At 48.4% G+C, this 57,671-nt stretch carries 55 protein-coding genes (2 of these 55 cut by a window edge); 16 read left to right on the forward strand and 39 right to left on the reverse strand.

Going from position 1 to position 57,671, the window contains the following annotated elements; translation table 11 throughout:
- The 4 genes in view from FT643_RS10085 to FT643_RS10100 are tightly spaced (at most 33 nt apart) and all read left to right on the forward strand, a layout consistent with a single transcriptional unit that may run on beyond the window.
- A protein-coding gene (locus FT643_RS10085) for an acyl-CoA dehydrogenase family protein (protein WP_156871269.1) crosses the window boundary here: on the forward strand, positions 1-719 show its final stretch. Its footprint begins 955 nt before the window's first position; 719 of the gene's 1,674 nt are visible here — the last part of the coding sequence; its start codon lies off the left edge, out of view; its stop codon occupies positions 717-719.
- Between the two features lie 28 nt (positions 720-747).
- Positions 748-1,932 carry a MaoC family dehydratase gene (locus FT643_RS10090; RefSeq protein ID WP_156871270.1) on the forward strand — a complete coding sequence of 395 codons (1,185 nt, stop codon included), beginning with the start codon at positions 748-750 and terminating at the stop codon, positions 1,930-1,932.
- Between the two features lie 33 nt (positions 1,933-1,965).
- On the forward strand, positions 1,966-3,990 hold the full coding sequence (locus FT643_RS10095) for a protein meaA (protein ID WP_156871271.1): 2,025 nt from the start codon (positions 1,966-1,968) through the stop codon (positions 3,988-3,990).
- A complete protein-coding gene (locus tag FT643_RS10100; RefSeq protein ID WP_156871272.1) occupies positions 3,980-5,035 on the forward strand; it encodes an ArgK/MeaB family GTPase in 1,056 nt (351 codons plus the stop codon). The genes FT643_RS10095 and FT643_RS10100 overlap by 11 nt, the downstream gene beginning before the upstream one ends.
- A gap of 4 nt (positions 5,036-5,039) precedes the next feature.
- Here FT643_RS10100 and FT643_RS10105 read toward each other — a convergent pair whose 3' ends face one another.
- From FT643_RS10105 to htpG, 8 genes are all read right to left on the reverse strand, one after another.
- A complete protein-coding gene (locus FT643_RS10105) occupies positions 5,040-5,894 on the reverse strand; it encodes an alpha/beta fold hydrolase (RefSeq protein WP_156871273.1) in 855 nt (284 codons plus the stop codon).
- A complete protein-coding gene (locus FT643_RS10110; protein WP_156871274.1) occupies positions 5,884-6,669 on the reverse strand; it encodes an alpha/beta hydrolase in 786 nt (261 codons plus the stop codon). Before FT643_RS10110 ends, FT643_RS10105 begins: the two co-directional genes overlap by 11 nt.
- Before the next feature lie 29 nt (positions 6,670-6,698).
- Complete coding sequence (locus tag FT643_RS10115; protein ID WP_411267808.1) at positions 6,699-8,366, reverse strand: AMP-binding protein; 1,668 nt, start codon at positions 8,364-8,366, stop codon at positions 6,699-6,701.
- Between the two features lie 147 nt (positions 8,367-8,513).
- Complete coding sequence (sixA, locus tag FT643_RS10120) at positions 8,514-8,987, reverse strand: phosphohistidine phosphatase SixA (protein ID WP_198043461.1); 474 nt, start codon at positions 8,985-8,987, stop codon at positions 8,514-8,516.
- Between the two features lies 1 nt (position 8,988).
- Positions 8,989-9,270 (reverse strand): DUF4389 domain-containing protein, encoded by a 282-nt coding sequence (locus FT643_RS10125; protein ID WP_156871277.1) that lies wholly within the window; start codon positions 9,268-9,270, stop codon positions 8,989-8,991.
- A 6-nt stretch (positions 9,271-9,276) separates the two neighbouring features.
- Positions 9,277-10,341 carry an NAD(P)H-dependent glycerol-3-phosphate dehydrogenase gene (locus FT643_RS10130; protein ID WP_156871278.1) on the reverse strand — a complete coding sequence of 355 codons (1,065 nt, stop codon included), beginning with the start codon at positions 10,339-10,341 and terminating at the stop codon, positions 9,277-9,279.
- Positions 10,342-10,376: 35 nt separating this feature from the next.
- Positions 10,377-10,700: a hypothetical protein gene (locus FT643_RS10135; protein ID WP_156871279.1), complete on the reverse strand. Its 324-nt coding sequence runs from the start codon at positions 10,698-10,700 to the stop codon at positions 10,377-10,379.
- A gap of 137 nt (positions 10,701-10,837) precedes the next feature.
- Entirely contained in the window at positions 10,838-12,757 is a 1,920-nt protein-coding gene (gene htpG / locus FT643_RS10140) for a molecular chaperone HtpG (RefSeq protein ID WP_156871280.1), read from the reverse strand.
- 228 nt (positions 12,758-12,985) lie between these two features.
- On the opposite strand from htpG, the gene FT643_RS10145 reads away from it, so the two are divergent.
- The 3 genes from FT643_RS10145 to FT643_RS10155 are packed head-to-tail and all read left to right on the forward strand — an operon-like array spanning position 12,986 to position 15,764.
- Positions 12,986-13,723, forward strand: coding sequence for a (Fe-S)-binding protein (locus FT643_RS10145; RefSeq protein ID WP_198043462.1), 738 nt, complete (start codon positions 12,986-12,988; stop codon positions 13,721-13,723).
- 2 nt (positions 13,724-13,725) lie between these two features.
- Positions 13,726-15,138, forward strand: a complete 1,413-nt coding sequence (locus FT643_RS10150) for a lactate utilization protein B (protein ID WP_156871282.1) — start codon at positions 13,726-13,728, stop codon at positions 15,136-15,138.
- Positions 15,135-15,764 (forward strand): LutC/YkgG family protein, encoded by a 630-nt coding sequence (locus FT643_RS10155; RefSeq protein ID WP_198043463.1) that lies wholly within the window; start codon positions 15,135-15,137, stop codon positions 15,762-15,764. The genes FT643_RS10150 and FT643_RS10155 overlap by 4 nt, the downstream gene beginning before the upstream one ends.
- Here the strand turns inward: FT643_RS10155 and FT643_RS10160 are convergent.
- The 3 genes from FT643_RS10160 to FT643_RS10170 all read right to left on the reverse strand — a co-directional run bounded on the left by FT643_RS10160 (position 15,754) and on the right by FT643_RS10170 (position 18,020).
- On the reverse strand, positions 15,754-17,040 hold the full coding sequence (locus tag FT643_RS10160) for a hypothetical protein (RefSeq protein WP_156871284.1): 1,287 nt from the start codon (positions 17,038-17,040) through the stop codon (positions 15,754-15,756). The genes FT643_RS10155 and FT643_RS10160 overlap by 11 nt on opposite strands.
- 78 nt (positions 17,041-17,118) lie before the next feature.
- Positions 17,119-17,550, reverse strand: a complete 432-nt coding sequence (locus FT643_RS10165; protein WP_156871285.1) for a PaaI family thioesterase — start codon at positions 17,548-17,550, stop codon at positions 17,119-17,121.
- Positions 17,547-18,020 carry a PaaI family thioesterase gene (locus tag FT643_RS10170; protein WP_411267809.1) on the reverse strand — a complete coding sequence of 158 codons (474 nt, stop codon included), beginning with the start codon at positions 18,018-18,020 and terminating at the stop codon, positions 17,547-17,549. The genes FT643_RS10165 and FT643_RS10170 overlap by 4 nt, the downstream gene beginning before the upstream one ends.
- A gap of 119 nt (positions 18,021-18,139) precedes the next feature.
- Between FT643_RS10170 and FT643_RS23890 the strand changes: the two genes are divergently transcribed.
- The 3 genes from FT643_RS23890 (at position 18,140) to FT643_RS10185 (ending at position 20,297) form a co-directional block, all read left to right on the forward strand.
- Complete coding sequence (locus tag FT643_RS23890; protein ID WP_317621996.1) at positions 18,140-19,021, forward strand: DMT family transporter; 882 nt, start codon at positions 18,140-18,142, stop codon at positions 19,019-19,021.
- 110 nt (positions 19,022-19,131) lie between these two features.
- Entirely contained in the window at positions 19,132-19,554 is a 423-nt protein-coding gene (locus tag FT643_RS10180; RefSeq protein WP_156871286.1) for an MbcA/ParS/Xre antitoxin family protein, read from the forward strand.
- A complete protein-coding gene (locus FT643_RS10185; RefSeq protein WP_156871287.1) occupies positions 19,554-20,297 on the forward strand; it encodes an RES family NAD+ phosphorylase in 744 nt (247 codons plus the stop codon). Before FT643_RS10180 ends, FT643_RS10185 begins: the two co-directional genes overlap by 1 nt.
- Before the next feature lie 47 nt (positions 20,298-20,344).
- On the opposite strand, the gene FT643_RS10190 is transcribed toward FT643_RS10185, so the two are convergent.
- Positions 20,345-21,694: a cytochrome P450 gene (locus FT643_RS10190; RefSeq protein WP_156871288.1), complete on the reverse strand. Its 1,350-nt coding sequence runs from the start codon at positions 21,692-21,694 to the stop codon at positions 20,345-20,347.
- A 114-nt stretch (positions 21,695-21,808) separates the two neighbouring features.
- Between FT643_RS10190 and FT643_RS10195 the strand changes: the two genes are divergently transcribed.
- From FT643_RS10195 to FT643_RS10205, 3 genes are all read left to right on the forward strand, one after another.
- Positions 21,809-22,369, forward strand: a complete 561-nt coding sequence (locus FT643_RS10195) for a TetR/AcrR family transcriptional regulator (protein ID WP_198043465.1) — start codon at positions 21,809-21,811, stop codon at positions 22,367-22,369.
- Positions 22,370-22,674: 305 nt separating this feature from the next.
- A complete protein-coding gene (locus FT643_RS10200; RefSeq protein ID WP_198043466.1) occupies positions 22,675-23,145 on the forward strand; it encodes a YfiR family protein in 471 nt (156 codons plus the stop codon).
- Positions 23,142-25,547, forward strand: a complete 2,406-nt coding sequence (locus FT643_RS10205) for a bifunctional diguanylate cyclase/phosphodiesterase (RefSeq protein ID WP_156871291.1) — start codon at positions 23,142-23,144, stop codon at positions 25,545-25,547. Before FT643_RS10200 ends, FT643_RS10205 begins: the two co-directional genes overlap by 4 nt.
- 15 nt (positions 25,548-25,562) lie before the next feature.
- On the opposite strand, the gene FT643_RS10210 is transcribed toward FT643_RS10205, so the two are convergent.
- The 10 genes from FT643_RS10210 to sdhC form a co-directional block, all read right to left on the reverse strand.
- Complete coding sequence (locus FT643_RS10210; RefSeq protein ID WP_156871292.1) at positions 25,563-26,408, reverse strand: lysophospholipid acyltransferase family protein; 846 nt, start codon at positions 26,406-26,408, stop codon at positions 25,563-25,565.
- A 152-nt stretch (positions 26,409-26,560) separates the two neighbouring features.
- Complete coding sequence (gene sucD, locus FT643_RS10215) at positions 26,561-27,433, reverse strand: succinate--CoA ligase subunit alpha (RefSeq protein ID WP_156871293.1); 873 nt, start codon at positions 27,431-27,433, stop codon at positions 26,561-26,563.
- A 2-nt stretch (positions 27,434-27,435) separates the two neighbouring features.
- Positions 27,436-28,599: an ADP-forming succinate--CoA ligase subunit beta gene (sucC, locus tag FT643_RS10220; RefSeq protein ID WP_156871294.1), complete on the reverse strand. Its 1,164-nt coding sequence runs from the start codon at positions 28,597-28,599 to the stop codon at positions 27,436-27,438.
- A 191-nt stretch (positions 28,600-28,790) separates the two neighbouring features.
- Positions 28,791-30,230, reverse strand: a complete 1,440-nt coding sequence (gene lpdA / locus FT643_RS10225; protein ID WP_156871295.1) for a dihydrolipoyl dehydrogenase — start codon at positions 30,228-30,230, stop codon at positions 28,791-28,793.
- Between the two features lie 67 nt (positions 30,231-30,297).
- A complete protein-coding gene (odhB, locus tag FT643_RS10230) occupies positions 30,298-31,539 on the reverse strand; it encodes a 2-oxoglutarate dehydrogenase complex dihydrolipoyllysine-residue succinyltransferase (RefSeq protein WP_156871296.1) in 1,242 nt (413 codons plus the stop codon).
- A 69-nt stretch (positions 31,540-31,608) separates the two neighbouring features.
- A complete protein-coding gene (locus tag FT643_RS10235; protein WP_156871297.1) occupies positions 31,609-34,443 on the reverse strand; it encodes a 2-oxoglutarate dehydrogenase E1 component in 2,835 nt (944 codons plus the stop codon).
- Between the two features lie 334 nt (positions 34,444-34,777).
- Positions 34,778-35,488 (reverse strand): succinate dehydrogenase iron-sulfur subunit, encoded by a 711-nt coding sequence (locus FT643_RS10240; RefSeq protein ID WP_156871298.1) that lies wholly within the window; start codon positions 35,486-35,488, stop codon positions 34,778-34,780.
- Between the two features lie 11 nt (positions 35,489-35,499).
- Positions 35,500-37,272 (reverse strand): succinate dehydrogenase flavoprotein subunit, encoded by a 1,773-nt coding sequence (gene sdhA, locus FT643_RS10245; RefSeq protein ID WP_156871299.1) that lies wholly within the window; start codon positions 37,270-37,272, stop codon positions 35,500-35,502.
- 3 nt (positions 37,273-37,275) lie between these two features.
- Entirely contained in the window at positions 37,276-37,644 is a 369-nt protein-coding gene (sdhD, locus tag FT643_RS10250; RefSeq protein WP_156871300.1) for a succinate dehydrogenase, hydrophobic membrane anchor protein, read from the reverse strand.
- Entirely contained in the window at positions 37,638-38,012 is a 375-nt protein-coding gene (gene sdhC / locus FT643_RS10255; RefSeq protein ID WP_317621997.1) for a succinate dehydrogenase, cytochrome b556 subunit, read from the reverse strand. The genes sdhD and sdhC overlap by 7 nt, the downstream gene beginning before the upstream one ends.
- 559 nt (positions 38,013-38,571) lie before the next feature.
- Here sdhC and gltA point away from each other — a divergent pair.
- Both gltA and FT643_RS10265 read left to right on the forward strand, forming a co-directional pair.
- Positions 38,572-39,852, forward strand: a complete 1,281-nt coding sequence (gene gltA / locus FT643_RS10260) for a citrate synthase (RefSeq protein WP_156871301.1) — start codon at positions 38,572-38,574, stop codon at positions 39,850-39,852.
- 63 nt (positions 39,853-39,915) lie between these two features.
- Positions 39,916-40,779: an NAD(P)-dependent oxidoreductase gene (locus FT643_RS10265; RefSeq protein WP_317622004.1), complete on the forward strand. Its 864-nt coding sequence runs from the start codon at positions 39,916-39,918 to the stop codon at positions 40,777-40,779.
- A 6-nt stretch (positions 40,780-40,785) separates the two neighbouring features.
- On the opposite strand, the gene FT643_RS10270 is transcribed toward FT643_RS10265, so the two are convergent.
- From FT643_RS10270 to FT643_RS10340, 15 genes are all read right to left on the reverse strand, one after another.
- Complete coding sequence (locus FT643_RS10270; RefSeq protein ID WP_156871303.1) at positions 40,786-41,448, reverse strand: TadE/TadG family type IV pilus assembly protein; 663 nt, start codon at positions 41,446-41,448, stop codon at positions 40,786-40,788.
- A 27-nt stretch (positions 41,449-41,475) separates the two neighbouring features.
- Positions 41,476-42,156: a protein phosphatase 2C domain-containing protein gene (locus FT643_RS10275; RefSeq protein ID WP_156871304.1), complete on the reverse strand. Its 681-nt coding sequence runs from the start codon at positions 42,154-42,156 to the stop codon at positions 41,476-41,478.
- 3 nt (positions 42,157-42,159) lie between these two features.
- Entirely contained in the window at positions 42,160-42,711 is a 552-nt protein-coding gene (locus FT643_RS10280; RefSeq protein WP_156871305.1) for a tetratricopeptide repeat protein, read from the reverse strand.
- Complete coding sequence (locus FT643_RS10285; protein WP_156871306.1) at positions 42,699-44,282, reverse strand: FHA domain-containing protein; 1,584 nt, start codon at positions 44,280-44,282, stop codon at positions 42,699-42,701. The genes FT643_RS10280 and FT643_RS10285 overlap by 13 nt, the downstream gene beginning before the upstream one ends.
- A gap of 79 nt (positions 44,283-44,361) precedes the next feature.
- Positions 44,362-44,736 (reverse strand): DUF192 domain-containing protein, encoded by a 375-nt coding sequence (locus FT643_RS10290; RefSeq protein WP_198043467.1) that lies wholly within the window; start codon positions 44,734-44,736, stop codon positions 44,362-44,364.
- Between the two features lie 7 nt (positions 44,737-44,743).
- On the reverse strand, positions 44,744-45,670 hold the full coding sequence (locus FT643_RS10295) for a type II secretion system F family protein (protein WP_156871307.1): 927 nt from the start codon (positions 45,668-45,670) through the stop codon (positions 44,744-44,746).
- Complete coding sequence (locus FT643_RS10300; RefSeq protein ID WP_198043468.1) at positions 45,670-46,524, reverse strand: type II secretion system F family protein; 855 nt, start codon at positions 46,522-46,524, stop codon at positions 45,670-45,672. Before FT643_RS10300 ends, FT643_RS10295 begins: the two co-directional genes overlap by 1 nt.
- 53 nt (positions 46,525-46,577) lie before the next feature.
- Positions 46,578-48,242 (reverse strand): ATPase, T2SS/T4P/T4SS family, encoded by a 1,665-nt coding sequence (locus FT643_RS10305; protein WP_156871309.1) that lies wholly within the window; start codon positions 48,240-48,242, stop codon positions 46,578-46,580.
- A gap of 20 nt (positions 48,243-48,262) precedes the next feature.
- Positions 48,263-49,564 (reverse strand): type II and III secretion system protein family protein, encoded by a 1,302-nt coding sequence (locus FT643_RS10310; RefSeq protein ID WP_156871310.1) that lies wholly within the window; start codon positions 49,562-49,564, stop codon positions 48,263-48,265.
- Positions 49,565-49,592: 28 nt separating this feature from the next.
- A complete protein-coding gene (gene cpaB, locus FT643_RS10315; RefSeq protein ID WP_156871311.1) occupies positions 49,593-50,408 on the reverse strand; it encodes a Flp pilus assembly protein CpaB in 816 nt (271 codons plus the stop codon).
- A 13-nt stretch (positions 50,409-50,421) separates the two neighbouring features.
- Entirely contained in the window at positions 50,422-50,664 is a 243-nt protein-coding gene (locus FT643_RS10320; RefSeq protein ID WP_198043469.1) for a hypothetical protein, read from the reverse strand.
- A 22-nt stretch (positions 50,665-50,686) separates the two neighbouring features.
- A complete protein-coding gene (locus FT643_RS10325) occupies positions 50,687-51,382 on the reverse strand; it encodes a hypothetical protein (RefSeq protein ID WP_156871313.1) in 696 nt (231 codons plus the stop codon).
- A gap of 48 nt (positions 51,383-51,430) precedes the next feature.
- Positions 51,431-52,258, reverse strand: a complete 828-nt coding sequence (locus FT643_RS10330; protein ID WP_156871314.1) for a TadE family protein — start codon at positions 52,256-52,258, stop codon at positions 51,431-51,433.
- 1 nt (position 52,259) lies between these two features.
- The gene (locus tag FT643_RS10335; RefSeq protein ID WP_156871315.1) at positions 52,260-53,840 is read right to left on the reverse strand and encodes a Tad domain-containing protein; all 1,581 of its coding nucleotides are present in this window, start codon (positions 53,838-53,840) and stop codon (positions 52,260-52,262) included.
- Between the two features lie 125 nt (positions 53,841-53,965).
- A complete protein-coding gene (locus tag FT643_RS10340; RefSeq protein WP_156871316.1) occupies positions 53,966-54,256 on the reverse strand; it encodes a hypothetical protein in 291 nt (96 codons plus the stop codon).
- 493 nt (positions 54,257-54,749) lie between these two features.
- Here FT643_RS10340 and FT643_RS10345 point away from each other — a divergent pair, with 493 nt between their 5' ends.
- Positions 54,750-55,763, forward strand: coding sequence for a serine/threonine protein kinase (locus tag FT643_RS10345; protein ID WP_156871317.1), 1,014 nt, complete (start codon positions 54,750-54,752; stop codon positions 55,761-55,763).
- Positions 55,764-55,778: 15 nt separating this feature from the next.
- Here the strand turns inward: FT643_RS10345 and FT643_RS10350 are convergent, their stop codons facing one another.
- Together FT643_RS10350 and FT643_RS10355 are read right to left on the reverse strand one after the other, a co-directional pair.
- The gene (locus tag FT643_RS10350) at positions 55,779-56,870 is read right to left on the reverse strand and encodes an MORN repeat-containing protein (RefSeq protein WP_156871318.1); all 1,092 of its coding nucleotides are present in this window, start codon (positions 56,868-56,870) and stop codon (positions 55,779-55,781) included.
- Between the two features lie 66 nt (positions 56,871-56,936).
- Positions 56,937-57,671 carry the final stretch of an efflux RND transporter permease subunit gene (locus FT643_RS10355; protein WP_156871319.1) on the reverse strand. Its footprint extends 2,613 nt past the window's final position, so the window shows 735 of its 3,348 coding nt (coding positions 2,614-3,348); the start codon falls outside the window, past its right edge; it ends in the stop codon at positions 56,937-56,939.

The following is a 57,671-nucleotide window of genomic DNA, read 5'->3' on the forward strand; positions in this document are numbered from 1 at the left end:
GTAAAGCCGGTGTGTTGCTGACTCTGGCACGCACCAACCCTGATATGAAGTCGGGTCATAAAGGATTGACGATGTTCTTGGTGGAAAAACCCACTTTTCCTGGTCATGCCTTTGCTCATGAGCAGGAGAACGGCGGCACCATCACTGGAAAAGCCATACCCACCATGGGCTATCGTGGCATGCACTCGTTCACCGTGTTTTTCGATAACTACTTTGTGCCGGATTCTCATGTTTTGGGCGGTAACGAAGGCATTGGCAAGGGCTTCTATTTCACCATGGCGGGCTTTGCCGGTGGCCGTATCCAAACCGCGGCCCGCGCAACCGGCGTTATGCAAGCCGCCTTTGAACGCGCACTTTCCTATTCAAAAGAACGGGTTGTGTTCGGCAAAGCGATTGGCGAATATCAGCTCACTCTTGTGAAAATTGCTCGAATGGCAATGCTACTGGCGGTGTCTCGGCAATTCACCTATCACGTGGCACGACTGATGGACGAAGGACAGGGCCAGATGGAAGCCAGCCTGGTGAAACTTGCCTCTTGCAAATCCTCAGAATGGTTATGCCGCGAAGCAATGCAAATCCATGGCGGTATGGGCTATGCAGAGGAGAGCCCGGTAAGCCGTTACTTTATTGATTCACGCGTGCTCTCGATATTTGAAGGCGCTGAAGAAACGCTGGCGCTCAAAGTGATTGCAAAAGCATTGATAGAGCGCGCGGCCTGATCCGCGCGTGAACCACAAGGATTCTGATATGGCATTTACCTTTACCCCGCAACAGGAATTAGCTCCGGAGTGCGAAGTGAACCTTCAACAGATTCGCCAACCCCAATATGGGCGTTATCTGGAAGAATATGTTCCCGGTCAATTGTTTGTTCATCCCCGAGGATTCACCTTCAGCCGGGCGTCCATCGATGCCTTCTCAAGAACCTATATGCAATGCAATCCCCTTTACCTGGATCTTGAGTATGCGAAAGCCCACGGCTTCAACGACCTGACTGCCTCTCCGCAGATGGTTTTTAACGTCGTGTTGTCTCTGGGTGTTCAAAATGATTCAGAGAAGGTAATCGCGAATCTGGGATATTACAACGCGCAATTCCTGAACCCGGTGTATCCTGGCGACACAGTGCGCGCCATGACCATGGTAGTTGATCGTAAAGAGCGCGGCGCTGACAAACCCGGCATTGTGACTATCCGTACGCTGGGCCTGAATCAGCAAGACCAGGTAGTATTGCAATATGAGCGCAAATTGATGGTAGCCTATCGCGGTGAACGTCTTGCCACAATTCCGGTATCCGATGCACCCACTCCGGCGTTCCCGTGGCAAGAAACCGCGTCAGTCAACCTTCCGCAAACCACAGCAAAACACCTTTCATCAGTACCGCAATCTGTTACCGGATGGAACACCTATGCAGCCAACTTCAAACCAGGTGACATCATCGTTCACAATAATGGCCGGACGATTACCGAAGAACATTTTGCACTGACCTATCAAGTGGGCAACACGCATCCGCTGCATTACGATAAGGTGTTCAGTCAAAGTCTGAGCGGACCAATGAGCGGAAACCCGATCGTCTATGGCGGATTGGTTTTCGCCTGGCTGGAAGGCTTGGCAAGTCGCGATCTATCCGAGAACGCAATCTGGGAACTCGGATTCACCGAAGGCTACCACACGCAACCAGCAGTAGCCGGAGACACCGTATTCGCCCTCTCCCGAATTCTTTCGGTAGATAAGGCACCAGCTGATCTGAGCGATTTAGCCGAGGTGATCACGGTGCAATTTATCGGCGTAAAAAACATGACCTCTGCCGCAGCCTTTGAGGAATTCGGTGCCGATTTATTTATCAAGGAAAACAATAAAAAAGCCATGGGCAAAGACAAAATACCCGCGAAGATATTTGAAATTGAACGCAGATTACTGATTAAAAACGCGCGCTAGTATCAGGTGAACCAAACAACTCAGGATATCAAGATGAGCGATAAAGCAGCCCACATTATTCACGATCAGGACGGAAAGCCCAGCAAAGATCGCCCGTGGATTTTTCGCACCTATGCCGGACACACCAATGTTCGGGCTTCAAACGAATTGTATCGAAGCAACCTGGCAAAAGGCCAAACCGGCCTAAGTATTGCTTTTGATTTAGCAACTCAGTGCGGCTACAGCTCTGATGAAGATATTGCCCGTCCTGAAATTGGTAAAGTCGGCGTACCTATTAACACCCTCGATGACTTTGCTATCTTGTTTGATCAGATGGCCATGGATGAGATCAACACCTCTATGACTATCAACGGCACATCGATGTGGTTGCTGTCCTTGTATATTGCACTGGCGGAAGAACGCGGTATTGATCTGGCGAAATTACAGGGCACCACCCAAAATGATTTGATCAAAGAATTTCTGGCTCGCGGTACTTATGTATTTCCACCGGATGAATCAATAAAGCTCATCGTCGATATGTACGAATACTGTCTGCACAACATCCCCAAGTGGAACCCATCCAATGTCTGCTCCTATCATTTACAGGAAGCCGGAGCGACACCGGTGCAGGAACTGGCGTATTCATTGATTACTGCCATCACTGTATTGGATGCCATTAAGGAGCGAAACTGTTTTTCAGAAGCCGATTTTGAACGCTGTGTAGGACGGGTTTCTTTTTTCGTTAACGCCGGTATGCGCTTCATTGAAGAAATGTGCAAAATGAGAGCGTTTACGGAGCTGTGGGACGAAATCTGTCAACAACGCTATCAGGTTAAAAATCCGAAATTTCGTCGTTTCCGATACGGGGTTCAAGTGAACTCGTTAGGTCTGACTGAAGAGCAACCGGAAAATAATGCCTGGCGTATTCTGATTGAAGCCTTGGGTGTGACGCTGTCACGTGATGCCCGCTGCCGTGCCTTGCAACTACCTGCCTGGAACGAAGCATTATCGCTACCGCGCCCGTGGGATCAGCAATGGTCATTACGATTACAACAAATCCTGGCTTACGAAACAGATTTGCTGGAATACCCGGATTTGTTCGCCGGGTCGCCTGTGATTCACTCCAAAGTAGAAGATCTTAAAACCCAAGCCCGCGCAGAGATCAGCAAAATCCTGGACGCGGGTGGTGGAGTCGAAGCTATCAAGAGCGGTTATATGAAGTCTCAATTGGTGATTTCACAAGCCGAACGCATGGCGAAAATCAATACCGGCGAACAAATAGTCGTGGGCAAGAACCGGTGGGCGGAAGGCATCGCTTCGCCGTTGTTATCCGCAGCTGACGGCGGCGTTTTTAAAATCGACCCAGACTCCGCAGCAGAGACCCTGAACTCACTGCAGAAAACAAAAGCCACGCGGGATCAAGCCAAAGCCGACGCTTGTTTACAGCAATTAAAAGAAGACGCCCGAGCTGGTAAGAATTTGATGGAAGCATCTATCGCCTGCGCTCATGCCCGTATCACCACCGGTGAGTGGTCCGCCACATTAAGAGAAGTCTACGGCGAATACCGCCCACCAACGGGTGTAGAAGGACAATCATTATCCCTGGAAAACGATAAACTCAATACCGTACGCGCTAAAGTTAAAACGTTTATGGAAGCCCATGGGCACCGCCCGAGAATCGTCGTAGGTAAACCCGGGCTGGACGGTCATTCCAATGGTGCGGAGATGATTTCGGTGGCCGCACGCCACGCCGGGTTCGACGTTATTTATTTCGGAATTCGCCTGAGCGCGATTGATATTGTACAGTCCGCGATAGAAGAGGATGTCGATGTGATCGGCATCTCGCTTCTGTCCGGTTCGCATAACGAAATCATCGACCAATTGTTAGCTGAGCTTGATAAAGAAGGGGCGAAAGGTGCTATCCCTGTCATACTGGGGGGAATCATTCCACAAGCCGATATTCCAGCCCTAAAAGAAAAAGGCATCAAACAAGTTTTCACACCCAAAGATTACGATCTGATGGATATAATGGATAGCATTATGAACATTATTCTCGACAGCAAACAACGTGCCGCCTGACATCCAATATGACCAAAAACCCCCACCGACATCGATGACGCAACCGGACATCCCTCCCCTTGAGCCTTGGCTGGATAAACTGGAATCCGCCAAGGCCCTGAAAAAATGGCCGCTTGGCAAACTAATCAGTTTGTTTGAAAGCACCCTGCCGGAATCTGTTTGCTTGCGAAAGCAGATCATTGAACACATCGATTCGCACCCGCAACAATTCCCGAAGCAAGCCCAGGTGCTCGGATTTACCGGTACACCCGGGGCAGGCAAATCTTCATTGATCGCCGAGTTATGCAAACAGTTATTAGAACAAAACCCACAGCTCAGCGTTGCTGTACTGGCGGTTGATCCGTCCAGCCAGGTGTCTGGCGGTTCGATTTTAGGTGATCGCACCAGAATGCATTTTGGTAAAAAAATGGATCGATTGTTCTTCCGCTCACAAGCCTCCAACATGGAGTTAGGCGGTGTCACCAGAGCAACCTTTCAAGCCTCACGATTGTTGCGTCATTTATTCGATTACATCATCATCGAAACTGTCGGCATTGGCCAAAGCGAAATAGACATCCAGTTCATGACCGACCACACTTTTTTGGTTATGCAGCCGTTGGCGGGTGATCAGATTCAGTTCATGAAATGCGGAATTATGGAGATTCCTGACAGCTTTATCGTCAACAAATGTGACGAAGAGAAACTCGCCAGAACCAGTTACCACATGCTGCGCAGCTCATTAAGGCAAGCCAAGTTGATCGACCTGCAGCAGCAGGATGACTACCGGCAAGCTGCCAAAGACCAGATTTTTCTGACCAGCGCTGTCAAGCGCACCGGCATTGATGAACTCGTTAATCACATTCAACAATTGGACACAGTCAAAAGCGTCGCTGACTGCGAAACGTTTTACCTTAAAAAATACATCGAAAAACGCTATGGGGAATTCGGACTCAGTCTGCTAGCAAACGATGGCGCAATTCAGAAGTCCCTACTGGCCCAGGATTTAGCCTACGAGCAAAAAGAAGCTTACGCGCTCGAGTTGATTCTTAAGCACATAAAATATTAACAGGCTAGCCATTCAAGAACGCGTTAATCGCTTCATAAACGGGCATGTAAGTGTCCGGTTCCAGGTGTAAATGGTGATTACCCTGCAACGGCACATGCTGCATATGCGGCACTTTTCCGGCACGCTTCTGCAATACCTCCGAGTGGGCGAAAAAACTTTGGTTCCCGGTTGCCAGAAAAACCGGCATGGTTAGCGCCTGCAAATAAGCTTCTACCATGCTGTCCGTTAACCGAATAGCCGATGACATTTTTATACGCGGGTCGGAACGCCAGGTATAACCCGCCTCCACCTGATGCAACCCCCTGCTACACAGGGTTGCCGACGCCTCAAAACTAATCCCCCCCAAAGCCAAAGTCCTCGCAGCAATGGCTTCATCCTTGGTTTCGTAAATCGGTTTCCGTTTGGCACTGGCTTTCTTCATATCACAGACAGCGGTGCGCAATATCGCGGGCGCATTTTCCGCTTCACTGGTATTGGTTCCGATACCCTCTATTAAGATCAGCTTTTCAACCCGCTCCGGAAAAGAGCCGGACAACAGGCTGGAGATTCCGGCCCCCATGGAATGACCCATCAAAATAAAGGTATTCAACTCCAACGCATCCGCAAAACCAATCGCGTCATCAACATTATCCAGCATGTGGTAGCGCATGCCGTCAGGACGGTGCGCGCTATACCCGTGGCCGGCAAAATCCATGGCCACCACTCGATAGTCTGTTAATAGTGGGGCTATTCTGTCGAAGCTGGCCGCATTATCCAGCCATCCGTGCAATGCCAAAATAGTGGGTTTTTCAGCATCACCCCACTGTTTGGCCGCTATTTCCTGCCCACCTATATTGATTCTGATCTCTTCAGTTAACACGTTCGATTTCTTCCAAAAATTGGTTAATTAATTCAATGGCCAAACCCGGTTGCTGTAAGGGATACATATGTTCGCCACTAATCACTGCTCCGGGAATTCCGAAAAATTTCAAAAACGGATCGATAAAGGCCGCTTTTGATGCATTGCTCTTATCTGCACGAATCAATTTAAACGGGATATTATCCGGTTTTTTATAGTGTTTTAGATTATCCGGTACATTACGGAAGATCCCCACCTCAACGGCGACATCAAACTCCAGCTTGGTCCCATTGCCTTCGTTACTTGTCAATGCAGCGTCGCAAAACGCCTCGAAGCACTCTGGCGCAAACTGAAATAGCCGCTTCGAAGCGAAGTATTCCACTGCCTGCTCCCGATTCGGCCAGTGGGCACGACGAAACTTGGATTTTCCCGCAGGCGTGATACGGTCAGACTGTCCGAACAATTTTGCCAGTTTAAATACCCAAGACCCACTTCCCCATATCAAAGGAGGATCGAGCATCAAAACACCTTTGTACAGATCAGGCCGTTTGCAAGCAGCAATAAAGCTTAGAATTGCACCCAGTGAATGCCCCACTGCGACCACCGGCTCATTGCTGTTCGCTTCGACAAAGGCGTTCAATTCATCAGCCAGCCAAGTCCAATTATCTGTATAGGGATATCGGGAATCATGACCGTACTTTGGTTTGAAAATTACCTGGTGCGGTGCCAATTCTTTAAACAGCGGTGTATAGGAAGCTGCAGGTACACCGTTAGCGTGGGCAAAATGGATTATCATTCAATCTTACAACCGTAGGCTGGTGTGGCTTATTCCCACAAGATCTTTTCGTCCGTGTCATACCAGGCTTCAATCCGGTCCTGATAGCGGGATTCAAGCACATTACGCTTGATTTTTAACGTCGGTGTCATTATCCCATTCTCGATTGACCATTCGCCCTTGGTCACCACTAGCAACTTTAGCTTTTCGTGCGGGTTCAATTGCGCATTAACCGCATCGAAAAGAGCTCTCAGATCTTGCTGAATTCCGTCACGGGATTCGCCACCGTGTATTGCTTTCAGGGCCGATTCCGACAACGCCAGCAACGCTATTGGTTGCGTCATAGCATTACCCATAACGCAACATTGTTCCACGTATTCACTGGCTAACAGTTTTGATTCTATCGGGAACGGCGCAACGTACTTGCCTTTGCTGGTTTTGAAGATCTCTTTTATACGGCCGGTAATTTTCAAACTTCCATCAGGGTCGATCGTACCCACATCACCGGTTCTTAAAAAACCCTCTTCCGTCAGCGCTTCACTGGTTTTGGCAGGCTCTTTATAATAACCCACCATTGTGGTCGGGGAACGCACCAGCACTTCCCCGTTATCTCCAATTTTCACCTCAACTGACGGATTGGCTTGCCCAACGTAACCCGGACGCCCTTTGCCCTGTTGTGAACTGTGGGAATACCCCATGTTCTCGGTCATACCGTACACTTCCAGAATCTCGATTCCGATGCTTTTGTACCAACCCATTAAACCGGGAGAAATAGGCGCAGCGCCACTGAAGCACAAACGCGCTTTATCGAGCCCTAAAGCTTCTTTTAACTTGCGCTTCACCGAGCCGGATAGAAAAGGGATTTTAAACAGTAGATTAAGCTTTTTCTCCGGCATATTAGAAAACACACCGGCCTGAAATTTCGCCCAAATGCGGGGTACGGCAAAAAATATGGTTGGCCGAGCACGCCTCAGATCTTCCGCAAATGTATCCAGGGATTCTGCAAAATAGATTTGTTGTCCTTGGTAAAGATGAATCATTTCCACCACCATACGCTCAGCAACATGCGACAAGGGGAGGTAGGAAAGCACTCTATCGTCCGAAGATGATTCATAGATATTTGCAGCCTGACTGGCTCCGGATGCAATACTGTTAAAGGTATGCATCACACCTTTCGGCATACCGGTGGTACCGGATGTGTATATGATCGTGGCTAATTCAGCATGAGAACGGGTAGGCGTCTCTTCCATCGGAATGGTGGTTTTGACAATATCATCCCAGCTCGGAAAGTTGCTTTCCGGACTCAAAGGAAAACTAATGCATTTTACGTCTGCCGGCACGCCCGACCGCATTGCGGGCCAATCATCCAATTTGCCGACAAACAGATATTTGGATTCGCTGTGCTCCATTATTTGCTGAACGCTCTCAGCGGTGAGCGTGGGATACAAAGGCACCGATACACCTCCCGCCATCCAGATCGCCAGATCAGCCATAATCCAATGGGCGCAGTTTTTGGAGATCAGTGCCACGTTATCACCGGGTTTAACGCCGAGTGCGACCAGGTAGGTTGCCATCGCCCTGACCTGCCGCCCCGTTTCGCGCCAGGTGAACTCAACTATTTTTCCGTCACCATAAGGCTGGGAATAACACATGCGATCGGGTTCATTTCGCTCCCAATGATAAAACCGCTCAAGTGGTAGAGGAATTCCGGTGTTGATGTAGTCCGATTTGGGAGAATGAACCTTTGCTGTTGCGGTCATACCAAACACTCTCTTAGGCTGATTTTTATTGTCGTTATTTAAGCGCGTAGTCGATACTTATTCGCACACTATTCACACATTAATAGAACACATTGCCCTTATCGCCTAAGTAGAAGGCGACTGCAACCAAAGCAACTCAGCAACACCGGCGGCGACCACATCACTTTTCAGACACGCGATCGAGGCAGTTGCCACCGGCAGTCCCATTGTATGACCTTCCGCAAACCAGGTCACCAGCCCACCCGCCAGCGGCTGGTGGCTCACGATCAATACCGCCTCACCCGTTGACAAAATGGGTTCCAGGTTAGTAAGCACAACTTGCGGTGAATCATTCGGGGTTATGAAATCGATCGTTTCTAATGGTACGACAATATCATGGTGAGCTAATCCAGCGGCCACGAGCGCAGCCGTTTGTTGGGCTCGCAAATACGGGCTGACTAATATCCTGGCCGGAGGCTGGGGCAGGAGCACAGACACCATTGACCTTGCCTGTGCTTCCCCCAACGGGCTCAGTGGACGCTCCTGATCAGTCCTTGCCCGACTGATCGCATCGCCGTGGCGCATAACATATAACAGCACTTTAGCGACCGTTCTCCGCATCCTGGGGCCATTCGCTGAAAGGATATGGCTTTATGTTGGTTTGCATCGAGATGTATTGCACGATTTGCATAAGGTAACGACCGAAACGAAGTCCGAATCTCTGCAGCTCCGGCTGAGGACCACCGGAAAGCAGGCGGACAGCGAACTGCAATACACCTATGCCAATCAACACGTAACTGGTTAATGTAAAAATCAGATAAAATAAAATCATATATAAGGCGGTTAGCAACAACGAATCCGGGTTTTGATCATCTTCACTCATCAAGTATCAGTCTCCATTGGATTGGCTTTTTAGATTTGCCAGTTTGTCCGGTCCGGGTAACACAAATTCCACATCACTGTTTTGTTCGCCCAACATCAACTCCTGAATGACGAGCTTGAGCTCTTTCTCTTCAAATATAATCTCATACAAGCCATGCACCAAAGGCATATAGACCTCAAGCTCTTCCGAACGTTCTTTTACCAGCTTAATGGTATTGACACCTTCGGCGGTGCCACCCAGATTATCGAGAATATCGCTAAGCGACTGGCCTTGTGCCAATGCGTAACCCACCTGATAATTGCGACTCAGAGGCGAAGTACAGGTTACAAACAGATCCCCTACCCCGGCCAAGCCCAAAAAGGTCATCGGATTGCCGCCCAGGCGCTCAGCAAACCGGCTCATTTCAGCCAAACTTCGGGTGATCAGCATGCTCTTGGTATTTTCACCCAGCCCCATGGCCCCCGCCATGCCCGCTGCAATCGCATAGATATTTTTTAGGGCGCCGCCGAGTTCAACGCCAAATCGGTCACTATTGGCATAAACGCGAAAATAAGCGCAGGACAAGGCCGCTTGCACCCGGCTCCGCACATCCTCACTCTCACTGGCAATCACAGTGCCTGTCAACATACGCTCAGCAACTTCTTTGGCCAGATTCGGGCCGCTTAAAACCCCGATCTTAGTGCAGGGCGTCTCGGATTCCAGGATCTGGCTCATTAAACGAAACCCGTCCTGACCGATACCCTTGGTGGTACTGACCAGCACTTTGTCATCGGACATCCACTGGGCAGCCTGCTGCACTACGTTCTTGAAGGCTTTACTGGGAATGGCCACAAAAATAAGATCAGATTGGGCAATGGCTTGCTCCAGGCTACTGGTGGGCTGAATGGCAGAATTGAGTTTCTTTCCTGGAAGATATCGAGGGTTTTCGTTGGTTTCTGCGATCGCATCGACCATGGTTTGATCACGCATCCAGAGCTTTACGCGGTGACCGTTGTCGGCCAGTATATTGGCAATAGAAGTGCCAAAACTGCCTCCACCCAAAACGGCAGCATTTTCAAACTTTGTTGTCATGCGGAGTTCCTGCTTTATTTATATCCGTTGCTGGTTTAGGCCATCATCCAGCGTTTAAGACCAAACTCTGAGTAAAGAAACTCTTTTGTGCCAGTTGGTCCGGACAGATCCAGCTTGATGGGCCCGCCATTGGATTCCACGATAACCAGCATACGCATGAAAGGATTGATCACACGTTCAACTTGAACCAGTTGTGATACAGGTTGGAGCACCTCTGATTGGCGCCCGAAATTGAGTAAATAGCCTTCTTCGCCCTCTTGGACTGATTTAATCAAATCCAGAACAACCGCCAAAAGCGACTCGCGAATGTCTTCAGCTGCCTGTTTGGTAAACGGATACGTTATTGAATAATCAACCACATTAATCTCCCATTTCACCCGGTGACAATTCTATTCTAACAGGGTTAAGGAGTGATGGAATGGGCTGGTAGGATTAGTGTCAAAATAAAGCTGTGCCGGAACCAGCTCCGGCACAGCGCGTATGTATACCCTGCGGCTTAACTCAGGGTTTCCATAAGCAGTTTATTTATTCGCTTCACATAAGAAGAAGGATCTTCCAAGGTGGCCCCTTCGGACAGAGCTGCCTGATCAAACACAATCATGGCCAGGTCTTCAAAGCGATCTTCCTGAGCCTCTGCATTAAGCCGCTCCATAATGGGGTGACCTGGATTGATCTCCAGAGTGGGCTTGGTATCCGGTACCTGCTGTCCTGCTGCTTCCATTATCTGACGCATCTGGGCACCCATATCGTAGGCACCCACCACAAGACAGGCCGGCGAATCCGTGAGTCGATGTGACACCTTCACTTCAGAAACCTTGGAATCCAGCGCTTCCTGCAACCGCTTGACCAGATCTTCTGATGTTTTCTCAACTTCTTCCTGCTGTTTCTTGTCTTCTTCTGTTTCGATAGCGCCCAGGTCCAGATCGCCCTTCGCGATATTAGCAAAGCTTTTGCCTTTAAAGTCGAACAAATGGCCCATCATCCATTCGTCTATACGATCGTACATCACCAATACTTCAACGCCTTTTTTACGGAAAATTTCCAGGTGTGGGCTGTTCGCCGCCGCGTTGTAGTTTTCAGCCGCAATATAGTAGATTTTTTCCTGGCCTTCTTTCATCCGCCCAATGTAATCATCTAGGGATACGGTCTGGGCCGAACTGCCCGAATGGGTGCTGGCAAAGCGGAACAAACCACATATTTTTTCTTTATTTGCATGGTCTTCTGCCGGACCTTCTTTTAGGACCTGCCCAAACTGCTTCCAGAATTCCAGATAATCTTCCGGCTCCAGTTTCCCAATCATGTCCAAAGCACGCTTGGTCAGGGCGGTTTTTATATTTTCAACGTTACGGTTACTTTGCAGAATCTCTCTTGAAACGTTCAAAGGCAGATCAGCAGAATCCAGAACGCCCTTCATAAATCGAAGATATAACGGCATAAATTGATCAGCATCATCCATAATAAAAACGCGCTGGACATAAAGTTTCAAGCCACGATTGGCTTCGCGTTGATACAGATCGAAGGGGGCTTTTTTCGGTAAATATAATAATGAAGTATATTCTTGCTTGCCTTCTACCCGGTTATGGCTCCAGGACAACGGCTCTTCAAAATCGTGGGAGATATGCTTGTAAAACTCTTTATACTCATCTTCACTGATTTCACCGCGAGACCGAGTCCACAGCGCAGTCGCTTTATTTACGACTTCAAATTCCGGCGTTTTATCTTCTGCTGCTTTGTTTTCGCCTTCCTCTTCTGCTTCCGAACCCATATCGGGTTTTTCCATCTCGATAGGAAGGGAGATGTGATCAGAATATTTGCTGACGATATTTCGTAATCGCCAGCCGTCGGCAAATTCAGATTCAGCCTCACGCAGATGCAGAACAATACGGGTACCTCGCTCGGGTTTCTCGATTGCTTCTACTGAAAATTCACCCTCGCCACGAGAAACCCAGTGCACACCATTTTCAGCAGGTTCACCTGCCTTGCGGGTGAACACTTCGACTTCGTCAGCAACAACAAAAGCTGAATAAAAGCCGACCCCGAACTGACCAATCAGTTGAGAATCTTTTTTCTGGTCACCCGTTAGATTTTTCAAAAAATCGCTGGTGCCGGATTTAGCCAGGGTACCGAGATGGGAAATAACATCATCGCGGTTCATTCCAATACCATTATCAGAAAGCGTAACGGTGTTATTTTCTTTATCGAATTCCAGGCGAATCTTGAGATCGCCGTCGCCTTCCATGATGTCTGCATCAGACAAGCTCAGAAAACGTAATTTATCGGCTGCATCTGAGGAGTTTGATATCAGCTCCCGGAGAAAGATCTCCTTATTACTGTACAGGGAGTGAATCATTAATTGCAGTAGTTGCTTCACTTCGGCCTGAAAGCCAAGGGTCTCTTTATTGGCGTCGACAGTCATTTTTTTACTCTTCTCCTGGTTTGAAAATCAGTACTGATTCGATGGTTCTGATTCAGAGGTGATCATTTTGCTGTTCTGGATAAGCAGGTATCACGCTGAACCCTGCTTCGAAGATGGGGTTCGGATCCATAATATCAAGGCCACGGAAGCGGATTTTTTGTTATTATTGAAAAGCTTTCCAAATTAATATAGGAACTTTCCCCTTATTAAACAATGGATTACCAAAACATGGCTAACACTCCCGCGCCCGACAACAAGGTGGCTCTTTATGTGACCTGCCTGATCAACGCCCTTCGCCCGCAGGCCGCGCACGCCAGCCTAAAATTACTGGGGTCATTGGGCCTGGAAGTTGACGTACCCCTGCAACAAACCTGTTGCGGGCAGCCAGCCTATAATGGCGGGCACCAGGAGCAAGCCCGCAGTGTAGCCCGCCACCAAATACAGGTGCTGGAACCTTATAGTCGCGTGGTTGTACCATCCGGGTCCTGTGCCGGTATGCTCCGCAATCACTACCCCTCTTTATTCAAAACAGGCGACCCCTGGCATCAGCGCGCAGTGGACGTGGCCGGCAAGACCCATGAACTAAGTGAATTTCTGCTTCAGGAGGGGTGGCAGCCTTCGGCCACAGCAGATCCGTTGGCCTGGGCGCATCACACCAGCTGTTCTTGCCGTCGCGAAACCAATAGCCACCTAGCAGCCGAGCAACTATTACTGCAGAAAGGTATTCCCTCCTCAGACTTTCCGGAGCAAGAAGTATGCTGTGGCTTTGGGGGCGCGTTCTCGACTAAGTTCGACGAGATTTCGGTCCGTATGGGCAATAACAAACTCGATCAGATTGAATCTGTTCATCGCTTTAAGGTGGTGAGTGCAGATTTTGGGTGCTTGATGCACCTGCAAGGGTTAGCCGACCGACAAGGTCGTGATTTGGAATTCAGTCACTTGGCTGAAGTACTGGTTATGGAATAGTGATGAGTAAGCATGGCAGTGGAACATTCATCGTTAATGCCGCTAACGCATTACAGGATGAGCAACTCCAGACCGCATTGACGAGAGCCAAAAGCGGCTTCATCAATAAGCGGCTCAAGGCCATTTCTATGGTGGATGATTTCGAGCTGCTAAAGCGCCGTGCGCAATTAGCGAAGCAATCTGCTCTAGCCAACCTTCCGGCGCTACTCGAGCAATTCGAACAGAATGTACAGGCTAGCGGTGGCCAGGTGCATTGGGCAAAATCGCCTCAAGAGCTGAATAACATCGTGCTTAATCTGTGCCGGACAGTGGATGCCAGCAAAGTCACTAAAGGCAAATCCATGATTGGTGAAGAAACCAATCTAAATGCGCATCTTGAGCAAGCGGGTTTAAAATTAATCGAAACGGACCTGGGAGAATACATCATTCAGTTGGCAAAGGAGCCCCCCAGCCACATCATTGCTCCTGCCGTGCACAAAACCAGACAACAAGTCGCAACGCTTTTCAAACAACACCACAATCTAGGCCAACGTGACCTTAGTCAGATTGCAAGCTTGGTAGAGGAAGCGCGCAATCAGTTACGGATGGAATTTTTATCAGCGGACGTCGGCATCACGGGCGCAAATCTACTCATAGCAGAAACCGGTTCTGTTACCCTCGTCACTAATGAAGGCAATGGCGATCTGACAGCAACAATCCCGAAAATGCATATCGTCACTACCAGCATTGAGAAAGTGGTGGCAACCCTGGAGGATGCGGATGCCATATTAGAAGTGCTGGCCCGCAGTGCAACTGGCCAATCCATGAGTACCTACACGACCTTTTTTACCGGCCCGAAGCGCGCCGGGGATTTGGACGGCCCACAGCAATTTCACGTGGTCCTTTTGGATAACGGCCGTAGCGACTTAATCGGCTCAGAATTTGAACCGATGCTCAATTGCATCAAATGCGGAGCCTGCCTCAATCATTGCCCGGTCTATTCAAATGTTGGCGGCCACGCTTATGGCTGGGTCTACCCGGGTCCGATGGGCTCGGTACTAACACCGCTATTAAACAAATTGGAACCTTTCAGAGAGTTACCCGATGCTTCCACCTTTTGTGGACGGTGCGAAGAAGTCTGCCCTATGGGTATTCCGCTACCGGGATTACTGCGAAAACTCAGAGCCCGATCGCACAGAAAGCACTACGAACCCGGAGGCTGGAGACGGGGTTTAATGGTTTATAGCTGGCTGGCAACCCAGCCACGGCTATTCCAATTCTGTACTAACCGTCTGAACCAAACTCTACGCTGGTCAGGAAAATTGAAGATCAATCTTTCGCGTTTACCCAGGGGCTGGAGCCGACACAGGGAACTTCCTGCACCTGGAAAAACCTTTTTATCCGAATGGAAAAAAAACCAGAAGCAGTGCTCATGACAGTAAGTAAGCCAAGCGATCGAGAGATCATTTTGCACAACCTGAGACGACGCGTCACTGCACCACCACCAGACCCGCTACTCCACCAACCTGGCGATACCATTCAATTTGGAGACATCCATCATTTTATATCCACAACGTCAGCCAACCAAGTCAGGGTAAACACTGTCGAGCATGTCACTCAGGTAACTCCGTTAATAGCCGATTACCTGAAAACGACGAAATTACCGCTCGAAATCAGAGTCAGCGCAGCGTTTCTGAATTTGGGCTGGGCAGATCATGGTATATCCGCTAATGGAGGCAGTTCTGACGGTTGTGATCGGGTGTGCCTAAGTGAAGCTTGCGCGGGAATTGCCGATACCGGAACGGTCGCGGTATTGTCCTCGGCAGGCAACCCCACCCTACTGGGTTTTCTTCCGGACTTGCATATATTATTGCTTAGTGAAAGAAAAGTTGTTGCGGGAAAGAATGATCTCTGGAACCTTTTAAAACAAGAGGGCACCCGTCTTCCCCGCGCACTAAACTTTATATCGGGCCCGTCACGTACTGCTGATATAGAACAAACCATTCAATTGGGGGCGCATGGCCCCCGAACGCTTTGGTTGATTCTTTACGCTACTCCATAAGCTGAATTTGTTTTACATCCTGACGGCGGATCATCATTACAATCTCGCTGCCGTTGAGGGGCAACGTCAGACACAGGCTATGCTGATCTACCGATGTGATGATACCTTCTTTACTACGCCCGTTCTGTGTGATGACAGCGACATTATTGCCTAGCAAAGAGTCGGCTTGCTCAACAGTAAAAACCCGATTCCTTACGGGCGTCAAAGAAGGAACAGTGCCGGCGGGCATATCCTCAAGGGTATTCAGTGCCGCCGTTAGACCCGCCTTTGTGTTGTGCTCCACAATCCAGCCTGCTTCCGGATCTTTATATAAACTTAACTCGACATACTGGATGCTACCATCGTTCAGAGCAACTGTGGCAAGCGTACTTGCCGTCGGTTCCACCTGAGTAGTCTGAAAAAATGTTTTGCGGAAGTTAACTACCTGCTCTAACGAGCCTCCCAATTTATTTTCCAGATATTGTTGCGAAATATATTCTATGGTGTCGTTGGAATCGTAATCACGACGAACGGTACCGATCTCCCAGACTAAATCTTTTTTGGAAGCATCAAACCGACCTACAAGATAGCTCTGGTCTTCATCCGGCAGGCGCAGCCTGATATCACCGGAAACACGTTCATCTTCCGCAAGCTCAATGCTCAAATGCAACCAGAATCCACGATCGTAAGATGTTATCTTGGGGCGCTTATTCAAATTCTCATATTCAAATAGATATACAGAAGGATGATCGATAGAATCAGGCCCAAGATCGAGCAAAGTGGCACCTGCGTTATGTAATCCTGTTTTCCGTAAATCAATTGCCAACTCAATCGAAGGGCGGGCGTCGGGCAGGCTGCGCATCCTGAGCATGCCGTCGATTAACGTCGCCCGCTCTAACGGTATATCCTGCCCTCCGAAATGCAGTACCACCCCTTTCCCCATGCTGTCCGCTAACGCGTTTACATCGTCTTCTGAAGCGAAAGTATAGCGTTCCAACGCTAACGGTGTGCTTGCAAAAGCGGGGGCAATTATATTTCTTACAGAAGCCAGTGGAGTGCCGTCAAATTCGAACGGGTGAGCCCGGATATGAAGAGAAATAAAAAATAATAAAGCGATGAAACTGGTGAGGTGCACAACCCCCTGAACACGATACCGCTTCCAATGTTCAGCATAGAAGATTGGCCAGCTTGGAGGCGCAATCAGTGACAGCAAACCCCAATAGGTCTTTTCAGCGAATGCACGCTTTACCATCACTACGGTACACACAACAAATACAGCCAATGACAAAAAAATCAACGGTAAACTCCAGTCTTTTCTATGCTCTGCTCAGGATGTTCTTATTATTATCAGCAATACAAAATAGTAAGTATGGTTTTAATTCAGCAATAAATGCGCACGTGCTGTGGCAACGGGCTCTTCTTTTTTGGATTGCCAGACCACGACAGATACGTTGGCAATACGACGCCCCATCCGCAGAACCGTGCATTCCGCAAAACTGTCCCTGAACAATCCTGCGCTAAGGTAATCGATAGACAAATCCACCACTTTCGGGAACTGAGGTGTATCCATCAACATGAGGATATGCAGTATCGCAGACTGCTCAATAAACCCACCCAACACTCCACCATGGATGGCCGGTAATGTCGGATTTCCAATATTATTCTCGTTTGCGGGCAACGTAAATATCACCTCTTCACCCGCTTTCAGGCAGGACATTCCTATGGTTTTAGCGTAGGGAACAGCTTGAACCAAGGTGTCGTAATCATTGGTCTCCCGACACTGCTCCAGAACCGTTTCTATTTTCATTCGCCCTGCCCTCCGTGTTTAAATTCCTGCCACGGCACCTTACTTAACCCCATGCGCATGAAATTTGCCACACAATGGGCGATAGGCTGGTTACGATTATCCTGATAAGCAATACCCCGTGCAAACACCACACTTTTGGTTTTTCTGTAGGCCGTAACATAGGCCAACACGTCTTTGTGGGGTTCTGCGGGCCTCATATAGTCGATGCGCAGGTCAATTGTGGGAGTGATATCAAAATCCGGTGCTAAAGATTGTGCCACGGCGAGCCCGCACGCCTGATCCATTAGGCTGGTAATCGCTCCGCCATGAATAACACCGGTTTCGGGATTACCAATGATTTGCTCTGAGTAAGGCAGCCTGACAACCAGGCCATCCTCAGAAATTTCGTCTAATGTCATTCCAAGCAACATGCTATGTTTGACGCTACTTAAAAATAACTGGAGACCCTCTTCCAGCGTCATTTCACCGATATGCTGTTTCTCTTTACCCACGCAGCGCTCTCCTGCTTGCAATACACGTACTGATTATCAGGTTCATGGTAAGGTGCATACCCAAACTCGTAATAATAGCCACTTAACCGGGACACAGTGTGCCGAATAGAAGTCACAATATCAAAGTAGCGGCAGCCTACGCCATTCTTACTTCGGTCTTCGCCACTGCAGTTGCAGCCATTACAAAGTACCTTTCCACCTCTATATCAGTGGGAATGATTGTTTTTATTCAATATCTTATCTGCTTATTTACTTTATTACCGTGGTTAGCCCGGGTTGGAGCAGAAGGCATTAAAAGCGATCATTTAAGCCAACATCTGATTCGTGGGGTCGCCGGCTGGCTTTGCTTTTATACCTACTACCTTGCTATCAGTCATATTCCGCTGGTGGACGCCTCGTTACTTAGAAACACTGCGCCGATTTGTGTTCCCTTTTTCATGCTGATTTTGTTCAAAACAGGAATGGCCTGGTACAAAGGTGCCGGTATCGCATTGGGCTTCATCGGAATATTACTGATACTAAAGCCCGATGGAAACAGCATCAGCCTTTGGCACGGGGTCGGCTTTGTTTCCGGAATCAGCTTATCGCTATCAATGATTTACACCCGGGAATTATCAACCACAGAGCCTTCCAACCGTATCTTGTTCTACTACTTTGCGATTTCAATTGTGCTGAGTTTACCTATTGCGATTAGTGAATGGGGACCGGTCCCAGTGCAGCTATGGCCTGGCCTACTGACGGTCGGCTTGTCTATTTTTATCACGATGAAGCTCTACAACCTGGCCTATACCCACGCTCCGGCCAATACTATTGCCCCGTTGTCTTACTTTGGAGTGGTGTTTGCTGGGTTGTTGGGTTGGTTGATCTGGGACCATAAACCGGACGCACAGAGTCTTATCGGCATTGCCCTGGTGATAGGTGGCGGGATCGCCAGTTTGCTTGCTGCGAGCACCAGGTTCCGGAAAACACCCACAACCTGAACTCGATCGCCCTGAAAATTTTCCCATTTGGGATCATTGTTTGATTTAGTCTCTCCCGGGGCGCTATACTTAGGTCGTTTATACCAAATTAACCAGTTTCACGGTGAAGCATGAATACTAACCCTGAACAACCGCTTGCTTATTCAGAATCTGAAGATCGGCTCAGCGCAGCGGCCTTGCTTAATTTCTTTGGCATTACCAGTGAGTGGGCCCTTTCCAGCAAACAACAAATAACGCTGTTGGGTAACCCTGCCAAGAGCAGCTTTTATCGCATGAAGGATTTTGCGGACGGGAAGCAGGCCAAACCCATCCGCCTGAATCAGGACACGCTGGAGCGAGTCTCCTATCTAATGGGCATTTATAAAGCCATCAACATTTTGCTGCCCAATTCCCAGCAAGCCGCTGAATGGATTAAGAAACCCAATAAAGCACCCTTGTTTTCCGGTCGCAGTGCACTGGAGAAAATGCTCGGTGGACGCGTGGTGGACCTCAGCGATGTGCGACGCTACCTTGACGGCGAACGAGGACATTAATGACAACAACCGATTACAAGGAAGTTTGGGTCGAGGGCCCCCACTACCGGATTATTCCCACCCGATTTCCGCCTATCAATTTTTTTGAGCGTTTCACGCCTCCGGAGTTAATGGAGGCTGCATTTGAATTGGAATCCTTAACAAATGAGAGATTGAGAAACGAAGTTGGACATCTTTCTCAGGTTAGACCGGAAGACAGGGTATCCGGCCCTGGTGCGAGTGTGGTGATGGCGGCTTTTACTCATACCGGGCATGCAAGCCGCTTTACCAATGGTGACTATGGAGTGTATTACGCTGCCAGAAATCTGGAAACCGCCATTAGAGAAACCGTCTATCACCGCGAACGATTTCTTCACGCTACGGAGGAGCCAGCGTGCGACATTGATGTAAGGGTTTTCAAAGGAACCGTTAAAAAGCCACTAATTGACCTTTGCTCTGAACGCTTTCAATACCTGTTCGATCCGGACCCTGCCCACTATTCCGTGCCACAAAAGTTCGGTGCTGACATGAGGGCCCAAGATCGCTGGGGACTACTCTATCCTTCAGTGAGAAAACCGGGGGCGGATTGTATCGCGGTATTTCGGCCAACTGCCATCTCGCTGCCGGTACAAAGCAAGCTGCTGGCTTATCACTGGAATGGTAGGCGCATCGCCACGGTATATGAAAAAACACAGATACTGGTTGATTTGTCGATGATTGATGCCGATATTAGCAGCGAGAAAAACACCGTTATCGAACGGTAGCACGCGGCGTCGGATTACGGGCCTTCGCAATTGCTCCCGCGTTTTAACTAAATATAGTCGAGTTTAACCGGCAGCTTATCGGCCGGAACGGGCAATGAGGTCATATCGACCGGCATGCAATAGTTCGGGTCAACAGACCATTTATATCTTAATAGGATCTGATGCAGAACCGCCTTCACCTGCATATCCGCGAAATGCAGACCAATACACATATGGGCCCCGCCACCGAATGGAACCCAGGCATAAGGATGCACTTTATCTTCGCGCCGGGCCTCAGAAAAGCGATCCGGATCAAAGCAGTCAGGAAATTGCCAAAACTCATCCATGTAATGAGTAAAATAGGGCGAGACTGCCAGCAAAGAACCCTTGGGAATCAGGGTATTTTTGTATACCACATCTTTCACAGTACGCCGCGGTAAAGAAGGCACGGGTGAGCACATCCGTAACGATTCTTTCATGACCCGGGTCATGCCATCGAGCACCTCAAGATCGGAGTGATCCAGCTTATCTTTACCCAGAGCCCTGCTCTCACTGCGTAACCGGTTTTGCCACTCCGGGTTTTTCGCCAGATGATACATCATGGTACACAACGTAATAGTGGTTGTATCATGCGCCGCCATCATCAAAAAAATCATGTGATTTACTACATCATCGTCAGTAAATTTCTCCCCATCTTCAGTTTCGGCTCTGCAAAGCTGACTGAACAAATCATTGCCGGTTGAGACTCGCTTTTCACTTACTTTTGAGTGAAAAAACGCTTCCAGCAACTTGCGACCATCCAGCCCTTTCTTCCAGCGCCCACCAGGAATTGGAAAACGGACAAAAGAAGTACCCGCACGCACAGTATCGATGAACGCCTTGTTTAGTTTATTGGCTTCTGTACCCAGGTGGTGCCCCATAAACACTTCGGTGGCCAAGTCCAATGTCAGTTTTTTTATGGCCGAGAAAACGTGAAAGCCGGTCTGCGGACGCCAAAGTCCAATGCCCCGCTCAATTGGATCGTTCATTTCACTGAGATACTGCACCAGCACCGGTTTTTTGAACGCGTTTTGCATGATGCGACGATGATGCCGGTGTTCTTCGAAATCCAACAGCATAATGCCGCGATGGAAAAACTTTCCTATAAAGAAATCCCAGCCCTGATTATTGGAAAAAAGATCGCCCCGATTCTGCAATACAAATTGGTTGGCGTCCGGCCCGAACATACTGATCATTCGTATACCAAACACGTTGGCCCAGCTTATCTCACCATATCGTTCATAACGTTTACGACCGAATTTAATGGGATCGGCAATGGAATGAAGTGTGTAACCGACAATCGGCAACCCCCCGTCTCCGGGAACCAGACGCGTTATGGAGTGGTTCAGAACAGGGGGCGTGGTTTCCGTTGGAGCCATCGTTGTCGCCTCGATTTTTATTGTTGTCTCGATACAAGGGTGTCTTGTTATTTCCAGAATAGAAGGGTAGAAAATACAATACAACCCTGTATGTTTTTCTTATCGAGGTGCAATGTGCCAAAATTAAACCGGGACAAATGGATTTCAGCCGGCATCAACCAGCTCAAGGAATTCGGGCCTACGGGCATTTCTGGTGAACAGATTGCCCGGCGACTTGATGTAACCCGAGGCTCTTTTTACCACCATTTCAGCAATATGGACGATTTCATCGAGGCGTTACTCCAGCAGTGGGAAGCCGAGCAAACCATCGCTGTTTTGAATAACACCATCGCCAATTCCTCGGATTTAGAGGAAAAGATGGGGTTATTGATGGAGTCGGCATGGAATAGTGATGCTGACCTTGAGATAGCGATTCGCCAATGGGCCTTCATCAATGATGTGGTCAGAGTCCGGGTTGAGCGAACAGATCAGCTCCGCCTAGGCTATTTGATCGCTGTCTACTCCGGTATTACAGGAAATAATGACCGAGGTGCAATGCTGGCGAAAATAGCCTACTACGGGCTATTAGGGGCCTTCCATGCGCGCCCTAGACTGTCCAAACCCGAGTTAAAGTCGTTAATAATGCAAATTCAGGCGTTACTCACAGAAGGCGTAAAAAGCAGTGATATAACCTAAAGTGCTAACATCGCTCAGTTCGCACTCGCCCGCGCAACCGCGATTTCACCCTGATAGACCAACCTAACCCTTTGTATAATTTGTAAAATATGGAATTACTTTTACACTGTAGTAATAGCTTGAAGCACGCAATGATTAGGCATTCTGCAGACAACAATTTAAAGCAAGAGCAAGATTAAAGGGATGTAAAACGTTTGAAGACCGGACTCAGACACTGGCGACACACAGCGTTAACAACGCTGGTTTTGTTCGCTTGTCTGAAATGGTCCGCATTATGCCAAGCCAGCATTCCCGGGGAATACGATGTGAAATTAGTTTATCTGTATAATTTCACCAAGTACCTTACCTGGTCTCACCCGTTCCCGGAGGGTGATACTGATTCGCCCTACATCATTTGCGTAATGGGAAAACTACCGAGTGATGTGCCGCTGGCTGATCTAAAAAGCAAAACCACGCGCAACCACCCTATTGATATCCGACTTCTTGCTAAATACACACCAACTACAAATTGCCATATATTATTTTTGACAAAATCATTAGGGCGAAAATATATTCGTGATATTACCAGCGCTTCAACACCTGACATGCTTGTGGTAGGCGAGACCAGCGACTTTGCCAGAGACAACGGAGAAATCGGATTTGTACTCGATGAGAAAAATCGCGTGAGATTGGAAATAAACCTGCAACGTGTACAGCAGAAGGACATGTCTATCCGTTCCCAGCTGCTTGAAATTGCGCGCAAGGTATACCGCGTACCTGAGGAGCATCGGCAGTGAGGTTTTTTCAAAAGCTCTCTCTTCGCATTAAAACCATTATGATTGCAATGATCACCAGTGCGCTTGCATTGAGTATCTCAGGTATTTTTTTCACACTGTACGATTACCAAATAGCTCAGAATAAAGCGAATCAGGAATACCGGGTTATTGCTAAAATACTGGCCGACAGGAGCACGGCGGCTTTGGAGTTTCTGGACGAAGAAGTTGCCAGAGATAACCTGCGTTCGCTGGAAGCACACCAATCCATCACCCTCGCCTGCCTTTTCGATGTCAATGACGATCTTTTTGCCGCTTATGAGCGAAAGTCCTATCGCGCCTACAAGTGTCCTCATTTACTGAAACGCGACCAAATGATTGACGACAACCAGTATTTGGAAATACGGGAAAAAGTCATCTATGACGAGAGTGTCATTGGCGCATTATATCTGCTAACCGATCAAGGTGACCTGCGAGAAACAATGTTCCTGCGGGTTGTCACCAGCGTCATCATTATCCTGATTTCATTATTCATCACTTTTCTGCTTGCTGTACGGCTGCAAACATTTGTAACCCGCCCCATTACCCGTTTGCAGGATACGGCGATAAAAATACGACAATCCGATAACTATTCATTACGCGCAGAAAAAACCACGGAAGACGAGCTGGGCGATTTGGTAGACGCATTCAATGGCATGGTGGCAAAAATTGAAAATGATAACGTTGCACTACGAGACAGCGAAGAGCGCTTCAGAACCCTCACCGCTTCTTCACCCGTCGGTGTGTTCCAGACCGATGAAGATGGTCAGTACACGTATGTGAACGCCCGCTGGCGCGAAATCACTAATATTTATGATATCCATCTGACCCAGGAAGCTTGGATCAAAACGTTGCATCCTGAAGAACGCTTTCAAATCATGTCGCGGTGGCGAGAGTGCGTTGAGAAAGGTGACGAAATTCGCATGGAATACCGGTTATTGCGCGACGATGGTGAAGATGTGAATGTAATCTGCCATGCGAAACCGCTATACGAAGGCAGCGGCAATATTATCGGATACCTGGGCAGCCTGTCTGATATTTCAGAGCTAAAATCCGTTCAATTGCAACTTGAGCAGTTGGCGCTGTACGACCCCTTGACCAAGTTGGCGAATCGTTATCTGTTCCGCAATCGTCTGGAAAAGGCGCTCAAGCATTCAGAGCGCGAAAAAACCAAGCTGGCCCTGCTATTCCTCGATATTGACCACTTCAAAAAGATCAATGACACCATGGGACACGATCAGGGAGATGACTTGCTGAAAGCCATCGCTCACCGTCTTCGGTTCTGCACCCGGCCCGGTGACACGGTTGCCCGGATGGGCGGTGACGAATTCACTGTTCTCGTACCCGAGATTCACTATGAGCATGAAGCGGATGCGATTGCCAGGAAAGTACTGGACGTGTTGAAAGTACCCATCCGTCTGACCGGAATGGAAGTTATTATTACTACCAGCATTGGCATCAGCATCGGGTTGAGTGATGCTATTGATGCCAACACGTTGATGAAGAATGCCGACCTCGCGATGTACCGGGCAAAAGCAAAAGGTCGTGACAATTATCAGTTTTTTTCAGATGAAATGAACATAGAACTGACCCGTCAACTCGCAATGGAGGGCGAGTTGAGACAGGCATTACAACGGAACGAATTTGAACTGTATTATCAACCTCAAATTGATCTAACCACCAATCAGCTGGTGGGCTATGAGGCCTTGATTCGCTGGAACCATCCTGAAAAAGGTCTTGTTCCGCCGGGTGAGTTTATACCGGTCGCTGAAGATTCCGGATTAATCCTACCGATGGGTGAATGGGTACTAAAAACGGCATGTGAACATATAAAATTATTCAACAGTACCGGGTTATTGCCCGCCCACGGTCATGTTGCGGTGAACCTGTCTCCGCGCCAGTTTCATGACCCTAACCTGGTCACTGTGATTCGAGATCTGGTGACTACAGCGGATATTCCCAGCCAACAGCTCGAGATAGAAATCACGGAAAGCTTATTGATGGATAATGTGGAAAGCACCATTCGTACATTGGAAATGCTGAAGGATCTCGGCATCATCCTCGCGATCGATGATTTCGGTACCGGGTATTCATCGCTCAATTATCTGAAGAGACTTCCGATCCATGTGCTCAAGGTGGACCGTTCCTTTGTAATGGACATACCTCACGATAAAGACGATGTTGAGATTACCGCAGCTGTGATCGCTATGGCCCACAAGCTGGGATTGAAAGTTGTTGCAGAGGGTGTAGAGCAACTGCTGCAAGCGGATTTTTTGAAGGAAAATTCCTGCGATTATGCACAAGGATATTATTACGGGAAGCCAATGAGCGTAGACGATTTATATAAAAATATCGGACATTACGAAAAGTGGCGTTCTCAGGGCTAATGGTTTCGGCTTGCCCTACAGATGGTTTAATAGCTTTCTGATTATTCCGGACTCATGGTCCTGCTCACGGACCGTCAGCAATTCTCCAATCAACGCCTGAATTGCAAACGCGACCTCGTCACGCAGCTCAAACAACGCATTTTGATCATTTTCCTGACCAGAAAACCGAGAGACGTCAATTTCATCTCCGATGGCGAAATAAAACCGTTCTGGGCGTGGCAACATGGTCAAACCCAGGCCTCGAGTTAGCGGCATAATCAGATCACCTCCACGCAGTATGCTGCTTTTATCGAGCAAGCCGGTTTTTCTTAGCATTTTGCCTAGCACCGATTTTTTAATATCTTCAGCATCCAGTACGATGTCGTACATATCATCCGGACCGACTGCCGCAAACGGAACAATGTTATACCCATGCTGTATTGCCATACTGCAAAACCCGGTGCGTCGCTTCCAGGTCAGCTGGTATTGCTCGCCTTTTCGCTTGCTGACTTCACGTGCCCCTCCCGGGAACACCATTATGTGCTCGCCCCGCGTCATTAGCTCGGAACAATTTTCCCGCGTGCCCTCTACACCTCCGGTCCGGTCCAGCATGTTTCGCCAACCCGGAATAGTATAGTGAGCGTGATCGGCCAGCGTTCTGATCAGCACGCCCTTATCCCGGTATACCTGGGCTATCAGTAAAGGGACATCAAGTACCCCATAAATAGTGTGATTGCCCACCAATAGAGTCGGCTTCGAAGAATCTACTTTTTCCAATCCGAAAAACTTGGGGCTGAAATACATGCGCAGGGGTTGCGTAAGTTTCCACAACTGCTCGGGTTTAACAAGCGAGGTATCAAACGGCTTGTGCTGGTAGGTCATGAATTTTCCCGGAAACTGATCATCCGCTTTATAATTATATTAGCGAGAACGGTAATAAGTAGGCCATTGTCGCAGAATTCCGGACAACAAAAAACCGGCAAACAGTCTCCTGATACCGGCTTTCTGATTTGCTTTCTTTGCTTAACGGGATTTTACCAGCCAGTCAGCTCTTTCAACGCAAGCCCCATTTCGGATGGGTTGCGAACAGTCTTGACACCCGCTTCCTGAAGCACAGCAAATTTATCGTCAGCGGTACCTTTTCCGCCAGCGATAATGGCGCCAGCGTGTCCCATACGTTTGCCTGGAGGTGCAGTAACACCCGCAATGTAAGAAACAACCGGCTTGGTGACGTGCTCTTTGATAAAGGCGGCGGCTTCTTCTTCTGCGGTTCCACCAATTTCACCTACCATAATGATAGCTTCGGTCTGGGGGTCTTCCTGAAGCAGCGCCAACGCATCGATAAAAGTTGTACCGGGAATCGGATCACCGCCGATACCAATACAAGTGCTCTGGCCGAAACCCAAAGCGGTCGTCTGGTTAACCGCTTCATAGGTTAAGGTACCGGAACGCGAAACGATGCCGACCTTACCGGGCTGATGGATGTGACCGGGCATGATACCGATTTTACATTCACCTGGGGTAATAATGCCGGGGCAGTTAGGACCAATTAGGCGCAAACCTTTCTGTGCTACGTATTCTTTTACGTACAACATATCCAGAACAGGAATGCCCTCCGTAATACACACGATTAAAGGAATGCCTGCATCTGCTGCTTCGATTATGGAATCTTTGCAGAACGCAGCCGGTACATAAATCACGGTCGCATCACAATCGGTAGCGGCTTTCGCCTCAGCTACAGTGTTAAAAACGGGCAAACCCAAATGCTCGGAACCGCCTTTACCCGGAGTTACGCCACCGACCATTTGCGTACCGTATTCAATTGCCTGAGTGCTATGCAGAGTACCTTGAGCACCAGTGAAGCCCTGGCAAATGACTTTTGTGTCTTTGTTGATTAGAACGCTCATGATTAACCTCTCACCGCTGCAACAACTTTCTCGGCAGCGTCATTAAAGCCAGTCGCTGCTATAATATTCATCCCGCTTTCTGAGAGTACTTTCGCACCCAGCTCAGCGTTATTGCCTTCCAGACGAACCACTACCGGAATCTTTACGCCTACTTCCTGAACCGCACCGATAACACCTTCTGCGATCAGATCACAACGCACGATACCGCCGAAGATATTAACCAGAACGGCTTCAACACTTTGGTCAGAAAGAATGATTTTGAATGCTTCCGTGACACGTTCTTTGGTAGCACCACCACCCACATCCAGGAAGTTAGCAGGCTTGCCACCCTTCAGCTTAATGATATCCATGGTGGCCATTGCCAAGCCGGCGCCGTTTACCATGCAACCAATATTGCCTTCCAGCGCTACGTAGTTAAGATCCCACTCCGCAGCACGACGCTCACGCTCATCTTCCTGGCTCGGATCGTACATGTCGGCCAGATCCGGGTGACGCAGAACCGCGTTTCCATCAATAACCAACTTCGCGTCCAAGCAGTGTAAATTGCCTTCAGACGTGATAACCAGCGGATTCACTTCAATCAGGGAAATGTCTTTTTCTTCGAACAATTTCGCCAGACCCATAAAGATCTTGGTGAATTGCTTAACCTGATCGTTAGACAGGCCCAACTGATACCCCAGATTGCGACCCTGATAGGGCTGCGCACCGACTAATGGATCGATCTCAGCTTTCAGGATTTTCTCAGGGGTTTCTTCTGCCACTTTCTCTATCTCAACACCGCCTTCAGTGGATGCCATGAACACCACACGACGAGTTGCACGATCTACAACTGCACCTAAATACAGCTCCTGATCAATATCGGTACAGGTTTCTACCAGAATCTTATTAACCGGCTGACCTTTTGCATCGGTCTGATAGGTCACAAGGTTTGTACCCAATTGCGCCTTCGCGAACTGGATAATTTCTTCTTTAGAGCTGACCAGTTTCACACCACCCGCTTTACCACGCCCCCCCGCGTGGACCTGTGCTTTAACCACCCAGCGATCTCCGCCGATTTTATCAGCGGCGTCTGCTGCTTCTTCGGGTGTGCTTGCTGCAACCCCTTGTGAAACAGGCAGACCGTACTGAGCGAACAATTGCTTGGCTTGATACTCATGTAAGTTCATTGGCTCACCATCGATCTGAAATTGTGTGGAAATTCCCACATTATACTTGCTTGACGCGAATCTTTTCCCTCGCACCAGTTTGCGCAAAATGCGCTTTGGAGTTGTTAAGCTCCTACCAACTGAACAATCGTAGTCCTAGTCCAGTAAAAAGGTTGCACCGGGAAACCCGACTTAACCCAAACTTCAAAATATTACTTACGGCGTTTACGCTTGGCTGAATGTATGGCTTTGCCATCCACATCGAGACAAGCTTCATGGAATACTTCTGACAAGGAGGGGTGGGCAAAAACCATCATCTGCAGGTCTTCCGTACTTGCACCGAACTCCATCGCGATCAACGCCTGCATAATCAGTTCCGATGCCTGAGGCCCGACAATATGAACACCCAGAATGCGGTCACTGGTGGAATCGGAAACGACTTTCACAATTCCCGCTGTTTCGTTCGCGGCCGCTGCACGACCGTTGGCTGCAAAAGAGAAAGACCCGACCTTATAATCGTCGCCCGCCGACTTCGCTTGTTCTTCCGTTATTCCTACCCAGGCAACCTCCGGATGGGTATACACAACAGAAGGAATGCAATCGTAGTTAATGGCCGTCGTATGTCCGGCAATAATTTCAGCAACCATGACACCTTCTTCGGTGGCCTTATGTGCCAGCGCCGGGCCGCGCACGATATCACCGATGGCGTATACACCCGGCACATCGGTTGCGCAGCTTTGGTTCACAAAAATAAATCCACGTTCATCCAGGTTAACTCCGCTGTCCGCAGAGAAAAGATCCACTGTGTAAGGGCGGCGGCCCACTGCAACAATGAGCTTATCCACCACTACGGATTGATCGCCTTCTGAATCGGTGTACTCAACAGTCACTTTATTTTTGTCAACGGTGGTTCCGGTCACACGAGCAGAAAGACGCACGTCAATGCCCTGGCCTTTCAAATTTTTCAGCAACTCCTTAGAAATTTGACGATCCACCATGGGCAAAAACGAGTCCATCGCCTCAAGCACAACCACTTCGGAGCCCACACGGTTCCATACGCTGCCCAATTCCAGGCCAATAATACCACCGCCAATCACGCCCAACTTTTTAGGCACGTCAGTAAACTCGAGTGCACCTGCATTATCCACAACGATGTCGTCATGCAAAGGCGCAACCCCGAGTTTGATCGGTTCTGAACCAGCCGCCAGAATTACGTTCTCCGCTTGCAATACTTCCGCATCGCCTTCATGCGGTGTGAACTCAACCTGTTTGCTTGCTAACAGCTTGCCACGACCTTGCAGCCAGGTAACGCCGTTGGCTTTCAGCAACATGGCTACGCCATCGGTTTGTTTCTTAACAATATCGTCTTTGCGTTTAAGCATATTGCCGATATTCATTTTTACACTTTTGGCTTCAATACCATGGATCTCAAAGCCTTCTTTCGCTTCGTGATATTTCCAGGTTGAGTCCAGCAGCGCTTTTGAAGGGATACAACCAACATTGGCACAGGTCCCGCCTAACGCCGGCTTTCCGTGTTTGTTGATGTACATATCGATACAGGCAGTGTTTAAACCCAAATGTGCCGCTTTAATCGCTGCTGCATATCCACCTGGACCGCCACCAATAACTACTACATCGAAACTTTTTGCCATGACAATTACCCATTAAAAATTCGTATGTTTAAGCCAGTATCCTTTCCGGCTTTTCGATAAAGTTCTGTTAGAGATCCAGCAGTAATCGAGCCGGGTCTTCCAGTAAATCTTTAATCGTTACCAGGAATTGCACGGCCTCTTTACCGTCTATGATGCGATGGTCATAGGATACTGCCAGATACATCATGGGTAGGATTTTCACCTCACCGTTGACGGCCATCGGTCGCTCCTGGATTTTATGCATCCCCAGAATGGCGGTTTGCGGCGGGTTCAAGATTGGTGTTGACCAAAGGGAACCGAATACACCACCATTGGAAATGGTGAAGGTACCCCCGGTCATTTCATCCAGTCCCAGCTTTCCGGCCTGCGCTTTCTTGCCGTAATCCACGACCTTACCTTCGATTTCGGCGAAATTCATTTTATCTGCGTCGCGCAATATGGGTACGACAAGACCGCGATCGGTCGACACCGCCACCCCTACGTCGTAATACCCGTGATACACGATATCCGTACCATCAATGGATGCGTTCACTGACGGGTACTTTTTCAATGCTTCGACGGCGGCTCTGACAAAGAAGGACATAAACCCGAGGCGATGCCCATGGGCTTTTTCAAACATATCCTTGTAATTTTTGCGCATCGTCATCACCGGTTCCATGTTGACTTCATTAAATGTTGTCAACATAGCGGCATTTTGCTGCGCAGAAACAAGCCGCTCGGCGATTCGGGCACGCAAACGGGTCATAGGCACGCGTTTTTCTTCACGATCCCCGAAATCAATATTCACCGCTCCGGCTGGCATTGGTGCCGGGGTGCCGGATTTAGGCGTTTCTTTAACAGCCGGTTTTGCTGCCCCGCCTTTCAGATGGCTTAACACATCTTCTTTAGTGATGCGCCCGCCTTTTCCGGTGCCTTTTATCTGGCTGGGATCTAAATTATTTTCTGCTATTAGTTTTCTTACTGCTGGTCCCCAGCTGTCCTCAGCACTATTAGTAGAGGGCTCTGGTTGCGCTGCTGCCGGTGCTGCTTTAGTTTCCGCTGCGGCTTCAGCAGGCTTGGGACTAGCACCCTCACCTTCCTCAAGATAGCCAACCAGCTCCTGGCTAAGGACGGTATCGCCCTCTTCTTTAAGAATTTTACCAACCACACCGTCATGCGGTGCAACGACTTCCAAAACCACTTTGTCGGTTTCAATGTCAACCAGTAATTCATCGCGAGCAACCGCTTCACCGGGCTTTTTGTGCCAGGTTGCAACAGTGCCGTCTGCAACGGCTTCGGGGAATTGCGGGGCTTTAATTTCAGTTGTCATTTGTGTTCCTTATTCGCCTCTAGCTTTTAGCCAAATCAATTCTTGCCGGCATAAATTGCCCGACACCTACTATTCGATGTTGAACGCCGTGTCTACCAGTGAAGCCTGTTCCTCAAGATGCAGCGCCATATAACCTGCTGCCGGTGCTGCAGAACCTGCACGCCCGGCATAATGCAATAGTAGATCCGGATAATGACTGTGAACCACGTGCCGCATGTGGTGCTGGCTGCAATACCAAGCACCCTGATTCATGGGTTCTTCCTGACACCAGACCACATGTTTCACTTTTTTGTATTGCGCAAACAGCTTACTGAGTTCCGCTTCGGGGAAAGGATATAACTGCTCGATACGCACCAGCATAGTGTTCTTGATGTCCTGCGTAGCCCGATGCTCGAACAAGTCGTAATAAACCTTACCGCTGCACAATACTATGCGCTCAATGTCTTTCGGATCGTGTTCCCATGCATCCTCAAGTACCACTTTGAAATACCCGTCAGCCAGGTCTTCCAAGGTCGATTTTGCCAGTTTGTGACGTAACAAACTTTTGGGAGACATGACCACCAGCGGCTTTCGCAATGGCCGTATTGCCTGCCGACGAAGCATGTGAAAAACCTGTGCCGGTGTGGTTGGCACGCACACCTGGATATTGTGCTCAGCACAAAGCTGCAGGAATCGTTCCAGCCGCGCAGATGAATGCTCAGGCCCCTGACCTTCATAACCATGGGGGAGCAACATTGTAAGCCCGCAGAGTCGCATCCATTTATGTTCCCCAGAGGAGATAAACTGGTCGATCACAACCTGCGCACCGTTGGCAAAATCACCGAATTGAGCCTCCCACACCACCAGACCGCTAGGGGCTGTCGTGGAATAGCCATATTCGAACGCAAGGACCGCTTCTTCAGACAACAATGAATCATACAATTCGAAGGAAGCATTATTGGTCCCTACAGATTGCAAAGGGACTACAGTACCCTGGACTTTTTGATTGTGTATCACCGCATGCCGGTGAGAGAAAGTACCACGACGCACGTCCTGCCCGGTCAACCGGACCTGGTAGCCTTCGTGCAGCAATGTTGCGTAAGCCATGGTTTCGCCAAAGCCCCAATCGATTGCCAATGCCCCCGCTGCCATTTTCTGCCGGTCTTCACGAATTTTGGAAACCTGGCGCTGCACCACCATCCCATCGGGCAGTTGATCCAGCTTGTTCGCTAACTCCTGGAGCAGCTTCAAATCAACGCTGGTATCGTAGTAGGCCGCGTAGTCATGACCAAGATAAGGCGTCCAATCCACAAAAAGCTCTGAATTGGGCTTCTTCACCAATGACTGTACGACGTGCTGTCCGTTGTCCAACGCGCTACGATACACATCCATCATCGATGTGACTTCTTCCTGGCTGAACAACCCTTCTTCAACCAAGCGATTGGAATAGATTTCACGGGGGTTCTTTTTCTGTCGTATAACAGAATACATAATCGGCTGCGTTATGGCTGGTTCATCGGCTTCGTTATGACCGCGAGCCCGGTAGCAAATCAGATCAATTACAACGTCTTTCTTAAACTGTTGACGAAAATCGATAGCCATCTGGGTCACAAACAGAACCGCTTCCGGATCATCCCCGTTGACATGAAAAATGGGAGACTGGACCATCTTCGCAACATCAGTACAATATTCTGTAGAACGCGCATCATGGCGGAAGCTGGTGGTGAATCCCACCTGGTTATTTATTATGATATGAACCGTACCACCAGTACGATAGCCACGGGTCTGGGACATCTGGAATGTCTCCATCACCACGCCCTGACCGGCAAAAGCAGCGTCCCCATGCAACAACACAGGCACCACCAGATCGCCTTTCTTATCGCGACGACGATCCTGGCGGGCACGGACCGAACCCTCCACAACCGGCGACACAATTTCAAGGTGCGATGGATTAAATGCCAATGCCAAGTGCAATTCGCCACCGGGAGTCATTACATTGGAAGAAAAACCTTGATGATACTTAACGTCGCCGGAACCCACTTCGTTTTTCTTCAGGCCTTCGAATTCACTGAACAATTCAGCGGGATTTTTACCTAAAATATTCACCAGAACATTCAGACGACCGCGGTGCGCCATCCCCAGTACAAGCTCTTTGGCTCCGTAACTTCCAGCTCTCTGAATAATTTCATCAATACAGGGTATGAGGCTCTCACCGCCCTCCAGACCAAAGCGCTTGGTGCCCGGATATTTGGTAGCAAGCATCCGCTCCAGCCCTTCTGCGGCAATCAAGCGTTCCAACAGATGTGATTTAACATCGCGGCTGTAATTGGGTTTAGAGCGCACACTTTCCATGCGTTGCTGGATCCAGCGTTTTTCCGCCGTATCGACAATATGCATGTATTCGACACCGATGCTGGCGCAATAGGTTTGTTCCAACGCATCCACAATTTCTTTCAAGGTTGCTTCTTCACGACCTAGAAACACATTGCCGGTTTGATAGGTGGTATCCAGATCGGCTGCAGATAAACCATGATGGGAAAGATCGAGATCAGGAACGGGTTCCCGCTCCATTATGCCCAGCGGATCCAGCTTTGCTTTTTGATGCCCGCGCACTCGGTAGCCGGTAATCAATTGAAGTACTTTTACCTGTTTTTTCTCATGCTCAGAAGAAACGCTGCTCACTGCCAGGGGCTGAGCTCGACTCTTATTTTTGGCAAGATACAGGAAATGTTCGCGGATGGTGGAGTGTGGGACGTCGGATTCGGTTCCGTTTACCCGGGGGAGTTTGTCGAAGTTATCGCGCCATTCTTCAGGCACAGAATTGGGGTCTTGTAGATAAGCTTCATATAGCTCTTCGACGTAGGTAGCATTCGAACCTGAAAGGTGCGACGTACTCCATTGCCGATACATCAAACTATCATCCATTGCAGATCACCGTGTCGATTAGAACACTACCTGCAAAGACGCGAATCAGCAACAGACACGTGAAAACATGTTAGGTTTGCGACTGGCGGGTTGGGCCAAATGCGCTTTCAGATAGTTCGGTTTTACCGATTTGTCCTAAGGTTAAAAATCAACCTGCTTCCGCTTTTTGAGCGGCGCAGGGAAATTCACAGAAATCGTCAAAACTTTGGTATAGAGACGATTCTGCATTCCCAACATCAAGTGTAGCGTCTTTTTTTAATCAGCCACCCGGAAGGGAATTGCGCAGGTGGCTAAGACTGCTGAATTATATAGACATATGAACAATAAACAAACTTTAAGTACCCTGAGAAAGTAACAGGTTGCGTATGCTTCCAATCGCTTTTGTAGGGTTCAGACCTTTAGGGCAGACGTTTACGCAATTCATTATGCCTCGACAACGAAACAGACTGAACGGGTCATCCAGATCCGACAAACGTTGCTCTGTCATTGTATCCCGGCTGTCAGATATAAACCGATACGCCTGTAGCAATCCTGCCGGCCCAATAAACTTATCCGGATTCCACCAGAAGGAGGGGCAGGAAGTGGAGCAACAAGCACACAAAATGCACTCATACAGGCCATCGAGCTTATCCCTTTCTTCCGGACTTTGGAGACGCTCGATCGGCGGGACCGGGGTATTGTTAACAACATACGGCTTTATCTTTTCATATTGCGCATAAAACATAGCCATATCAACCACCAGGTCCCGGATCACCGGCAAGCCCGGTAACGGACGCAGAACCAGTTTTTTGTTCTTACCATTGGTAGCTTGTGATATTGAGGTGATACACGCCAGCCCATTCTTACCATTAATGTTCATGCCATCGGATCCGCAGACCCCTTCACGGCAGGAACGGCGATAAGCCATGGTGGTATCTTTGTCTTTCACCAGATTGAGCACGTCCAGCACCATCAAATCTTTACCGCCGGTATCGATCTGATAGTCCTTCATGTACGGTTCGGCATCTGTATCCGGGTTGTAGCGATAAATACTAACCTGCAACATGTGGATTCACCTTAATAAGTTCTGACCTTGGGCTGGAATGTTTCAACCTGCTTAGGCGCAAAGTTAACTTCACGCTGTGAAAGCGTTTTGGAATTCGGATCATAGAGCGAGTGCGCCAACCAGTTTTCATCATCACGGTCCGGAAAATCATAACGGCTATGCGCGCCACGGCTTTCTTTACGACCCTCTGCCGCAATGGCGGTTGCCTCAGCTACTTCCAAAAGGCTATCCAGCTCCAGCGCTTCGATACGAGCAGTATTAAACGCTTTACTCTTATCAACCAGATGAGTATTACCGATACGTTCCCGGAGCTCTTCCAGCTTCGCAACGCCCTTCACCATCATGTCGCCTTTGCGGAATACACCAAAATTGTTCTGCATATTGGTTTGCAGCTCTTTGCGTAACGCCGCGACATCTTCTCCGGCAGTGCTGGCTTCCAACCTGTTCATGCGGCTCATAGCTTGCTCAAGATCGGATGCGGTTGAATCTCGTAATTCAATGCCCTGCTTTAACGATTGCTCAATGAACATGCCGGCAGCACGACCAAACACAACCAGATCGAGCAATGAATTACCGCCCAGGCGATTTGCACCGTGTACGGATACACAGGCCACCTCCCCAACGGCATACAAACCTTCAACGATTTTGTCTTTGCCGTCGGCATCGCGAGTAATCGCCTGACCATGGATATTAGTCGGGATACCGCCCATCATGTAGTGACAAGTGGGCACCACCGGAATAGGCACCTTAACCGGGTCGGAAGCTGCAAACGTAATCGCCAGCTCACAAATGCCCGGCAGCCGCTTATGCAATACTTCTTCACCCAAGTGATCCAACTTCAACATCACATGGTCGCCTTCCGGCCCGCAACCGCGGCCATCCAGGATTTCCTGCATCATGGAACGCGCCACAACGTCACGCCCAGCCAGGTCTTTCGCATTGGGAGCGTACCGCTCCATGAAACGTTCACCATCTTTATTTATAAGGTAACCACCCTCGCCCCGACAACCTTCCGTTACCAGAACACCGGCGCCGGCGATGCCGGTGGGATGAAACTGCCACATTTCAATATCCTGAACAGGCAGCCCTACGCGCAACGCCATGCCCACACCGTCCCCGGTATTGATCAAGGCGTTAGTGGTTGACGAATAGATACGGCCTGAGCCACCAGTGGCAAATACGGTTGCCTTGGATTTGAAATAAACCGTTTCACCGGTCTCCATGGAGATTGCGATAACACCGGTAATGGCCCCGTCCTGGTTTTTCACCAAATCGACGGCATACCACTCATTATAGAAATTGGTGTTGCAACGAACGTTTTGCTGATAAAGCGTGTGCAGCAACGCATGACCAGTACGGTCTGCCGCTGCGCAGGTGCGGGCAGCCTGACCGCCTTCACCGAAATTCTTGGATTGGCCCCCGAATGGACGCTGATAGATGCGACCTTCTTCCGTACGGGAGAACGGCAACCCCATATGGTCAAGCTCATAGACGGCTTCTGGGCCGACGCTACACATATATTCGATAGCGTCCTGATCACCAATGTAATCAGAGCCTTTCACTGTGTCATACATGTGCCAACGCCAATCATCATTGGGGTCAGAACTAGCTATCGCACAGGTGATTCCGCCTTGTGCGGATACTGTATGTGACCGGGTCGGAAACACTTTTGAAATGAGAGCGGTCTTTTGGCCGGACTGCGCCAACTGAAGCGCAGCGCGCATGCCGGCACCGCCGCCGCCAACAATTACTGCATCAAAATTTAACGTACGCATACCTGACATGGCTTAAATTCCCCACAAAATCTGAATGCCCCACACTACATACACTATCGTGACCAGTGCACATATGCCCTGCACCGCAACCCGCAGAGCAGTACCCATTGCCCCAAGTTGGCGGGTGGTCAGATAATCAGTAGTTATGGTCCAAAGGCCGACCCAGGCGTGGGCTGCCATAGAAAACAGCGCAATCAATGTGAAAATGCGCATAAAGGTGGAGGTCATATAACCCTGCCACTGCTGAAATGTCAGATCGGGATTGAGAACCAGAAACCCCATCAAGCAGACAAAATACACTCCGAGTACAACGGCTGTCGCCCGCTGAATCACCCAGTCATAAAGGCCGTTTTTGCCTAGACTCGTAACACTGGTTACCATACCCAAATCCCCGCAACAATGATCAGCACCGCTGAAACAACCATAACCGCATAAGAGAGTGCTTGAGAACTTTCCAACTCTTCGAAGTAACCGGCGTCCATCAACAAGTGGCGCACCCCAGCCACGAAGTGATATATGAAACCTGCCAGAATGGCCCAGATGATAAATTTCGCTATCACACTGTCCAAACATTGTTTTAACTGGCTAAACGACTCTTCACTTTGCAGAGATAAACCTAACCCCCAAATTACGAATGCCATACCAGCGAATATGATTACTCCTGAAATGCGATGTGTGATCGACGCCACCATCTGCGGAGTAAACTTAAACGTCATTATATCCAGATTAACAGGTCTTTGACTTTTCACGGCTCTAACCACTGAGACTGAGGCCCCTAAGGAGCGTTGAAGGAAGATCCAAGAATGGTTAGGTGAAGAAAATCAGGAAGTTGCATTTGAACCCGAATTTCGTACCCTCTCTCTCATTCGGGGCCGAAGTATAGTCTTATCGCAATTCAAATACAAATGACTCTTGGCCGCCGCAAACCTTGTTTTACAAGCATTTATTACCACGATGGAGCAATTAGTAAATGAGTTGCACTATTGTGGGCTAAGCATACAATCAAAGACCAATTTGAAGGGCGAACGAATGCTTACGTCTGAAATAAATTGACAAACTTTCGTTGAGTGATTAGTTTTGGCGCGACTTTGGCTCGAGACTTCAGGTACTTGAGCGTAAAGTAGTACAATGCATTCACGATCATTCGATAAAAAGCCAGCCGCTGTCCTAATTTGAACGACGTTGGACTTAACCCAGGGCTCCACTTTAACGAGCACGTAGGCGCGGGAAGGAACTAAACAGGTGAACTCCCGAAAGTAGGCACAGATCCTGCCTGTAAATCCTACCTACCGAGTACAGGAGAGTATTATGACTGAGAAAAGCGCTCAGTTAATCTTAGGTGAAAACACACTCGAACTTCCCATTTACTCCGGCACCATTGGGCCGGACGTAGTTGATGTCGGCAAACTGACTGGCCAGGGAGTTTTCACGTACGACCCAGGCTTCGTGTCCACCGCTGCCTGTGAGTCCAAAATAACTTATATCGATGGCGGTAAAGGGGTTCTCCTACACAGGGGTTACCCTATTGACCAGCTAGCAGATGATTCTGATTATCTGGAAGTTTGCTATCTCTTGCTGTACGGGGAACTCCCCAACGCAGCAGAAAAAGAAAAGTTTGAAAGTACAATCCGGAACCACACCATGGTTCACGAGCAGCTTCGTAACTTTTATCAAGGCTTCCGCCGCGATGCGCACCCCATGGCAATCATGTGTGGTGTTGTTGGAGCACTGTCTGCGTTCTACCATGACTCACTGGAAATCTCTGACGAGAGACACAGGGAAATCGCAGCATTCAGGCTGATCGCGAAAATGCCGACTCTGGCTGCCATGTGTTATAAATACTCTCTCGGACAGCCCTTCATGTACCCGCGAAACGATCTGAGCTATTCAGAAAACTTTCTGCAAATGATGTTCGGCAACCCTTGCGAGGAATATCAGGTTAATCCGATTTTGGCGAAAGCGATGGATAAAATCTTTATTCTTCATGCCGACCACGAACAAAATGCATCCACTTCCACAGTACGTCTGGCAGGCTCCTCCGGCGCCAATCCTTTTGCCTGTATCGCTGCCGGCATTGCTGCATTGTGGGGACCAGCCCACGGTGGAGCTAACGAAGCGGTACTGGAAATGCTGGACGAAATCGGCGATGTTTCCAGAGTTGATGAGTATGTGGCAAGAGCAAAAGACAAGAATGATCCCTTCCGCCTGATGGGCTTTGGTCACCGGGTATATAAGAACTACGATCCGCGCGCCAAGGTGATGAGAGAGACTTGTCACGAAGTCCTGAAAGAGCTGGGCATTAAGGATCCGCTGCTTGAACTGGCAATGAAGCTGGAAGATATCGCCCGCTCCGATCCGTACTTTATTGAGAAGAACCTGTATCCGAACGTGGATTTTTACTCCGGCATCATTCTGAAAGCCATCGGCATTCCCACCAGCATGTTCACCGTCATCTTCGCTTTGGCGAGAACTGTCGGCTGGGTTGCGCATTGGCACGAGATGATCAGCGGATCATATCGCATTGGTCGTCCACGGCAGCTTTACACTGGCTCACCGCAACGTGACTTTACCCCTCTCGACAAACGGTAAAAGAACGATTAAAAAGGCTGCCTAGGCAGCCTTTTTTTTATCCTGATTTCAGATAGAGGGAAGATTATGAAAATTGCATTCATCGGGTTGGGCGTTATTGGATTTCCGGTAGCTGGACATTTAGCAAGTGCAAATTTTCAGGTTTGCGTATTCAACCGTACTCAATCTAAAGCAGAACAATGGCTGCAAAGCTACCCCGGAGAGAAGGCTGACACTCCAAAACAAGCTGCGATCGACGCTGACTTGGTTTTCACCTGCGTCGGCAACGACGATGATCTGCGCCAGGTCGTTCTCGGAGAGCATGGCATTATTCATGGCATGAAAAAAGGCTCCGTTTTGATAGACCACACCACAGCTTCTGCCAATGTGGCAAAAGAAATTGCCGCCGCTCTGGCCAATGTAGAGGCCGGCTTCATTGATGCGCCGGTATCCGGTGGTCAGGCTGGCGCCGAAAACGGGCAGTTAACAGTCATGTGCGGCGCTGAAGAAGCGGTGTTCGAGCGGGTGCAATCGGTGATTCAACGCTACGCTAAACAGGTCTCCTTGATGGGCAGCGTTGGTAGCGGACAAATGACCAAGATGGTAAATCAGATTTGTATTGCAGGCCTGATTCAGAGTTTGGCTGAAGGGGTACAGTTTGCCATTAAAGCAGGACTGGATGTCGAAAAAGTTTTTGATGTGATCGGTAAAGGTGCGGCTCAATCCTGGCAAATGGACAACCGCCATAAAAACATGCACGACGATTTTTACGATTACGGTTTTGCCGTGGACTGGATGCGCAAAGATCTAGCCATTTGCCTTGAAGAAGCTAAATCAAATGGCTCTGAACTGCCCATTGCTAAAATGGTGGATCAATTCTATTCCGATATTCAAAGCATGGGTGGTGGACGCTGGGATACTTCCAGCTTGCTCAAGCGGTTAGTCTAGCGAGCATCATTCCTCTGGGAACCCCTGGAATGAAGCCTGATTTTCAGCAGTGATCCGGGCCGGGGATTGCATTCGTACCGTTGATACAGCAGTAACCCACCGACCATCACGACCTGCTAACCCTTGCCCTGGGCCATCAAAATCTTCATTTGAAGTCGGGAAAGTTATGAACTCCATAAAGGGTACTCTACTGTCGAAGAGATACCTTACTTTTATACGCAGTAAGTTTGCATCCCCGATATTTGCACACCTTGAACCTGCTGGATCGGCAAATTGCAGACCAAAATTCGGAATCTCGCAATTTTCAACTGGAGATGTACTACAAATATTCGAATATGAAGGGATTTTTCCACACTGCTGGAACATGAGAAGCGTTGGATTCAATATTTGAATCTGAACAACGGGAGGCGCTATGTCGCTCGCAGCACGGGAGGCCCCCATCCTATAAATCACTTCCTGCTGCATTGCTGCCAAATTGATATTACTGGATGCCCCTACCCTGGCCGCCATCAATGCAGCATACTCAAGATTAGATTGAGCCTGGAACACCAGGCCGCCATGCACAATTCCAAAACCCAGCAACACCATTACCGGCAAAACAAGCATAGTTTCTATCATAGAAACGCCGCGCTGCCGCATATCTAAGAATTTGTTGTTGATCATGCTCATTAACGATGCACCACTGGCTAATTATTATTATCTTTCATAAACAAGAACAACCGTCTTATCGTCACGCCCACCCTGCCTCTCACTCTCAAGCACCAGTCTTTTAATACGATCCGCCATAGATGCCGCAGCATTGTTTAAAATTGACAATATTACAGAATCGTCCAATACGTCGGTTATACCATCGGAAAGAAGCAATAACTGGTCTTTTGCATCCCAGTCGAAGCGGTTTAATTCAATCTTAATGCTACTCCTTATTCCGACTGCATTGGTTATCACAGACTTAAACTGATTATCCGGGCGCTGAACCGACTTAGTATGATCTTTTGTCAATGCCATAATCTCACCGCATCGCAACCGATAGGCCCGGCTATCACCTACATGCATAACCACAATCCGCTTATCCTTTATAACAGCGCAGACCAGAGTTGTAGCCATACCATTCAAGTCCGCCGCCTGTGCAGCATCAAATATTAGTTTGTTTGCATTCTGAATGGCTTGTATCAGTACTTTTTCAATACTGTTGTTCCTGTCTGCCAAACCGCATAGGCGATAGATTTCATCAACCAAAGTCCTGGACGCAAAGTCACCGCGAGGGCCACCACCAACACCGTCTGCAACCACAAACAGACACTTGTTATTCAGAACCAAACAAGCATCTTCGTTTTTTTCAGATTTAAGTCCTTTTTGACTAAGAGTCACCGCTTGCATGCGCTATTTCTTTAAGGCTCCCGCCAATTTATCTAAAGACTCGGATTGGGATGTTAAATCTTGCTTCCGGTTAAACTTATCAATAGCGGCCATCAGCTTTGACACTTTGGACAAATCCGCATCTTTTCCTGCCATCGCCGCATAATATTTAAAATGATTATCTGCCTGCATTAGCCGAATAGAAGCCAAATTATATTGTGCCTTCCCATTCTTCGGATTGCGTAGAATGGTGCGTTCAAAATAGGCGGCGGCCTCATCGAACTGACCGAGCCTAAACTTGATGGTACCCATCCGGTATAGCACCACTTCTTCTTCAGGCTTAAGTTCAAGCATCGCCAGACATTCTGCCTCTGCCTTCACAAAATCACCGGCTTTATAATAGTTTTCACTCGCCTCAAAATGTTGCCGTAACTTTAGGTTAAGCTGCTGCTTATCAGATTGAGCCGCTGCCTGCTGCTTGTAATAATCATCAAGATTGGGGTCATTGAAAGCGCAACCAGATGACACGACCATCATCACAATTAATACAACCCTGAGCATTTTCAAGTGCCCCATTTGTCATACCAAGCTAACTTAGCACTGGCTTTTGTGTGATATTCCGTTCCAGGCGGGAGGATCTGGGTTACTTCACGCCACATATCCTTGGCTTTGCCAGCGTTGACATATTCCAGGCGAAGCGCCTGACGGTATAGCTGCCGTGCACGATTATTTTGGTTTTCGATTGCAATTTTTGCTGCTACGCTATTACCGATATCCAAAGCTTTCTGCCAATTTTCATAAGCAGTGTGATAGTCATTCTTACCGGAGGCTTCATTACCTCTGGCAACATACTCATCCATGACTTTTGTTGTAATCGAACGGGTATAAGAGCTTTTTCTACCAGAGAGCAAATTATCTTCCCTGGACATAAAATCAGTCCAGAGACTAAAAGCCAGATCTTTATCACCCTGTGCGAATGCCGACTGCGCCTGATTAAATTGATCTGAAAGAGAGCCTATATCCTGGTTCGCTGTGACGACACTACTGCGTGCTGTACCAGTCACAGCACTGTTGTTGAGGTAAGGCCGAAGCTGCTCAAGCGCTGCGTTGGCGTTGCCCTGAAGATATAATCGCTCCGCTGTCGACACTGCCGAGGATGCTTCGCGATTCAGGTTCGCAACCGGTTTCGGGGCCGGTTTACTCACTGGTTTCTTCACAACCTCCGGAGCAGGCTTGCTAACGCTTTGTTTTGAAGCAAGATCGGAAATATCCGTCACATTGGGCTCAGCCTCGGCTCTCTTAGCTTCGACAGGCTTTTTGGCAGACATTGAAATGCTCGGCGGGGGTGCAATCGAATTGGCAGAAGGTGGGGCCGAAGAGTCACTAGAAGAGCTTTGCTCCGGCGAATGATTAATCTTGCCCTGCATAGCCGGAGCATTTGTGCCGGAGCTTGTATTTGCTGATGCCGGAGCACCTGCAGAGCTACTACCTGCGACCATCAGGCCAGAGCGGTTAGTCTTATTAAAATAGAGGTAACCCGCAGCCAACAGCATTGCTACCGCCATCAACATCAGCGTAGTCGTAAGCATCTTTTTAAGAGGGCTTGGGCCAAAGGTATCATCTGTGTCAGCTTTCGGTTCATCACGCTTGGCAAAAAGACCTGAACCGCTCTTTTTGGCCACCGGTTGCTCGCTGGATGATTCATTCTGACTACTACCGGAATAAAAAGTCAGAGCGACTTCACCAAGTTTGATAATGTCATTTTCTTCCAGGATGACCCGCGCGATTTTATAACCATTCACCTTGATGCCGTTCAGGCTCTCAAGATCATTCACAACGAATCGACCGGATTGAAATACTATTTCAGCGTGACGGCGGGAAACCCCTTTTCCGTTAAGCACCAAATCGCACTCATTCCCCCGCCCCATCACAAACGGGAATGTGGTAATAGGATAAGACTCACCGTTATCGGCGACCAGGGACGCGATAGCTTCTGACGCATCTACATCTGCGTAGACCTCAGTGCGATCAGAATCCCAGTTTTCGGGTGGTTTGGAAGAAGCTGCTGTCGATGTACCAAGACCTTGTTTCTTGATGTCCAGAACTGGTGTGGACTCAACTACGAAACCGTCTAAATTTTGTTTCATTCGTTTTTCCCTTGCATTTACCCACGGGCAACAACGCTACGGGCTCGAGCGCTTTTTATTGTTTTTAGACTAGTTGCATTTAATCAAATATTAGCCGGTCATCCAAGTGTATTCCTGTTTGGCTTACGTTACCGTCTGAAAGCTCTAACACGGCATAGGTTCCCTTCGGAGCGCGCCTGAATCGATTCGGCGGAACGGATTCCCTGACACCTAAAACCTTGTTTTCCTTATCAATAAACACCAAATCAATCGGGAAACGCATCCCCACTGTATGTATACCGGCGCATGGAGTGATCAAGAGCGCTTCGTCCAAGTCAAGACTTGAACGATTAAGCAGACCCACTAAGCGGGATAGAAAACGGTCGGCTACTTTTACTTTACCTAACCCGGTTTGAAGCATTAATCCGTCTCGCCACAAAACAAGCTTCTTAACATGATAGACGCGCTGGTTCATGTACGCTTCATGACATCAGAAGCTTCATCATGATATCAGGCAGAAATCCGGTCTCAGCCATTTTCACCACCAAAACAAACGCAATTAACATGAATATAATCGGGAAAAGAAACATGACCAGGGGTAATAACATTTTTACTGGCGCCTTGTTCGCCGCTGCTTCCGCCTCATTGAACCGCTCTACCCGTCTTTGCTCTGCCTGCATTGTAAGAACATCAACGATTTCACCACCGGTTTCTTCTGCTTGGTTCAGGGCCGCCACGAAATTAAAAATAGATTTGATATTCATCCGTTTCGCTAAATCTGTTAGTGCATCACGGCGAATCTTTCCTGCTCTGATTTCACGCAGCAACTTACCAAACTCTTCTTTCACCGGCCCTTCCGGCAAGTTTGATATGGCTTGCCCCAAAGACGTTGAATAGTTCAAACCTGCGCGCATGGAAAGAACCAGCAAATCAAGAAGGAATGGAAACTCCTTCGCAACCCGCCTGCGACGTCCTTTAATTTTGTCGTTGAGCCAAATGTCAGGATAGAAATAACCAAGTGGGCCTATCCCGATTATCACCATTTTTACTTCTAAAGATGAGTCGGCGCTGGAAGAAAATAGAACATAAGAAATAAAAATACCGACAACCAAACAAATCAGTTTCAGGGTAAAAAACTCTTCGGTCATAATGGCGTAATTCATGCCACCGGTACTCAATTTTACCTGGATCTTCTCATACGTTTTCTCAGGAATGATGCTACGTATATCTCCAGAAAATAAACGTACAACCGGTTTGAATATCTTATATATTAACGGTGGAGGATCGCGCCAATCCTCGTCTTCTTTAGGGCGGGTCATCAAGAAAAGACGTATCAATGCGAAAGCGCCGACGGCGAGAGCAAGAGACGTTAGAAGAATCGATGAGTATTCCAGTATCAATGACTTCATCAGATATCTACCGTAACGATCTTACGTATCATAAAATAGGCCATAACCGCCATGGTACACATGATTGCTAACCAGATATAACCGAGGTAACTGGTAAACAATTTAGACATCGCTTCAGGTTCAATTTTATAAAATACGTAGCCTATGAAAACAGGGAAGAATGTAGCCAAAGTACCTTGCGCCTGCCCCATAGAGGTCAGCGCATTGATTTTTCCTTCTACTTTAGCTTTTTCCCGCAACGTTTTTGACAAAGTATCCAGCGTTTCAGCCAGATTGCCACCGACGGACCTTGAAATTTTGATTGCTGAATTCATCAGCATTATGTCCTGCCTGTCGATTCGCTTTGCGAGTTCATCAAGCGAATCATTCAGGTCTGTACCAACCCGATACTCTACCAGCACCTGTGCAAATTCTTGCGCCAGGGGCTGAGGTTGATTTTTTACTACTTGCTGAAACGATTTAACCAGGTTTAAGCCGGACCGTAGCGAAGATGAAATCGACGACAGCGCATCCGGCAATTGCTCAATAAAATCATCAGAGCGTCGTTTCTTCATTATTTTAAGAACCATCGAAGGCGTCACAAAAATAACTATGGCAGCAATGACCGAAAAAACAACATTAGAAAATATAAATACCAAAGGCACTACAATAAGTGTAGACACCAAAGTGAAGGTGAATATTTGCGAGGGTTCCAACAGAACCAACACATCTCTTAACCCTTTATCAACCTGTAGATAGAATTTTTTTTGGTAAAGCTTGAATATCTGCTGTGAGAAATTAACCAATACCCAGGTTAAACAAAAGAACGCTACGCTAATCAATACAAAAATGGACAGCTCACCGCCATTTTGCATCCAGGCGAGCAGTTTGTTTGTGGTTAATGAAAGCTGGGACCACAGCGCGTCCATTACACTATACCAATCCCAGATTCAACATCATTGCCCTGCGCAGTGAAAAGACCCAGATCAACATTCACACCTTGCTCAGCAGAATCACGATAAAATTTGGGTACATATCCGGTTGGCCGATAATAGCCCCTTATTTTACCTTTACTGTCATACCCTTTGCGCACATATTCAAAAACAGTTTCCAATTGTACTTTATCGTCTTCGAACCCAGTGACTTCCATAATGTGGGTGATTTTACGAGTCCCGTCAGCCATCCGGCTTTGTTGGACTAAGATATCTACTGCTGAGGCTATTTGTTCTCGTATCGCCCTCGATGGTAAATCCACCCCTGCCATCATAACCATAACTTCCAGGCGACTGAGAAAATCTGACGGGGAATTAGCATGACCTGTAGTCAATGAGCCGTCGTGGCCGGTATTCATCGCTTGCAGCATGTCCAGTGCCTCACCGCCGCGACACTCCCCGACCACGATTCGGTCAGGGCGCATACGTAACGCATTTATCACCAAATCACGTATAGCGACTAAGCCTTTACCTTCAGCGTTAGCAGGCCGGCTTTCCAGAGAAATCACATGTGGCTGATTGAGTTTTAGCTCCGCCGCGTCCTCAATCGTAATTATTCGGTCATCAGGGCTAATAAAGTTCGAGAGAATGTTTAATAGTGTGGTTTTACCGGACCCGGTTCCCCCGGAAATCACTACGTTCTGCTTTAGCTCCACTGCAGATTTCAAAAACAAACCCATGCTTTCTTCGATAGAGCCAAAACGGATCAAATCCGACATAAAAAGGTTTTTCTTGGCAAACTTCCGAATAGTAATGGTAGGCCCGTTTAAGGCTAGCGGAGGTATCACGGCATTTACCCTGGAGCCATCAGGTAAGCGCGCATCCACCATTGGGGAGCTTTCGTCAATACGTCGACCAAGAGGAGCAACGATGCGGTCAATTACAGCAAGCAATGACTGAGTACTGGTAAAACGACTCTCGGATAAAACCAGCCGGCCTTCCTTTTCCACATAAATGTGGTCCGGACCGTTCACCATGATCTCGGTAACGCTATCGTCCTCTACCAATGGTTCCAGTGCGCCCAAGCCAACTGCCTCGGCGACTACCTGCCGCTGCAACTCATCTCTGGAGATACCGTCGGGTATTCTTTTGACATGGTCTCTGATAATTTGACGAGTCGCCTTAATGGCCTCTTCACGCAACTCTTCTGAGTCCATTTGCTGCAGGTTTGCACGCTTACGTAGATCCAGATATTCAAGAATGAGTGAGTGCACCCGCCGCTTCAGAGCAATAAACTCTTCGCTTTCCTGCTCTATCGTACTCTTACTGGCACGCCGATCTTCACCATCTTCGAATACACTAGCCCTGCTTGGTACCTTTAATATTCTTACCCCCAGATCACCAAACACAAGTTCATCACCGGACTTAAGTGGCCTGTCTTCAAAGATTCGCTGCCGATTCAGCCAAGTGCCGTTAGTACTATCAAGATCCCTCAGCGTAGCTGAATCCTTTGTGACTAAGATCGCCGCATGGTTACGGGAAACATGGTGATCGCCCAGAATGACATCACAGTGATCCCCTTTACCCAAAACATATTCTCCAACACTATACTCATAGAGCATCTTGTTATTATTTTGGTCGAATACCTCTAGCACCAACATAGGAAGAATTCCTGTTTTACTTAATCAAAGATACTGAATTTCATATCTTGTTCCGCGTCCTGACTCAGTTTTTTCGAATAGTCCAGCATATCTTTATTGCGCTTGCTATCAGGATCAATAAAGTACGGTGTAACGAATATCACGAGTTCAGTGGATTTCTGCTGGAAATCGCGGGACTTAAACAATTCACCAATAATCGGAATCGAGCCTAGCCCGGGCACTTTTGAAACCGATTTGCTATCTTCCGCTTGCAACATCCCCGAAATAACCATGGTCTGGCCGGTCTGGGTATTCATTTCCATGCTGGTCTTACGTGAGATAAATCCGGGGATACCCAATACTTCAACACTATCATCTACCGCGCTTACCTCAACATTGATCTTAGTAGAGATAAAGCCGTCCGGATCTGCAATGGGCTCAAAATCCAGGATGACACCCACTTGCTTGAATTCAACAGTGAGCTCACCGTCAGCCCCACGAATCGGGATCGGTACTTCACCACCGGCCAGGAACTCTGCTTTTGATCCGCTTTTGGTAACCAATTTTGGCTGTGCCAACACCCTGGCAATACCTTTGGTTTGCAACAAATTAATAGTCGAGCCGATCTCGGTCAGTGGCTCACTGGTACCTTCTTCATAACCAAACCCGAAAAAAGACGCATACTTGTCGAAGTCGAGCACACCGTGAGCTTCACCCAGTAACTCGTAGAAAGGTCCTGGGGCTGTGGCGGCCCACTCAACACCGACATCCATCAAATCATCCCTTCGCACCTCTACCACTTGTACGTCCAACAGGATCATTGCCTGTAAGCTAACCTTTGGTGTAATGACATTAAATACAACCGTACCGGCGGTTATTTCTTTGGATAGCTTTTTCTTCATGTCAGCGATGATGACAATGTCTTGCTCACGTAGTATGCGGCCCTCTATAAAAATGATGCCGTTTTCTTCCCTGGCATTAACGCCTTCTACGTCAGCCAAAACAATGTTGGCCACTTCCAGAATTTGCACCCATGAGTTATCAATAACTTTAAGAAGATAGCGACGCTGTTGACCGTTGGATTTCCAGATCCTTAGATCTGTAACACCCGCCTTTAAGCCGGTTAGCAGAATTTCATCTGGACCGGTGGGTTGAGCATTGGCTATATCAGGATGCCCGATAGATACCCTGGTAACGCCGGGATAAGGCATAAGCCGGGTTTGGCCTTGAATGATATTAACGGTATTTACGTAATTATCATCCGCATGCGCAATCGTAAAAAGAAATAAAAACTGCACCAAAATAACAAAGGAAAACTGCTTTCCAAAACCAGAAAAATTCATACTTCTTTACCCTTGATCTTATTTATTATTATGAGCGCTTACCGCCACGGATAAGCTCGAAGCCATAACCGTCTTGCTGAGGTGGCGGAGTAGGCTTTACAGGTTTTGGATGTTGCGGGATATCAATAAGATTATCGAGTGTGACATAATCTTCAAAGCGATCACTGCCGTCCTCTGCCCGCCTCATCAGTAACGTAATATCGCCAACGGATTGTGCGTGGATTAGCCGCGTGGCATAAAGCGGAGAGACCCCCAGGGTGATTTCGCTGTAACGTCGCTTACTCACTTCAGGAACACCATCATCCAGATCAGAGCCGGTTGCCAACACTCTGAGATTTTGAGCCAGAGGCACGGTGCGACTGTCCTCTCCATCTTTAAGCGTTATCATAAGATCAATGGTGTCTCCAGGAGCCAAAAAGCCTGAAAAGGTATCCTGGCTACTGACCGGAATTGTTATCGCCCGTTCACCTTCTTTCAGCAAACTGGATAGCCCTTCAACTTTGCTCGTGCTGACATGGACAGATAAAATCGGCTCGCCACTTTTAACAGGGTGAATAATGGGCATGCCTTCAATTTGAGAAAATTGGGCTGGGGTTGCGGCGTCGGCCGGAACGTATATTTTAGGAATTTTCCGTATGGAGGCCGTTTGCGCAGATACCGTATCCCCTACTTTCAGGTCTCTACTAGCCACGACTACCTCGATGGATTCCCGTTCGGCTTCAAAGCTGGATTTATAGGATTTGATTTCCTGGTCAATATGGTTTGTTGAAAGATACCAACCAGCGCCACCCGCTAACAGGGCGCACAATAACAACAGAATGCTGGTTTTATTATTGGACTTCATCCGGAATTACCTGTTATGGCTGATAAACTTCGCGCGCAAAGTCGTATTGTTTATCATTGAGTGCGTTAATCAAAGAAGGTCGGGAGCCTGGATCGTCAGCGGGGTCCATCATTATGCTACCTTTAAGGTCCTCTGGATCGTTCGTACCCCAGTAACCTGTATCACCGACTATTGCCCACCACATTGCGGCAATAAGCGCTACGGTAACTACCAGATACTCCATGAGTACCCCACCATTATTTTTATTTGATTTCATGGCATTTATTGTTCTTATAAGACTATTTTAACCAGTGTAGAAGGGCTTGGCTAAAACTACTATTACGACCTTGTAACCCCTTGATGGTTAACTGTAACAGCTCTCCCCCTCTTTGGAAACTTGTCACGGAACCTACTCTGTTTTCGGAGCGGGAAGACATCACCCAATCGTCGTTAGTGAATTGATTTACATAATAGGTTTCCAGTTGTCTCCACGGAAGTTTGGAGTCGATGGTTAACGTTTCGGTCCGCCGGCCGTTCTCCAGGGATTCAACTTTGCTGGCCACTTTTGAGCTGGGGGCTAGCGGCAATATACTCTTAACATTGGACGTATAGTGCAACGGCGTCGGTGAAACTGCCAATTTCCCTTCAACCACCGACCCCTTCTGCGCAAACTGAACCGAATATAAAAAACCATCCAGTTCGTAGGTTAATATTTTTAAATCACCTACATTTCTTTTGCTTAATTTACCGTGGCCTTTTGTTTGCCAGCGGGAAAGGTAGAATTTCTCGACTTTTTCTTTTTCACCTGGATATGAAAACATCCTTATCGACATCGGAATATTGTTTAACGCCATATGCTGACCGACCCAATACCACTGGGCGCCGGGAATGACTTCCAGACCCGGCAAATCTACTTCCAGAGGATCCCTGGATTTAGCATTCGCGAATGAAGACAATAAAAAAACAAATAAAAATAAATATTTACAGCGCAACACTTTTCATACTGCCAACAAAAGTTATAAAAACGGTGGGATCAGAATAGTTTATTCAACGTATTCTTCCAGTAGCGAAGGTGGTAAGGCTGTGGATTGCTCCGGGGAGATCGTGCTAAAGGAGTTAGCTGGACTGTCCGGGTCAGAATATAGCTTCAGATCAATTTCTTTAAATACATTTCTTAGCCGGCGGGCACCACCTTGATTTTGCAACCAGGTTCTTGCATTCGACAGCCCCCCCGGACGAAATCCTTCAACCCTTTCGCTAAAATTGTCTTCACTTCCGGCAGCCCAGCTATCTGCTATCAAGGCATAAGATGCTGACAATTTCAGATCGCCGGCTACATTCCCACCCGAAAAAGCGGAATTACCATCAACATTAACGGGTATTGAAAGTACTGCTGTCGAAGAGGTATCCAACTCGACGTCTCCCCGGTCACTCATCCGCGTTAAATCTCCGCTTCGATTCCGGAGCAAACCGGAAAGTCTCTGCTGATTTTCTCCAACGTCATCCCTGTCATCAGCCAGTGTTAGCTGCACACCCTGAACCGTATCCACAACGTCTTGTTTAGACTTCCAATCGTCCCAGTCTCTTGATACTCCACTATCGCCTGTTCCAAAACCCGTTCCGCCGTTGATGAAAAACCGGTTTGTGACCTGCGCATCGAACCCGTTGACGCCACCGGCCAATCTCTGGCGGTAAGCATTGTCATCCAGAGCGAGGCGCTCCCAGGCAACATAACGAGCGGCTTCATGGGTAGTAGATTGTGCATTCAACATTTGGGCAATTGCTATAAACGCGAGAAAAAATGGCACCATCCATACCATTGCGACAATAAACTCTGAAATCGCCTGACCTTTCTGATAACGAATAGGCATGTTAACCCCCCGCAACAGGAGGTGGGTCCTGAACTAACCGCACCTGCCAGAATGGGTTGAAAAGATTCGGCGCTTCGCGTTGATTGACTCCCGGTGGTTGAAAGCCAAGACTTTCCGTGGTGCATGCCTGAGAATTTCCATAACAATCGGGGCGCTCATAGAAAACCTCAGCCCTTGCAATGGCATACACATTTTGCTCTGGACCACAAAACTGTCTCTTTTCATCCAGGGAAGTCATGTTATTCCTCCAGCCTTCCAGCGGCTGACCATTTTCATCTGTACCAATACCATCCGAGCAATTGCTTTGCTCGAGAAATGCAGTGACAAACGCGGACTCTCTCTCAGCGTTCAATGCAGCAAATCGTTGAATACTATCGTACTGCGCGTTTCTCAATTCGCTGCAACTGACTTGTGAGTTGTTGCATAGACCCAGCAGATTCAGCAGCATCACGTTCAACCAGTTCATTGAATTAGAAAAGCTCTGAATAGTCGAGGTAGCGTCACTTGAGTGATTGAACGTATGCTGAGTGTCCAGATTCAAAGTGAGGGAATCGTCTTGCGCAAACCAGTTCATCTGGTTGTTCCGGAACTCCATGGTCGTCTGCCCCACCCTGGTGCCCGTCCCCCAAATCTGACCATCGGCTTCAACATTATAATCGAGAACATTGCGATCGTTTATCCAGATACCTCCGGTGTAATTATTCGGGTCCTGATAGGTTGCCTGAATCGCGGCAATCATCAATCCGTTGTCGTCCACTGTGTCGGGATTAGCATTACCTCCACTAAGCCCGGCACATAAATCTCCCCGACTTCCATCAACGATCCGTCCATCTCCCAAGGGTGCTCCCGAAGGGTTGGCGAACAAAATCATACTGCAGATATTCTCGTTTATGGATACCGCCTCTTCGATCGCCTGACTCGTCGAAACAGGCACATCGTCGCCCTGAAACGCATTAAACGTTGTTTCGTCATTTACTTTAATTAGGGAATTGGGTTGAGCTTCGTAAGTACGGGCAATTGCCGCCATGGTGTCGTTAATAATAGTGTTGCCAGCACTATTTGGCCTGACCAAGCTAGCAAAAGCCTGATCCTGAAAACCAGAATATCTATCGTTATTGATGTCATAGAGCACAATCATCATGCCGGCAAGCCATTCGGCACCCTCCATAAAGAGTTCCAAATTCGCAGCTCCGGCATCCTGACTAAAGAGTGGAAATAATTGTTGGTAGATAGCACTGACCAGCCCACCCAGCTGACCACCACTGTTAAAGCCTTTATCAAACACCTGCCCCAAAACCTGCAGTTCAACTTCGTAGCTGAACAGGTGACCAATGGCGACTTCATTCGCAATCATAGCGCGGTTGGTATAAGCCATAAAATTGAGATTGCGGGCGGCGATTTGTGCGCCGGAATAGGCAGCCGAATCTGCAGCATTCACGAGGTTTATTTTCTCGTTAACCGCACGTCCGGAGTTGAACATCAGAAAGAACATGATACCCGCTATGGCGAATAAGCCAACGGCAAGTACTAAAGCCTGCCCCTTCTGAGTATTAGAGCGTAATGAATGCTGTTGTCGATACACACCACAAACCTATTATTATTGTGTTTTGGTTGTGCTTGAAAGGGGCAACTAAGCCCCTTTCTGTTTAAATCAATCTATTACATCACCGCCGTAAAGCAAGTGTAGAGCTTTAAATGATTTAATTATCAACCACCAGCTTCTATTTTAGCGCTGCTGCCAGTGTAGTTGTTTAAGCTTGATCTTGCGTTATCGCCAGCTGCGCCTGCATCACTGACAGCGTCAGTACGCGCAGTTCCGCCGTCTTCACCAGACATTTCAGTAGCGAAGGCAGTCATGACATTACGGATAGAACCGCCCATAAAGCCCATAGTTGCAATACCGGCAACCGCCAGCAGACCTACAATCACCAGGTACTCAGACATGCCCTGGCCGGTAATTTTCTTTGATGAGAATTTGCGAGTGTTTTTAGTTTCCACAGGATTAGCCCCTTTATATTTGTTTTGTAGTGTTCTTTAGGTTGGACCACTTCACGCATCCGAATTACCCAGATTACAAAAGCACATTAAACAAAGTTCCGCTTGATGTATCTTTCGAATAACGCTTGGTTCTCTCGTTTATTGCCCTTTCATAATACGGTTGTTCGGACGTCAGCTCATGCAAAGTTCGCAAATGTAGACACGAACTGATTGCGACTATACTGCTTTATAGGGCGATTCATAGTCAATACTCGCTTTACAAAACAATAACGTTTTTCCGACGAACGTTCTATAGAAGCCCCCAAAGTGACAAAAGCATGACACAGTTCACCCTGTTCGTTGAACTCTTTGCGTCAGATTCCAGCTCCAAGCGGGTTACCTTAATGCAACCGCAGCCGCGTTGCGTACTCAGTGTTTGCGTGTACAATATTATGAGACCTAAGAAAAACAACTTTTTATTCTATCTGAACACTGCGAAAGGCCTTTCCATTATATGAATCTTACCTGGTTGTTTTCATGGCGCTCTAAGAAGCAGCAAGATAAGCCGAACGACTCAGAACCTAAGCAGCAGCCAAAGCGTCAACCGACAGGGGCGCAACGCAAAGCCGCTCCCGGCAACAACCCAACCAATCGAACGCCTCAGCCAGCCGCCGCCCCGAGGCCACCGGCTCTGACTGAGCGGCCGTTCGAAGTGAATCTGAACATCGGACGATATCGCATGGAACCGTTTACAGAGGGCGGTATCTGTGTGGTGATGAAAGGCATCCCGCTTGAGCAGGGCAAACCCAAACTGGCCGTTAAGCTGGTTCGGGAGCAATGGCTTAATCATCAAGCAGTTAGACGGCAATTCACCACCGAAAGCCAGATTGTAAGAGAACTGCATCATCCTCAATTACCGAAATACCGGTCACGAGGCCTGATTGATGGCAAAGCGTATTACGCTTATGAATTTATTGAAGGTTTTCAGTTAATCAACCTTTCCCAGGAACAGCAACGATTTCCACCCGCACTGGTGAAAGAGATCGCCAAAGACCTGGTCTCCCAACTGCTTGAACAACTGCATTTTCTGCACACCAGCTTGAAGCCGGTGGTTCATGGTGATATCAGCTCCGAAAACATCCTGATCGATTCAAAACAGAAGATTTATCTGGTGGATTTCGGATGTTCCCATTTCCAGAAGCAAGCCAGCCGGGAGTCATATCAGTGGTTGGCCAAGCCGTCCTTTATTTCCCCCGAACAAGCCCGCGGTGACCGTTGGGATCATCGCAGCGATCTCTATCAGGCAGGAATCCTATTGTTTGAGCTGTTACGAAACCGGCGCTGGAATGAAGGTGGTAGCAAGCGGGAAAAGGTGTTGTTTGCTGCCTCAAATGAGCGTAAAGCCGATGATTTCCTCACTGACGTTACGGACGCCAAGACCTCGTCATTCGTAGCGAAGATGCTGGATCCGGATCCCGGCATGCGTTTTCAGAGCGCCAAGGAAGCGCTAATCGCACTGCGAGAATAAAGTAAGGCCTGAGCCCTACTCTATTCTCACACCATTGTCGAAGCGACAGGGTGTATCCGCATTATCCATGGTACACACACCTTGACCATGCAATGCATTTTTCTGGAATCCACCCACATACTTGCTTCCGTCTGGCCAGGTAAATACACCGCGCCCTTCGCGCACGCCTTCATTGAACTCACCCGTATAGATTTCACCGGAGGTCCAGCTTAGCTTGCCTTTGCCTGTGCGCTTACCCTGTTCGAACTCGCCGTCATAGATACGACCATCGGCGAACGTCAGTGTACCCTGGCCGTCCATTACCCCCCGGTCAAACTGGCCTTCATATCGATTTCCACCCGGCCATTCTTTAATGCCTTTGCCTTGGGGTAAACCGTTGCGGAATTCGCCCTTATAAACTTCACCCGACGGCATCTGCATAGTACCTTCGCCCCAGGGCAGATCGTTCTTAAATTCACCCTCATAAACAGAGCCGTCAGCCAAAGTTTTACTGCCTGCGCCTTTGCGTTTGCCGTCAACGAATTCGCCATCGAATACTTCGCCGTCAGGGGAAATCAGTTTGCCCTGACCGGTTTGCTTGCCGTCCTGGAACTGGCCGATGTACTTTCTCCCATCCGGCCAGGTATAGGTTCCGCTGCCGTCTTTTTTGCCGTCACGGAACTCTCCCACGTAGACGCGGCCGTCGGCCCAGGTATACGTTCCTATCCCGTGTTCTTTGCCCTGGGAAAAATTACCCTCGTAGGTGCTGCCGCTAGCCCATCGGTAAACGCCACTGCCATGAAACTGGCCATCCTCCCAGTCACCGGTATAAACATTGCCCCGGGAATCCGTGAGCGTGCCCTGCCCCCACATGACATCGTTACTCCACTGACCTTCATAGCGGGAGCCATTGGGCCAAATATAGATACCATAACCAGACTTGACGTCGCCCTCCAGCTCTCCGCCATATTGGCTACCGTCTTCGAGGGTCGTCATATCCGGAAGGTCGGCCTGAGCAGGAGCGGAGTCGCTGCTTTCCTTAGCTTCCACCCCGTGAGCGCTATTTTTGGAATCGGTGTCATCCGCTTCTGAGCAGCCTAATATTAAAAATGCTGACAATACAAACACATAACGACTGCACCTTATTAACTTACGAGGCACGTATTTCTCCCGTCTTTCTCATGTTCATCGTATTTATTCTGTTGAACCATCACTGTTCACCAGAAACTCTTCATGACCATCATCCCATCCGGCTTCCCAACTCGCTGACAGCACTTCCAGCTCGAATGGTGAAGAACGCGCAACGCTGCCCTTCAGCCCTTCTTTGTGTCCCAACTCATAGGCTTCATCCAAGCCTACATGCCATTGCAATTTTTCAGAATCATCCTCAGTCGATTCGACAAATGACCGGTCGACCTCTTCGGCTATAGAGCTTTGACTTTGCGGCTTATTACCCGAAAAATAGCCCCCCATATTACTCAACAATTTCTGCGAGTCGTCCAAAATATAATATGTTGCCGGCACCAGCACCAAGCTTACCAAGGTGGCGAATAACACACCAAAAGCGATTGAAACTGCCATCGGAATAAGAAACTGTGCCTGCAGGCTGGATTCCATCATCAGCGGTACCAAGCCACCGAATGTCGTCAGCGAGGTCAGCATTATCGGGCGGAAACGAGCCACCCCTGCTTTTCGGATTGATTCCTGAAGGCCGATACCTTTTTCCTTGTTGCGGTTCATAAAATCAACCAGAACCAGGTTATCGTTTACCACAATTCCGCTTACAGCGATCATGCCCACCAAAGACCACAAGGTGATTTCCATTCCCGCAATCAGGTGTCCGACCAATGCCCCTATTATTCCAAAAGGTATTGCAAACATGACCATAAGCGGCTGGGCATAGGAACGGAATAACGTCGCCATCATGAC

Source organism: Ketobacter sp. MCCC 1A13808 (assembly GCF_009746715.1).
Taxonomy (GTDB): domain Bacteria; phylum Pseudomonadota; class Gammaproteobacteria; order Pseudomonadales; family Ketobacteraceae; genus Ketobacter.

What these genes read in the sequence shown, in the direction of transcription:
- FT643_RS10090 (WP_156871270.1), top strand. Translation starts at nt 748, where the DNA reads ATGGCATTTACCTTTACCCCGCAACAGGAATTAGCTCCGGAGTGCGAA.
- FT643_RS10095 (WP_156871271.1), top strand. Translation starts at nt 1,966, where the DNA reads ATGAGCGATAAAGCAGCCCACATTATTCACGATCAGGACGGAAAGCCC.
- FT643_RS10110 (WP_156871274.1), bottom strand. Translation starts at nt 6,669, where the DNA reads ATGATAATCCATTTTGCCCACGCTAACGGTGTACCTGCAGCTTCCTAT.
- FT643_RS10125 (WP_156871277.1), bottom strand. Translation starts at nt 9,270, where the DNA reads ATGAGTGAAGATGATCAAAACCCGGATTCGTTGTTGCTAACCGCCTTA.
- FT643_RS10130 (WP_156871278.1), bottom strand. Translation starts at nt 10,341, where the DNA reads ATGACAACAAAGTTTGAAAATGCTGCCGTTTTGGGTGGAGGCAGTTTT.
- htpG (WP_156871280.1), bottom strand. Translation starts at nt 12,757, where the DNA reads ATGACTGTCGACGCCAATAAAGAGACCCTTGGCTTTCAGGCCGAAGTG.
- FT643_RS10145 (WP_198043462.1), top strand. Translation starts at nt 12,986, where the DNA reads ATGGCTAACACTCCCGCGCCCGACAACAAGGTGGCTCTTTATGTGACC.
- FT643_RS10150 (WP_156871282.1), top strand. Translation starts at nt 13,726, where the DNA reads ATGAGTAAGCATGGCAGTGGAACATTCATCGTTAATGCCGCTAACGCA.
- FT643_RS10155 (WP_198043463.1), top strand. Translation starts at nt 15,135, where the DNA reads ATGACAGTAAGTAAGCCAAGCGATCGAGAGATCATTTTGCACAACCTG.
- FT643_RS10165 (WP_156871285.1), bottom strand. Translation starts at nt 17,550, where the DNA reads ATGAAAATAGAAACGGTTCTGGAGCAGTGTCGGGAGACCAATGATTAC.
- FT643_RS10180 (WP_156871286.1), top strand. Translation starts at nt 19,132, where the DNA reads ATGAATACTAACCCTGAACAACCGCTTGCTTATTCAGAATCTGAAGAT.
- FT643_RS10185 (WP_156871287.1), top strand. Translation starts at nt 19,554, where the DNA reads ATGACAACAACCGATTACAAGGAAGTTTGGGTCGAGGGCCCCCACTAC.
- FT643_RS10190 (WP_156871288.1), bottom strand. Translation starts at nt 21,694, where the DNA reads ATGGCTCCAACGGAAACCACGCCCCCTGTTCTGAACCACTCCATAACG.
- FT643_RS10210 (WP_156871292.1), bottom strand. Translation starts at nt 26,408, where the DNA reads ATGACCTACCAGCACAAGCCGTTTGATACCTCGCTTGTTAAACCCGAG.
- sucD (WP_156871293.1), bottom strand. Translation starts at nt 27,433, where the DNA reads ATGAGCGTTCTAATCAACAAAGACACAAAAGTCATTTGCCAGGGCTTC.
- sucC (WP_156871294.1), bottom strand. Translation starts at nt 28,599, where the DNA reads ATGAACTTACATGAGTATCAAGCCAAGCAATTGTTCGCTCAGTACGGT.
- lpdA (WP_156871295.1), bottom strand. Translation starts at nt 30,230, where the DNA reads ATGGCAAAAAGTTTCGATGTAGTAGTTATTGGTGGCGGTCCAGGTGGA.
- odhB (WP_156871296.1), bottom strand. Translation starts at nt 31,539, where the DNA reads ATGACAACTGAAATTAAAGCCCCGCAATTCCCCGAAGCCGTTGCAGAC.
- FT643_RS10235 (WP_156871297.1), bottom strand. Translation starts at nt 34,443, where the DNA reads ATGGATGATAGTTTGATGTATCGGCAATGGAGTACGTCGCACCTTTCA.
- FT643_RS10240 (WP_156871298.1), bottom strand. Translation starts at nt 35,488, where the DNA reads ATGTTGCAGGTTAGTATTTATCGCTACAACCCGGATACAGATGCCGAA.
- sdhA (WP_156871299.1), bottom strand. Translation starts at nt 37,272, where the DNA reads ATGTCAGGTATGCGTACGTTAAATTTTGATGCAGTAATTGTTGGCGGC.
- sdhD (WP_156871300.1), bottom strand. Translation starts at nt 37,644, where the DNA reads ATGGTAACCAGTGTTACGAGTCTAGGCAAAAACGGCCTTTATGACTGG.
- gltA (WP_156871301.1), top strand. Translation starts at nt 38,572, where the DNA reads ATGACTGAGAAAAGCGCTCAGTTAATCTTAGGTGAAAACACACTCGAA.
- FT643_RS10270 (WP_156871303.1), bottom strand. Translation starts at nt 41,448, where the DNA reads ATGAGCATGATCAACAACAAATTCTTAGATATGCGGCAGCGCGGCGTT.
- FT643_RS10275 (WP_156871304.1), bottom strand. Translation starts at nt 42,156, where the DNA reads ATGCAAGCGGTGACTCTTAGTCAAAAAGGACTTAAATCTGAAAAAAAC.
- FT643_RS10280 (WP_156871305.1), bottom strand. Translation starts at nt 42,711, where the DNA reads ATGGGGCACTTGAAAATGCTCAGGGTTGTATTAATTGTGATGATGGTC.
- FT643_RS10285 (WP_156871306.1), bottom strand. Translation starts at nt 44,282, where the DNA reads ATGAAACAAAATTTAGACGGTTTCGTAGTTGAGTCCACACCAGTTCTG.
- FT643_RS10290 (WP_198043467.1), bottom strand. Translation starts at nt 44,736, where the DNA reads ATGAACCAGCGCGTCTATCATGTTAAGAAGCTTGTTTTGTGGCGAGAC.
- FT643_RS10295 (WP_156871307.1), bottom strand. Translation starts at nt 45,670, where the DNA reads ATGAAGTCATTGATACTGGAATACTCATCGATTCTTCTAACGTCTCTT.
- FT643_RS10300 (WP_198043468.1), bottom strand. Translation starts at nt 46,524, where the DNA reads ATGCAAAATGGCGGTGAGCTGTCCATTTTTGTATTGATTAGCGTAGCG.
- FT643_RS10305 (WP_156871309.1), bottom strand. Translation starts at nt 48,242, where the DNA reads ATGTTGGTGCTAGAGGTATTCGACCAAAATAATAACAAGATGCTCTAT.
- FT643_RS10310 (WP_156871310.1), bottom strand. Translation starts at nt 49,564, where the DNA reads ATGAATTTTTCTGGTTTTGGAAAGCAGTTTTCCTTTGTTATTTTGGTG.
- cpaB (WP_156871311.1), bottom strand. Translation starts at nt 50,408, where the DNA reads ATGAAGTCCAATAATAAAACCAGCATTCTGTTGTTATTGTGCGCCCTG.
- FT643_RS10320 (WP_198043469.1), bottom strand. Translation starts at nt 50,664, where the DNA reads ATGAAATCAAATAAAAATAATGGTGGGGTACTCATGGAGTATCTGGTA.
- FT643_RS10330 (WP_156871314.1), bottom strand. Translation starts at nt 52,258, where the DNA reads ATGCCTATTCGTTATCAGAAAGGTCAGGCGATTTCAGAGTTTATTGTC.
- FT643_RS10345 (WP_156871317.1), top strand. Translation starts at nt 54,750, where the DNA reads ATGAATCTTACCTGGTTGTTTTCATGGCGCTCTAAGAAGCAGCAAGAT.